Below are 49,292 nucleotides of genomic sequence, written 5' to 3' on the forward strand. Positions count from 1 at the left end.
GTTTTATCTGAATTACTTAAGAATCCGGCAACCTGTGCTCTCAATCCTCCTTTATTCATACGATATCCCACTTCATACTGATTGGTCTTGATTGCCTGTAAAGGCTGGTCTTTTACATTAATGCTTGAAACAACATCCCAATGTGCTCCATTCAGCTTATAGGTACCAATTCCATAATATTTCGCAGGGTCAGCAAGACTTACCCCCTGAGAGAATGTACCCCAAACCTGATGCTGCTCATTGAATTTGTATAATAATCCGGCATTTGCCAAAGTTACGTTATAAGAACTTTCTCCTCCCGGAATAGCCGATGCAGACTGTCCGTATCCCATTGCGATCTGAGTCTGCTGTTCTGATCCGACAAAATCATCCACTTTCACCTTAATATTCTGATAACGAACACCTCCATTGATCTGTAATTTTGGAAGAATATTATATTTTGCCTGCACATATCCTGCGTAGCTTTGTGAATGGTTGGTAGGATATCTGCCTAAGCTGAATTGAGTTTCATTGATCAATCCACCACTTGACATGGTTTTACCAATGTTATAAACGGATTGAGTCCCTTCGAATTTTTCAAAGTCAACATCTACACCATAAGTCACATTTAGTCCTCTCCATGATTTTGACAATAAAGCCTTGATGCCGGAATAATAAGTATCCTGCTGAGATGAAGACATATAAGCCATACTTCCGGTTCCCAGTTTTACATTTCCAGGGAATGGATAGAATCCTAGTTTTTCAGCTCTTGTAGCAAACTGAACATATAGATCCTGACCTCCAAGAATATTATTTCCTGTATAGGCTACGGTACCCATGTAACGCTCGGTTCCTACGTTTTTATCTGAAGAAAAACCATCTCTCATCTCCAGTAAATTTCCATTTTTCGTAGTAAAAGCACTTAGATTTTCACCTAAATATAAACTTCTGTCACCATTGAATTTGGAATTATAATATTGAAGAGAAGCTGTTATTTTATGTTTATCATTAAATTTATACCCTCCGGTTGCCAAGATATCAATTGACTGGTTGTACTGAAGGTCAGTTTGTGTAATATCTGTAAAAAGCTGCTTCTGATCAGCACCATACACCCCTCCATTTTGCTGATAAGCAACTCCTAACCTTCCGAAAAACTTCTCTCCTTTTCCTGAAATAGCTTGTGCAGCACGGAAATCATGGTCATCGCCTCCCATAAATCCTGTACGTACTCCCAATTCGGTTTCTCCGCTGATTCCTTTTTTGGATGGTGTTTTTGTAATGATATTGATAATTCCTCCAGTAGCATTTCCTCCATAGATAGAACTTGCTCCTGAAAGCACTTCAATTCTTTCAATATTAAAAGGATCAATAGCATCCAACTGACGGCTGATTGCACGAATACTATTTAAGGAAACACCATCTATCATTACCAATGTAGAACGTCCTCTCATATTTTGTCCGTAATTGGTTCTTCCCTGAGGTCCGATATCCATACTTGGAATCAAAATAGATAACATTTCTTTAATTGGAACTCCACTTTTTGCCTGTTCCTGAATTTTTTCTTTCTGTACTACCCAAACGGTACCTGGGATTTCAGATATTTTTGTAGGTTTTCTGGATGCAACGATCACGACATCGTCGATACCTTTAGAAACCACGGAATCACTAACTGTCTGGGAAAACATCATTCCCGAAGCCAGCATACCTATGAATGCATAATGCTTTTTCATTCCTTCAAATCAAAGTTTTATAATTCGGCAAAGGTAATTTTTATTTAGAAATATTAAAAATAAGAAAGGATGAAATTTTTCATGATTTTGAATTAAAAAGCGGAAAGATGGAAGTTATTTATGTCGCGATTACATCAAGAAGTTATCACAGCTTCTTTAGGTCAATTTTCTTAAGTTGAATAACAGTCGTTAACTGTTTATAATCTCTTCCTATTCTAACATCGAGCTTCCTTCCTAAAATCGTAAGATCCCAGCCCATCTAAGGACCAGGATCTCACTGTGAAAAACAAGGTTATCTTTACATCGCAGGACCTGCTGCGTCTTTTATTTCTTCTAATAATTTTTTACGTTCACGAAGTCTTCTTCTTGCAATAACGGATTTACCTCCAAGTACTCTTACAAATCTAAAGTATTGGAATCTTTTTGCTCCGAAATGGTGAGTGGCAACATACAGTAAAATCCCCAAACCGGTCAGAACAATGAATCCGAAAATCTTTTTGGTAGCAATAATAATGGCATTCAACTGAATCGCTTTCATATTTGCCATTACATTCTGTGGAGTAACCGTCATTCCATCCATATAAACAGCCAGATCTCCTATTGCAGTAACCTGGAAACGGTATTGCAACCATGAATACAAAGTTGAAAATATACCAACCGCCAAAAAGGTTCTCCAAACTAATACAAGTCCAATTGCTGCAAGCATTTCATCCATTTCAAGTTTATCCAGTGTATAGAACCAAATAGAAATAAACAACGAACACATTCCGTATCCTTTTAAAAACATAGGCAGATACCAGTTATCATAATTAAATTCCAGAACCATGGAAAAATACATAATAATAGCATATCCTATCATTGCTGCAAACCCTGAGAAAATATACATTTTCAACGGTTTCTCTTTTTTAAACCAGATAACGGCAATGACTCCGGCAACAATGATTCCTGGAATCATCAGCATACTCAGTCGGGCATTAGTCAGCTGATCATATCCCAAAACTCCTACAGCAAATGTATTCTGAAGGGAAGCTGTTCCCAGAAACATTCCCAGCCAAAACAACATGAACAAACCGTGCTGTACATTATTCTTTGTAAAAATTTTGAATGAAAGATAGGGTCTTTTTAATGTTAACTGACGAATGGAAAGTAATGCAAAGCTCACAAAAGCTGCGATACTCGCATTAATGATATTCTTTGAGTTCAACCAGTCCTGTTGTCTTCCAAATGCATACACATAAGCAGAAAACATAAAAGTGGAGATAAACAACAGGATACTCAGCCAGTCAATATAATGCAACGGAACTTTCAGCGCAAAATATTTATCATGCATAAAAATCCAGTGTATCAATGCTAATATAAAACATAGAACTGCTGTAAAAATATAAAACTGCTGCCAGTTGTACAGAAGCGCAAATTCTGCGGCATAATAAGCTGCTACCTGATTCATCACCAGAACAAATGTATAGAACATGCCATAAAACATTCCTCTGTTTCCGATCATTACCATTAATGGCAGAAAAAGTTCTATCGTTACCATCATCTTCATAAATCCTATCATTAAAGCGGAAAACACAAAAATCATCGGCTGTAACGTAGTTGAATTGATATAACTCAGTAACCCTAAAAGAACCAAGAGTAATACCATTTTATCTCTTACCTTAAACCTCATTTTAATTCTGAGAACGACAGGCATACAGGCTCCCATTCCAATAGTGGTTGCATAATTCGCCCACATAAAATATTCTGTCATAGCCCCGGTACCACTTACCAAATAACTGATATTCCCGGTATAAACCCCACCAATCGGCATTACCACTGCAAGCAGTAATACGATTAGCAGAAGCTGTACGGGTTTGGGCACCCAATCGCTATATAATCCTTTGTTGTACATATTTAGATATTAGATTACAGATATCAGATAACAGACTTTACCAATCCAGCCTTTAATCATTCTTCATCGTATCAAGTCTGAAATCTGACTTCTGCTATCTTTTAGTCTTTATTAATATTCACATTCATGTTCATACCTGCACTTAATTTGTCCAGATTTTCTTTTTTATTGGAAGTAGTAAATTCTATTCTTACTGGAATTCTTTGCTGTACTTTAATAAAGTTTCCGGTGGAATTATCCGTAGGTACACTTGAATATCTAGACCCTGTAGCCGCTGAAACCGCTGTTACTATACCTTCAAATTTTTGTCCTCCCAATGCATCAGCCGTCATCGTTATCTTCTCTCCTACTTTAATATTAGGCATCTGACTTTCAAGAAAGTTTGCTGTTACCCATTTTTGTCCGTTCAGTACAATTGTTGCAACTTGTTGTCCCGGTTGAATCAATTGCCCTTCAGAAATTGTTCTTCTTCCCATTACTCCGTCATATGGCGCTGTGATTACCGTATAAGAAAGGTTGATTCTAGCCATATCCAAAGCAGATTTTGTTCTTTTAATTTCAGCATCATTAATTCCCAGTCTGCTTTTCACTTCTGTAGTAGAAAGGTTGGCAGATTGTTTTTGGTTTACTAAAGTCTCATAAGCAGCCTTTTGCGCATCATATTCAGTTTTTACCTGATCATATTGCTGTCTTGTTACTGCTTCTGCCACTAAAAGGTTTTTATATCTGTTTAAATTCTGTTCAGCATTCCAAAGTCTTGCTTTTGCTCCTGCAATATTCGATTGCATTACATTAATGTTATTGGAAACCGTATTCACTGAAGAACTTGTAGCTGTTTTCTGAGCCATTGCATTTTGATAAGCCGCTTCAGCCTGTCCTAATTGTGTAAGGATTTCACGCTCATCTAAAATTACCAGCGTATCTCCTTTTTTTACTCTTTGGTGTTCAATGAATTTAATTTCTTTGATATAAGCTGAAACTCTTGTATTGATTGGGTTGATAAATTCTTCTACCTGTGCAGCTTCCGTATATGTTTTGTTTCCGATGTGGAAGTATTCGCGTATTAGCCAAAACAGTCCGAAACCAATTACCAGAAAAACGACAATATTAGAAATAATCGCTCTGATTTTATTTTTTTTGTTCTGCTTTTTCTTGCCATCTCCGCTTGGTCTTGCTGGAGCTTGAGCCGGAGTTGTATTTTGAGTAGTTTGTTCCTTGTTTTCCATTGTGTTGATTTTCAGTTTTAAAAATTAAAGTGTCCCTGTAGACTTCAAAAGATTATAATATTGATACAAAACATTGATCTCCGCATTCGCATAATCCAGCTCTGATTGTAATTTCTGGTTCTGTGCATCAATCATTTCAGCTTGTACAGCCAATTGGTTCAAATACTTAGCTTCCGTAATCTTGTAGTTTTCTTCCGCCAGTCTTTTGGAATCATTCAGAATTTCTGCCTGTTGAATAGCTTCCTGATATTTTGTATAGGCTGCATTCACACCCATATCTACATTCTGCTGTACCAGAGTCATTGCATCATTCGCCTGGTTTTTCTGCAGCTCACCTAATTTTACTTTTTCCTTGGTTTTGTATAGGTTATCAATGTTATAACTAAGAGAAACACCTGTCTGCCACCCTCCTGAATACATATCTAAAACAGGATTTCTCGTTGTAATTGGTCTTTGTAAAGTATATCCTCCGAACCCTGCCAAAGTAGGTGAATTATCGGTTTTAATAATTTCAATATTCTTATCCGCTACAGCAATATTTTTCTGAGCTGACTTCAACATTGGATTGCTGTCATGAGCAAGGTTTACGTAATAATCCATCCCAATTCCAGACTCTTTGTTCTCTAAATTTTCTGTAGGAACAATTTCAGTATCAGAAGATAAACCTAATGCGATATTTAAATTATAATTAAGGATTTTTTTATTATTTGAAAGGGTAAGAATTCCCTGATCCAAATTTTTAAGAGCAAGTTCTCCACGAATTACTTCGTTTCTGGTTACCATTCCCTGCTGATAAAACTTCTGGATATTTTTAAGACGTTCCTGAGCAAGTTTTTTGTTATTCTGAAATACTTCTTCCTGGTTGATTATTTTATAGACATCCAGATAATTTGAGATTACTAAAAATTTAACATCCTGTTTGTTTTTCTCCAGATCTAACTCGGAAAGCTGTTCACGAAGCCCAGCCATTTCAATAGATTTATTTACCAGTCCTCCTTTGAAAATCAATTGTGTTGCCTGTACAGCATATGAACTTCCGTAATGAGGCATAGGAATCTTTGTAGAATTTGAAAAATCTTTATCGATTGCCACAGCATCCCCCAAATAGAATTGGCTTGTAGAAGCTGTGATCGTAGGAAGTTTCTGAAGCTTTGCAACATTGATACTCTGTTTTGCAATATCAATATTATAAGCTGAAACTTTCAACTGCTGATGATTCTGAACTGCCAGTTCAGCTACCTCACCTGCGGTCATCTGTTTAATCTGTTGCGAAAAAAACAGCGCAGGAAAAGCTGCTATCAGAACTGATAGTGCTGTTTTTATTTTCTTTGTCATTTTACCTTGTTTTACAGATGCAAAGTTAGGAGAACAACAAAATCAATCAAATGTTTGATTTTTGGAAAAAGATGTTCAAATGTAAGATTTTAATTTTCGAACTGATGTCTGTACTGCGTAGGGCTTACTTCCAGATGCTTTTTAAAAAAGTGAGAAAATGAGTACTGATCACTAAAGCCAAGGATAGATGAGACCTCTGAAACAGGTTTATTGGAAGAATTCAAGAGTACTTTTGCTTCGTTGATTACTATAAGGGCAATGATGTGGCTTGCGGACTTTCCTGTAATGGATTTTACAACTGATGAAAGATGTCTGGTTGTAATGGATTGTCTTTCGGCATAAAATTCCACAGTCCTTTCTGTAAGATGATATTCAGAAAGATCGGTAAGAAAAACAAAAACGATTTCTTCCTGTCTAGACATCTGATTCATAGAATTGTTATCTTCTTTTGAGATAATCCCAGCCATCTGATAGCAAAAAACAGAGAAAAGATGTTCCACCATTTCTTTTTTGTACAACATTTCCGTTTCAGAGTCAAGAATATATTTCAGGAAATTGACGCTTTTCCATACTACTTCCATTTCATTTTCAGGGAAAGGAACTCCCTTATTCATCTGCTGTCTGAAATATCTATAGGTAATCAGCCTATTGAACTTCAGAGATAGCGCAGAAATAAATTCTCTTTTATAGGAAACCATTCTGGACTGAAAATCATCAGTCACTGAGATCACCTCATAAATAGTTTGAGGATCGGTCACCATAAACATATTAGCAGAAACCTCCAGGTCACTGAAGTGCTGACGAAGTTTTATCCTTCCCGATTTAATAAAGATAAATGCAGGATTATCCGGGCGAAATGGCTTATCTACAGCGATTCTCTCGAAAATATTTTTTTGCGTAAAAATTTCAACTCCGAATTTTTCTAAGGCAGACATAGCACAAATGTAAGCAAACTTCTCACTGATTACAAAATTTTATTATTTTAGCATTTATCCAATTCCCGTCAATATGAGAAAGGTTGATTTATTATTTGCAGAATATAGTAAAAGCCATAGAAATGCGACAAACAAGTTCATTCACTGGATTTGTGTCCCTTTGATTTTCTGCAGTATTCTTGGTTTTATTTCCCTGATCCCTGCACCGCATTTCTGTATGCCTCATGCAGGATGTATCAGTATCATAAGTATTATTACAGTGATTCTGATTAGTCTGTTTTATGTAAGGCTATCCCTATTGATCGGAATTGTAATGTTCTTTATAATGCTGATTGCTGAACATTTTATTTATCTTACCAATATCAGTCTTGGTAAGCAATCCTGGATCGTTTATCTGGGTATTTTCGTCATTACCTGGATCTTTCAGTTTATTGGACATAAAATTGAAGGAAAAAAGCCTTCATTCCTGAAGGACTTACAGTTTCTGCTGATCGGTCCTATCTGGCTTTTAGGCTTTATCCTTAAAAAAACGGGAATAAGATATTGATTTAATCTTCCAATGCATAAACGGCAAAACTAGCTAACCAGTGATCTCCGCCATAATTTCCTTGAAAGAGCAACGGTAAGCCATTAGCCAAAAATACATCAGCTGTTTTCTGGAAGTCTTTTTTCAACGGATGCCCGGCAGGAAGTGCTTTTGCAATACCTTTCATACACCATGCCTTAGAAAATGACAATCCTACAAGATGAACGGTCTGATAATCGCTTAAATCACTTACAACAGGGATCTGTTCTATATTCTCAAGGCTTCTTTTTTCATAGAAGTTATTCAGCCATGTTATGTACTCTTTTTGAGGAAGAACTCTTCTCATCAAATCTGCAATTTCAAGACTTGGCGAGAAGAAATCAGAACCGTCAGGTTCTAAATAGGCAGGAGTTTTCTGATCTTTTAAAAAGAAGTATTTTGCTTTTTCGATAAGCTGATTTTCAAACTCTTTATCTTTATTCGCTTTTGCCCAATCCATTGCAAAAGCCATTGCAAACGCAGTATTTGGGTGAACTCCGGTTCTGTTCGGATAAGTTTGTTTAGGAAGATAAGTTTTCCAGGATTTCAGGATCTGATCCGTTAAAGGTTTCAGATTTTGATGCCATATTTTTGCTTTAGGATGATCCCAGGTGGTCAATTCTTCATCCAGTTTCAATATCCAAGCCCAGCCATAGGTTCTCTCAAAGGTTCCTGTCAACTGATATTTCGTAAAATAATTTGCCTCGGTCTGTAGTTTTTCTTTCTGGAAAGATTCATCAAGGATTTTCTCGATTTCTTTTGCATTAGGCAACGACGGTTTTGTCTTTAAAAGCCTGGCAAGCATCCAGTGTCCGTGAACAGAGCTATGCCAATCAAAACAGCCATAAAAACTTGGATGAAGATCCTTAGGTGTTAAAGGTACTTCTCCAGCGTTATTAATGATATGCGCCGTTTTATTTGGATATTCCTGATTGATACAGTGAAGTGGTTTATCGGCTAATTTTAGTGCCATCTCATCAGTAAGCTTGGGAACTTCCTGAGCATACATCAGAAATGGAGAAAATACGAATGCTAAAAGACTTTTTTTCATGTATTAAAAATAGAAAATAAATCACATTTTCAATAATAAACCACTAAAGAATTTACAAACTGATTAGAAATATCAAATCTTAGCTTAAGGTAAATAATAAATTACTAATTCTATGTCAACATATTATTTTCCAAGTACAAATACAGCTGGAACTTTATGCAATTCCGGCTTTTGTTTTTGCCAGTCTTTTATTGTTTTTGTTTGTATAAATTCGTGTTCAGGATCATTGATATTTGCAGCAATGCAAAGCTTCGTATTTGGGGACAAGAATTTTGTAAGGTCCTCAATAAGCTGATTATTACGATAAGGAGTTTCCATAAAAATCTGTGAATAACCTGTTTTTTGAACCAGGCTTTCCAAATGTTGGATCTGCTTCTTTTTTTCTCCTTTATCAATCGGGAGATAGCCGTGAAATGTAAACTCCTGTCCATTGAATCCACTGGAAATCAATGCAAGAATAATAGACGACGGTCCAGAAATAGGAATCACTCTGATGTTTTTCTCATGGCACCATTTTACCATCAGGTTTCCAGGGTCTGCGATACACGGTAATCCGGCTTCAGAAAGCAATCCGAAGTCCTGTCCTTTCAGCATCAGCTGTTGAGCTTCTTTGATGTCTGCGTTTTCTGTATATTTATCTAATAGAAATAGCTTCAGATCTGCCTGTTTCTTTTCGGGAGCGAAAAATTTAACCACTTTTCTGGCTGTTTTTTCATTTTCTACGAAGAAGTAATCAGTTTGCATAATATATTCCTTTATTACAGGTGCAAAATGAGTAATTGAAGTATTTTCAGATAAGTAAGCAGGGAGTAAAAAAAGCATTGTTTTATTTTTTTAATTCTTTCGTTTAATGAAATTGATGGAAATATTTATTCAGGTTTATCGTCTTTAAAGCTTAGTAAAAATAGTATAAGCTATATTTTAATCAATATTATTTATGTTAGAATTTGGTTTTTAATGGCATCACAACCTTTATCCAAAAGCTGGAAAACCTCTTCAAAATCTTTCATATCGCCCCAATAAGGGTCCGGAACCTCAGCATTTTCATGATCTCCTAATGTTTCCAGAAATAATGATATTTTCTGACGCTCTTTCTCATTTTTAGCTTTTGAAATTACATCTTCAAATACATCAATATCCATACAATAGATTTTATCAAAAGTCTCAAAATCTGTCCTTCTAATAGGTCTTGATTTTTGTTTGGAAATGTCTACATGATGATTAGCTGCGGTTTTAACAGCTCTTTTATCTGGATACTCACCTTCATGCAATGAAATAGTTCCGGCTGAATCTACCACGAAGTTTTCTGGTACTTTAGTTTTCATTATTCCTTCTGCCAAAGGGCTTCTGCATATGTTTCCAAGGCAAACCATCAGGATTTTCATAGTCTGGTATTTAAAATAAATATCTCTTTTCTGTCACAAAACTAAATAAAAAATGAAGAATACTACTATTCTCCATTTCAAATTATTTTTAGCTTAAGATATTTTACTGTTTGATTCTTTCTGTAAGATCCTTAACGTACTTCTTGATTTCTTTATCGATTTTAGAAACATCTTTAATAGTATCACAAGCATACATTACTGTTGAGTGATCTTTTCCTCCCATTTCTTCACCGATCTTAGTGAATGTAGAGTTGGTAAACTCTTTTGAAAAATACATTGCAAGCTGTCTTGGTAATGCAATTTCTCTTTTTCTGGTCTTGGATAAAAGCTGCTCTTTTTTGATTCCGAAATAATCGCATACCACTTCCTGAATGTAAGGAATATTGATAACCTTCTTTTGGTTGGCTGCAATTCTATTGATCGTTTCTTTTAATAATTCAAGACTTAAGTCTCTCTTATAAACTGTAGAGTATGCAATTACTGAGTTGATTACCCCAATAAGTTCTCTTACATTGGTTTTCGCTTCAGCAGCAAGGAAATCAAGCATATCTCCCGGAAGAACAATTCCGTCTCTGCTTAATTTATCTTCAATGATCTGTCTTCTTGTAGATAAATCCGGCGATTTGATTTCCGCAGAAAGTCCCCATTTGAAACGGGAAACAATTCTATCTTGAATATCCATTATATCTGCAGGTGCTTTATCTGAAGTAAGAATAATCTGCTTTCCGTTTTGGTGCAAATGATCAAAAATATGGAAGAAGCTATCCTGAGTTGCAGATTTACCAGATAAGAACTGAATATCATCGATAATCAATACATCTACCATTTGATAGAAGTTAGCAAATTCAGTTTGTTTATGTGCTTTTGCAGCTGAAATAAACTGTTGGATAAATTTTTCTGAAGATAAGTATAAAACTACTTTATCAGGAAATTGGTTTTTTACTTCAAGACCAACCGCCTGTCCAAGGTGAGTTTTCCCTACTCCATATCCTCCGTATAAGAACAATGGGTTGAATGCTGTAGCTCCAGGTCTTTTAGCAATAGATCTTGCTACTGTAGCTGCAAATTTATTACTTTCACCTTCTACATAACTATCAAAAGAATAGTCTGGTTTAAGGTTTGAATCAATATTTACTTTTCTAATTCCAGGAACCACAAAAGGGTTTACAATATTAGCTGAGAATCCTTGTGGCATTGTTTCCTGTGTTTTTGGAGTAGGAACGCTTTGTCCCTTCATATTCATGGTAACTGGTTTTTCTTCACCTTTCGGTCTGTTTTCCATTACAGAATACCATAATTTAACTCCTTTTCCTACATTTTTCTTCAGGGCAGCAGAAAGTAAGGACAAGTAATTGTCCTCGATATATTCCTTGTAGAAATCGCTCGGTACGATAAGTGTAAGGTTATTCGCCACCAATGAAAGCGGCTGCACCTTATCAAATAACATATCGAAAGATTTTTCAAGTTTTTTCAGGTCAGAATTATCTTCAGCTGCGTTCAAGTTATCGCGCATAAACTGAAGGCACTTCTGCCATATCATCATTAAATTGTCATCCATTTTTATGCCCTGATTATTCTTTGTTTGTACTGTTTTTAGAAGGGAGACAAAGGTCCAATATTTTCTTTTTAAAAAAAAATATTGCAGGTATTGATTATTTAAAAATATATTTGTATGTATAATTTAAGACCTAAAATGATACACACAACACACTCAATACGAGTACGTTACGCAGAAACAGACCCTATGAAATATGTATACTACGGTAACTACGCTGAGTACTTTGAAGTTGGCAGGGTTGAACTCTTCCGAAGCATAGGAATTTCATACGATGAAATTGAAAACCAAGGAATTTGGCTACCTGTTTCGGAGTACAAAATTAAGTATATTCGCCCAGCTTTGTATGATCAAAAACTAGAAATTCATACTTATGTCAAAAAAATTCCAGGTGTAAGAATTGAATTTGAATATGAAATTTACAATGAGGAGCATATAAAAATTACAGAAGCATCCACTACTCTATTCTTTTTAGACGCCGAGACCAACAAAGTGATCAAATGTCCTGATTTTTTAATGGAATTGATTGAAGCAAACTGGAATAAAACAATAGATAGCGGTTTATAGATTTAAAAGACGGCAGATAGAATAAATAAATTATTCATCATCAAAATCTTGACCCTATTTGTGAATTAATTTGCACCTTTGCACTGTTATACAACTATACCTTATATATTAATATTATGAAGATTGCATTTTTGGGACCTCACGCGAGCTTTACACAGCTTGCTACTGCACAACTTTTTCCTGATGAAGAAATTTTACCGCAAGCAAGTATATTAGACTGTTTTAGTGCCGTGGAAAACGGAGAAGTAAATAAGGCTGTAGTCCCTTTGGAAAATTCGATAGAAGGAACTGTTTCAATGACACTGGATTATTTATATAAGACCCCTTCAATTAAAATTGAGGCAGAAGCAGTGATGCCCATCGCCCACCACCTGATGATTCACCCTGAAAACTCTGTGGAGAATATAGAGAGAATCTACTCACATCCACAGGCATTGGCTCAAAGTTTCCATTTCTTAGACAGTCATTATAAGAATATTCCTAAACAGGACTTTTCATCCACTGCTGCTGCCGCTAAATATGTTTCAGAGAATAAAGATCTTAAAATTGCCGCCGTAGCCAATCAGTTTGCAGCCAATTTACATGGATTAAATATTATCAATCGAAATATCCAGGATTTCGAACAGAATCATACTCGTTTTATTGTTATTTCAAAACAGCAGAATAAATATGATAACAGCCGCCTTGAAACCTTAGGCGAAAAATCAGGTATGCTGGTTACGCTTCCGGAAGATCATCCTGGAGGATTACATCAGGTTCTATCTGTTTTTGCGTGGAGAAAGATGAACTTAAGCAAAATTGAATCGAGAACTTTAAAAACAGGACTTGGAAACTACTTTTTCTTCATCAATGTAGAAGGACCATGGCAGGATGTATTGCATGAAAATGCCCTAAAAGAACTTGAATCTATTAAAGCAAATGTTGATTTTCTTGGAAATTATAAAGAATTTTTACTAGAAAGTTAAACACCTTAAATAATAACTCAAAAAAACACTGTTGGACATACAGTGTTTTTTTTGTGCATAAAAATAATACACACAAAAGTGATATTCGCCTGATACCAATAGTGTTACCCACCGATTAGTGATTAAAAATTTTAAACCCGTATTTAAATTATTTCACAAAATGGATTAAAATACAAACATATGTTTAAATATATTTCATCATATTAACATTAAATTTAAACAATTCACAATGTTGGGTATATTTTTTATTGTATATTTGCTTAACTAAATTAAAATCTTGATCATGAAAACTAAAATCTACAGCTTAATTGTAGCGTTTGCTACATTGCCTCTATTCTCGCAAGTTGGGATTAACACAAGCACCCCAGCAGCAACCCTTGACGTAAATGGTACTTTAAAAGTAAGAGATACTCCAGCGGCTCCAGCTTTAACAGGGTATCAGATTTTAGGACTAAACCAGAGCACTACTCAGGTATCCACAGTAGACCCACAATTGTTAATCGCAGCCTCAAAGGTGGACCCAACCATCTATGCAGCAAAAAAAATCAACAATGTTTCCCTGCTTACACTAGGAGTTCTTGGAGACTTCAAGCCTGTTAACTTCTCTTCTACAGAGAGGACTATAGGTAGCGCTTCTTTATTTGACAATACTGGATCAGCATACGTCATACCCTCTACCGGCGTATATGCATTAACATATTCGTTCCGTTACGGAACAGGATTGCAAGCTTCCGTACTAGCAGCAGGCTTAGGTATCGGACTCGTAAGAACCAGAGGAGGAGTAGCTACATTAATAGATTCCCGTCCATTCACAGGTGTATCCATTTTAGCAGCAGGTATAACTATATCTGATACCACTATCACTTCATTATACTCTTTTCAGGCAGATGATAGAATTACCTTTGGATTATTAGATCCAGGTGTTACTTTGACACTATTATCTTCAAGTGTTGCATCATTCTACATTTACAAGGTATCCAATTAATAAGAACATATTGTTAGTTATCTATATCGTTAGCCCGTTACCATCTTGTAACGGGCTAATTTTTTAAGAGTATATCGAACACATTTCTTTATATTTGATAAAAACTATAAAATGAGTGAGTATATTGCTGTTATACTAATTGTAGTTATTGCCATCATTTTCAATAACCTGAACACTAAAATCAGAAAACTTGAAAAAGAACTATCGGATCTGAACTCCAAAATCCGAAAAACATCTCCAGAATCTGAAACTAGACATAAAGAAAACTTAACTAGTGAGACCATTGCTCCATCACAAACATTCAATAAGGAGACCGAACCTTATGAAATCAATATACAGCAAGAACAAAATCCAGGATCAACACCTATTACCCACCAAAAAGACTGGCTAAATCCCATATTTGACTTTTTAAAACAAAATGCACTTACCATTATTGGAATCTTCACATTAGTTCTAGGGATAGGTTATTTTGTTAAATATGCCATCGATAAAAACTGGATTGGAGAAACATCAAGAGCAGGAATAGGCTTTTTTACAGGCGCAGGAATTATACTCATCGGTCATTTTCTCAGAAAGAATTATAAAACATTTGCTTCCATCATAACCGGAGGAGGAATTTCGGTTTTATATTTTACCGCTACAATTGCTTTTAGAGAATATCATCTTTTTAGCCAGAACACCGCTTTTGCTATAACCACTTTGGTTACGGTAATTTCCATTATCCTATCCTATTATTATAAAAGTGAAGTTCTTATTATATTTTCATTAATTGGAGGGTTTTCTGCTCCTCTTATGATCAGTACAGGACAAAGCAACTACCCTTTTCTTTTTATTTATCTCACTCTTTTAAATATCGGCATGCTTGCAGTTGCCTTTCTTCAACACTGGAAAAGTGTAGGCTGGACAGCTTATATTTTCACCAGTCTTTACCTTTTTTACTGGAATACCGAACAACCTGAGCTCTTAAGTATTCTGTTTTACAGTATCAGCTATATTATTTTCTACATTTTTGCTCTGCATAATTACATCAGGAAAAGTGAACTTTCTATGTCTGATATTTTAATGCTTGTTTTAATTAATTGCTCTAGCATTCTAGGCATTACTTATGTTTTTAATGAGTTGAAATATGACCCGGTTATTATTTTCCCGATCACATTTGCAATCATTAATGGATTACTGCTTTTCAGAGAATACGGAAAAAGAAATTTCGGGGTACCCTATTCTGTTTTTACAGGAATAACAGTGAGTCTGATTACAATAGCTGTAGCTCTGCAATTTAAGGCTCATCTTATTACAAGCGTGTGGGCAATAGAGACAACCTTACTTCTTTTCATCTGGAAGAAAACGGGACATAAAATTTTTAAAACATGTTTTCAGCTTCTTTTCCCTCTTGTGATTTTTTCACAAACCGTCACTTGGTGTGAATATTTTACAATTAAAAACCTCAGCATTGTATTTAATCCTGTATTTTTAACGAGTCTGGTGACTATTGTTTCAGCCGGGATTAATTTGTATCTACTTAAAAATACAGAAACGAAAACAGAAACGAAAACCGTTAGCTTTTTAGAAAATATCATTACAATAGTAAGCTACGGAATGATTTACACAGCATTACTCTTGGAGATCACCTATCACATGAGTGCTATGCCTTGGACTGTAATTGTAAATGTAGCATTGTTATTTACCGTTTTCTATATTTTCATCTTATTAATTTTGAGAAAACAGCTGAACATTGAAGGTGAATTTCAAAACAGCTTAATTTACTTACTTCTTTTTATAGCAACAATAAATATATCTATTTCCACTTCATTCGTCGTTACTGATATTCTATCAAAAAAACTTCACTCCGGATTTTACCTGCTTCATTTACTTCAATGGATTCCATTTATTTATATGTATCTAAAGATAATCCCATCCTCTCAATTTCATAGATATAAAATATCTTATTGGGCTCTATCCATCGCATTGATTACTATGATAAGCTGTGAACTTCATCATACCTATGTCTTAAATCTTTCTCAAGACTATCTAAGTTCCATCAAAGTAAAAAATCATTTCAACATCCTGTATCTCCCTATAATATGGACCATTCTGGCAAGTATTTTTATTTATATCGGATTAAAAAGGGAAATTAAAGAATACTATAAGATAGGATTTGCCTTACTTGGGCTTATGATCTTAAAACTTTACGGTTATGATGTCTGGCAGATGGACAATATTTCAAAAATAAGTGCATTTATAGTGTTGGGAGTTATCCTGTTATTAAGCTCATTCACTTTTCAACGTCTTAAAAATATTATCAAAAATATGGTTGACAAGAAAGAAAACAGTGATGAAAAAACAGATATAAAATGATAATAAAAACTATTTTATAAATAAAATTTAAAACATATTTAGATTTGATTCACATTTTATAAAAAATAACTATATTTATCACGTTTTTAACAGTTACATATTCTGATTATGAAGAAATTAATCTATACTTTTTTAATCCTTTCGTCTGCAACGTTATTTGCTCAGAAAAAACTTGCGGTTGCCGGTGATATTATTGGAACAACAGAGCTATTCGATTCAGAGAAAAAAGCAATGCATCTTTCGAAAACCTATACCAGCGCAGCAAATCTTCCTGTAAATCTGCAAAAGTTCAGTACTGCATTTCCTCAAGGAATCACGGAATATAAATTCAAAAACGGAGGTCTTGGAAGGGATAAATTAACGTTTCAACAAATCAACAGACAGTACAATATTCCAGAAAACAATACGGTTTTTCTTGACGGACATGAATTCACAGATGCAAAAACTCAAATATTTGCAGAAATCGTAGGAAAAATAGAAGTTAAAGACTACAATGGCAATAAAACACTGTACATTTCTACAAGCAACTAATTGCTGATACAAATAAAAAAGGATACGGTTTTTACCATATCCTTTTATTTTTAATATTTATTAGACCATTTTTTCTTCAGCTCTTCATAAATTTTCTTTTCTGTAGCATTATTTCCCGGCTCGTATAATTTTATATTTCGGATCTCTTCCGGGAGAAAATCCTGCTCTACAAAATTCCCTTCATAGGAATGAGCATATTTATATTCCTTTCCATAATCAAGATCTTTCATCAGCTTTGTAGGTGCATTTCTTAAATGAAGCGGAACAGGAAGATTTCCGGTTTGTTTTACCAGCGCCAATGCTTCATTGATTGCCATATATGCAGAATTACTTTTTGGAGAAACCGCAAGATAGACCGCCGTTTCACTCAATATAATCCTTGCTTCGGGATTTCCGATTACATTCACAGCCTGAAAACAATTATTCGCAATCATCAGTGCATTCGGATTTGCCAATCCTATATCTTCAGCAGCAAGGATCAGCATTCTTCTTGCAATAAACTTAATATCTTCACCTCCGGCAATCATTCTCGCTAACCAATATACAGCTCCATTCGGGTCACTTCCACGCATAGATTTGATAAAAGCAGAAATAATATCATAATGTTGCTCACCATTTTTATCATAAAGTGCCATTGTTTCCTGAAGAACTTCCAAAACATCGGAATTAAGAATTTCTTTCGTATCTGAATTTTTATATTGGTTTAAAACCAGTTCTACAGAATTGATCAGTTTTCTGGCATCCCCACCGGAATATTGAATTAAAGCTTCATTCTCAAGAATTTTAAAATCGGTTCCTTCATCTTTATTGTATCTTTCAGAAGCAATATCAATAAGCTCTTCCAGTTTTTCATAGCTTAAAGCTTTTAAAATATAAACCTGACTTCTCGACAGCAGAGCAGAAACTACTTCAAAGCTGGGGTTTTCTGTAGTGGCACCAATTAAAACAATCCATCCTTTTTCTACAGCATGCAAAAGTGAATCTTGCTGAGATTTATTGAATCTGTGAATTTCATCAATGAATAAAATAGGTGATTTTCCGGAAAACAAATTCTGTTTTTTAGCATCTTCAATCACATCACGGACATCTTTTACTCCAGAAGAAACAGCTGAAAGTTTATAGAATTTCCTTCCCGACTGTTCTGAAATGATTTCCGCCAATGTAGTTTTTCCGGTTCCAGGAGGTCCCCAAAAGATGAGGGAATTCAAGGTATTATTATCAATCATTTTTCTGATTGTTCCTTTTTCTCCGGTAAGATGTTCCTGTCCCAAAACTTCATCGAGAGTTTTAGGTCTTAATTTTTCGGCTAATGGAATATTTTGATTCAAGATACTTTATTTTTAAAGGTCAATATTCAGATTTCTGAGGTCTGAAACTTCTAACAAATTTAAACTAATTTTCATTTTTTTACCCTATTTTTGCATTGTTTTGAAACTTACATTCAATAAAATCATTACATTTCCTTTGGTAATTTTGATAAAATTTTACCAATGGTTCATCTCGCCCTTACTTCCTAAAAACTGCCGCTACGAACCTACCTGCTCACATTATATGATAGAATCATTACGGGTGCATGGTATATTTAAAGGGTTATGGCTGGGCACCAAAAGGATTTTAAGATGTCATCCTTGGGGAGGAAGCGGTTACGACCCTGTTCCACCCAAGCATAAAAATCAGTAATAAACTATTAAATCAATAGAAAAATGAGTAATATTTTTTTCAGAATTTACCTCGTCATGTTTGCGTTGGTCACTCAATTCCTTTTTGCACAGGAATATCCCGGAGGCTTATCTAATGGGACTTTAGATGTCAACGGAAATAATGTTCCTGTAAAAATCTATTCCACAGCAGAGTTTGGAGACCTTAACGCTTTCCCAGACAGACAAATCAAAGATAATGTTCTGGTTATTTTAAATGAATCAAATTTTGAGCCTACCTATTATAATTACACGGCTTCAATTTTAACAAAGTTTCATGATTCCAACTACCAGTTTTTTGATAAAAATTTCAAATTAATCAATACTCCGGTTAACAAAGAGAATATTACTACATTCAAATATGCTGTAAAATCTTCAAAACCTATCATTGATTCTGATAAAGTAGAGCTTAAAACTTCTTTTAAAATCTGGGACCCATCAAAAGGTATTCAATTGGGACCTGTTACGCTGCATTTTTATAGTTTAATGTTTGTCTTTGCTTTTGGTTTCGGATATATTTTAATGTCCAGAATCTTTAAAATTGATAATGTTAACCAAAAGTACCTGGAGCCTCTTTTCACATGGACTTTGATAGGAACAATCCTTGGGGCGAGACTAGGACACGTTATTTTCTATCAGCCTGAATTATTCAAAGAAGACTTCTGGAGTGTATTTTTGCCAATCAGCACAAAAAATGGATTAAAATTCACAGGATTTTCCGGATTAGCGAGCCATGGAGCAACCATTGCATTGATCCTTACCACGCTTTATTACTCTTACAAAATCATTAAGAAAAATCCTTTTTGGGTATATGACAGATTGGGTATTGTAGTTGCCTTAGGTGGAGCATTTGTAAGAATGGGGAACTTTTTCAATTCTGAAATTGTAGGAAAACCAGCAGATCCAAACTCTCCGTTCGCATTACTTTTCCCGCAACAAAGCAGTGAATACGGCCTTACCGTACCACGTTACCCAAGCCAGTTATTTGAGGCAGTAGGCTACGTTGCATTGTTCATTTTATTATGGATACTATATAGAAAAACGAATAAGAAATACCAGCAAGGTTGGTTATTTGGATTGTTCTTTATTATTCTTTGGGCAATCAGATTCTTTGTTGAATTTCTTAAAGAGCCTCAGGGAGACGAGTTTATTCAGATGGGCGGTTTAAATACAGGACAGATCCTTTCTATTCCGTTTATGATTGCAGGAGTTGTGATCATGATTATCTCTAAAAAGTTTATCATTACTGAAGAACAAAATGAGAAACCTGAATAATTAAAATCTTAGATTTATTAAAATAAGAAAAAGGCAAATCTGTATTACTACAAATTTGCCTTTTTCTTATAAGTTTACTTACTTATTGTTTTGCAACGCAACCTCTTGTGCTTTTACATGACTTTCTATCAACGCTTGATAATTAGGCATAACTAATGTTAAAATTTGAGCATATTCGGAAGCTACTCCAAAATCCTTATCCCAAGTTTTAAGAACTTCACTAATTACAGCAGCTGTACTGATAGGAATAACGTTTGCCATTTGCAATCTATTCATCGTAATGTGAGTTGACCAAGTACTCATATCACCCGATGCATCAATAACAGCAAACACTTCATACCCCTCAGCAACAGCTGAAATTGCAGGAAATGCTACACAAATACTTGTTAAAACTCCAGCTATGATTAATTTCTTTTTTCCTGTTGCTCTTACAGCCTCTGCGAAATCAGCATTATCCCAAGCATTAACCTCTCCCTTACGTCCTATATATTTTGTATGAGGGGCTAATTTTTGTATCTCCGGCATTAAAGGTCCATTAGGTCCACTAGGTTCAGATGCTGTTGCTATTACAGGGATATTTTCCAAAGCTGCTAATCTTGCCAAAGCTGAAACATTATTTCTCAATGTTTGTACTTCAATGTCTTTTACAGTTTGAAAAAGTCCACTTTGATGATCTATAAGTAAAATAGCCACATCATCATAATTGATTCTTGTTAATTTTTCCATCTTGTTCTAAAATTGTATATATTAAATATTAAGCAAACACTTTTAATATTTGCAGTTTTCATCATTTATTCTGAAAAGAATGTTTATCAATAACAACCTCTTCTTATTAAAGGAAATAACCAAATTCTTCCTTTAGAAATTCAGAGTAACATTTTGCTATACAAATTTAATAAAAATAAAAAAAACACACGTTTTTCAATACAGAACACAACAAACAATAGCTAAAAATAATAAAATACTCAATTTAAAGGTAAAAAATTAATCATTTTGTTATTTTTAAAAAAAACAAAAATCAGGAAAGCATAAAGTAAATGTGATAAAAAGTAAACAGACACATTTGTTTTTCACTCTTTCCCTCATAAACTTTTGGTAAGTCGCTTATTTAAATCAATAAAAACATTTCCAAATTCATCAATAACCTGCATAGGAAGCATAGATTCTTTTGAATGCTTTTCAGCAGTAAGATCAGCAGCTTTTCCATGTAACCAGACACCTAAAATACAGGCATTTTTCGCTGAATAGCCCTGTGCTAAAAGAGAAGTTAAAATTCCAGTGAGGACATCTCCACTTCCTCCTTTCGCCAACCCGGCATTTCCTGTTATATTATAGAAAACCTCTCCTTCCGGTGTAATAACCTTCGTATGATGATCTTTCAGTACGATATAAATTTTGAGTTCTTTTGCCTTCTCCCTTGCCAATTCCAACCTTTTGAAAGAGTCTTTTGTTTTTCCAAATAATCTCTCAAATTCTTTCGGATGAGGAGTAATAATTGACTTTTCAGGAATTAAATTTTTGTTTTCCTCATCTTTGGAAATAATATTCAAGGCATCGGCATCCAGCACCAATGGATTTGAATAATTTCTAAGAAAACTTAAAAGACCTTTTGCCGTATTTTCATCAGTTCCCAAACCGGGACCAATACCAATAGTCATTTTTTCTTCAATAGTAAATTTTTCAACAATTTTTTCGCCTGCTTCTATAAACATGGCTTCAGGACAAGAGGTTTGTAATATCTCATAACCGCATTTGGGTGCTATTGTAAAAGTAAGTCCCGCTCCGGTTTTTAAAGCGGATTTTGTAGCCAGAACCGCAGCTCCTATTTTTCCGTAACTCCCACCAATAATAACAGCCTTGCCATAAGTTCCTTTATGTGAAAAATCATTTCTGGGCTTGAATAGAGATTCGATAAGGTCATCATCAATAACAAAATATTTTGTTTCTGTAGAGTCTTGATATTTCTTACTTAAATTAATATCCAGTATAATTACTTTTCCCGTATAAATTCCAGCTTCTGGATGAAGAAAACTTCTTTTCCAGCATTGAAAGCTTAAAGTATAATTGGCTTTTAAAATAACAGAATTTTCATCTAGGATTTGATCTATAAACAAACCGGAAGGTACATCAATTGATATTTTAATATTTTTCTTTGTGTTGAGATACTCTATAAGTTCTTTATATTCACCATTCAATGGTCGGGATAACCCTGTTCCAAAAAGGGCATCAATAATTATTGTTTTGTCATCAAAACTATATTGTTCTACCTGATTGAAATTCCGAACTGAAACTCCTGAAATATCGGCAAGTCTTTTAAAGTTAATATATGCATCTTGTGAAAATTTACCTTTAGGATCATTAACAAATACATCTACATCAAAACCTTTAAGATAAAGCATTCTTGCAACAGCGAATCCATCCCCGCCATTGTTGCCTTTACCACAAAATAGAACTATTTTTCTATGATTTTTAGAGTTCTCATTTATCCAGTTTGCTACAGCATTGGAAGCTCTTTCCATCAATAGGACTGAAGCAATAGGTTCATAAGAGATGGTAAATTCATCCCAATTACGAATTTGTTCTGCAGTAAAAATTTTCATAGGTAATATGGGTTTTGAACAGGTTATAAAAGAAATCTAATTATAGCAATACCTCTATAATAAAATACAACTACATCATTAAACAAAATAAAATACAACTATAAAGTTACATTTTTCATTAAAATAAATCATATTGATTCAAGTTAACAATCTGCTTAATTGGAATAAAAAACGACAAAAGTTTATGTTTTTTACATTTTTTAATTATATTTTTGTGTTTATACTAATTAAAAAAAATATAAATTATGGGATTTGTTAAAGAATTTAAAGAATTTGCCTTTAAAGGAAATGTTCTCGATCTAGCTGTCGGTGTAATCATTGGAGCAGCTTTTGGTAAAATTGTTTCGTCTTTGGTTGAAGATGTAATTACTCCTTTGATCTTAAATCCGGCACTAAAAGCGGCTGGAGCAGAAAACATCGCTAAACTTTCATGGAATGGTGTTGCTTATGGAAACTTCCTTTCTGCAGTGATTAGCTTCCTGTGTATTGCTATGGTTCTTTTCTTTATTATTAAAGGAGCTAATAAGGTCAACAAAAAAGAGGCTCCGGCTCCTGCTGGACCTACAGATGATCAGAAGCTATTAGCAGAGATCAGAGACTTATTGAAAAGCAAAAACAATATATAATCTGCAAGTCAAAAGTTTAAAATACAAAAGCACCTTTCAATGAAGGTGCTTTTACTTTTTATATCTATTGTTCCAATTATTGGATCTGTAAAATACTTGAAATCTGATCAGCCAAAGACAATCCTATTCTGTCCTGAGCTTCAAGCGTAGAAGCTCCCGTGTGTGGCGTCAGAGATATTTTTGAGTGATTAAGAATTTCTTTAGATGGAGTTGGTTCATTAATGAAAACATCCAATCCAGCAAATTTCACTTTACCTGAATCTAAAGCTTCAATCAAAGCAGCTTCATCGATTACTCCTCCTCTAGAACAGTTTACGATTGCTACTCCATTCTTCATCATTTCAAACTCATTTTTCCCAATCATGTACCCATCTTTCTGAGCAGGAACGTGAAGGGTAATGAAATCCGAATGTTTTAAAACATCCTGTAATGATTCAGTTTCTATATCTACATTAATAAACTGATTATTGTAGAATTTCACTTTAATACTCGCTCTCCCTACATTGTTATCAGCAGCTACAACTCTCATCCCAAGACCTAGCGCTATTCTTGCCACTTCCTGTCCTATTCTTCCCATACCGATAATCCCGATGGTCTTTCCTCTCAATTCAATCCCAGCAGCATAGGCTTTTTTAAGTCCTGCAAATTCTGTATCTCCTACTAAAGGCATTTTTCTGTTGGAGTCCTGAAGAAATCTCGCTCCCGAAAACAAGTGCGCAAAAACAAGCTCAGCTACAGACTCTGAAGAAGCAGCCGGAGTATTAATCACATGAATTCCTTTTTCTCTTGCATAATCTACATCAATATTATCCATTCCTACACCGCCTCTTCCGATGATCTCGATGGAAGGGCAATTGTCAATAATATCTTTCCTTACCTGTGTAGCACTTCTTACCAATAAAGTACGAATCTTGTGCTCGTTAATATAATCTACCAAAAACTCCTGCGGAACTTTTGTAGTAATAACCTCGAATCCCTTTTCTGTTAATGCATCAATTCCAGATTGATCCAGGCCGTCGTTTGCTAAAACTTTCATAAATGCTACTATATTTAAAAATTGAAAGATTTAAAAATTAAAGGATAAGCTCCATTCAATTTTTAAATCTTTAATTATATTTTTTTATTCTTCGTCCTCTTTGAAAACTTCGATAGTCACTTGCTTTTCTACCAGGTCTGTAAACTTACCTTTATACCTTGTAGCTCTTACCAAGTGGTTGTCTATCCAGTGATAATTTCCACCTCTCGGCTTTCCGCAAAGTACACTGTGGTATTTAAAACCATGTTTATCTAACCAATCTATAGTGATTTGCTTCAGGTTTTCGGTTCTTGAAGTGAAAAAACAAATCTGATGTCCTTCATCATACCATCTGTTGATTGTTTCCAATGCATCTGGGAAAGGTTCACAGGTAACCATTCTTTCGGGTTCTTCATTGGGAACATCATCTGTAATGGTTCCGTCTATATCGATTAGGTAATTTTTAACTCCATCCTTTAGAATAGGACTGATGTGTTCTATGTATTCTAATTCCATCGTTAAAATTTGAGTAACAAAGTTACATTTTTTACAACTAAAAGGGATATTAAACTTCGTTTATGTTAAAAATTTACTATAAAAATCATTATTTGATAAATAATATTAATAATTTATTCACTGTTTCACCAGTTATGATTAAAATTTTTCACTCAGAAGATTTGAAAAACGAAAAGAACTGAACTTTACCTTCATATCATGCGCAATTTCTCTTTTATCCCTCTATAAGATTCTAAAAAGTATGATGTTTATCGAAAAATTTCCAAAATACATTTATTACGCTTACATTTGTAGAAATGGAAGAATTTGTAGTTTTAGTAAATCCTGAGGATGAAGTTTTGGGTTTAATGGAGAAACAGCAGGCTCACGTTAATGGCTTATTACACCGTGCTTTTTCTGTATTTCTATTTAACAGTAAAGGTGAAATGCTTCTTCAAAAAAGAGCTTCGGGGAAATATCATTCTCCTAACCAATGGACTAATGCAGTATGCTCACATCCCAGAAACGGGGAAACTTATTTAGCAGGTGCCAAGCGCAGGCTGAAAGAAGAACTGGGGATAGAAGCAGAACTTTCGGAAAAATTTAATTTTATTTACAAGGCAGATGTTGGCGGAGGACTTTGGGAACATGAGCTAGACTATGTTTTTATCGGAAACCATGAATCTGATTTTAATCTGAATAAAGAAGAAGTGGAAGAAGTACGATTCATTTCTCCTAAAGATCTGGATAAAGAGATCTCTGAAAATCCGGAAAACTTTACGGAATGGTTCAAGATTATCCTTGAAGAATATAAACACCATTTTTAATGATGAAAAAAATACTGCTATTTTCTGCTATTGTATCAGGAAGTCTGTTTTTTGCTCAGAAAGCAACTACTTATGACGCTCCTAACTACTCTATCAATGTACCTGAAGGTTGGAGATCTACCAACGACAGTGATATTATCAATATTTTTCCTACCAATGAAATCGGAGCTATTACTATTTCCGAATATCATGATCTGAACCTTCCCAAAACTGAAACGAAGAAGTTCATTCTTGCTCTTTATCACTCAGATGATGCGGAAAGTAAAGTGAAGGAAAATAAAGGCAAAAAAGGATACACAGAATATTATTATGAATATTTTGATCCAAAAGAAAAACTTTTCTGGATTACAAAAACTTTTCAAAAAGATAAGGATTTGTATCTGGTCACGATTAATTGTGGTCAGAAATTCTGGAACGGAAACTATATGACCCTATTCAATGAGACTTTCAACAGTTTTAAAATAAAGAAATAAGAATTAAATATGAAGAAAACAGCTTTGTACGACAAACATGTTTCCCTGGGAGCTAAGATCGTACCTTTCGCAGGTTTTGAAATGCCTGTACAATATTCAGGAGTAACTGAAGAGCATTTTGCAGTAAGAGAAAAAGCGGGATTGTTTGATGTTTCCCACATGGGACAGTTTTTCATCGAAGGTCCGGGATCTAAAGACCTTTTACAGTTGGTAACAACCAATAACGTAGATACTCTTGAAAACGGAAAAGCTCAATATTCATGTCTGCCTAATGAAAATGGAGGAATTGTGGATGATCTTATCGTTTACAAAATGGAAGACGACAAGTATTTTGTAGTGGTAAACGCTTCTAATATCGACAAAGACTGGAATCATATTTCAAAATATAACACATTCGGTGCTACAATGACCAATGCTTCTGATGATATGTCATTACTAGCTGTTCAGGGTCCTAAGGCAACTGAAATTCTTCAAAAGCTTACTGAGGTAAACCTTTCTGAGATTCCTTACTATCACTTCACTGTAGGAAGCGTTGCAGGTGTAAATGATGTGATCATTTCTAACACGGGATATACTGGAAGCGGTGGTTTTGAAATCTATTTCAAGAACGAAAGCGCAGAAAAACTTTGGGATGAAATAATGAAAGCGGGTGAGTCTGAAGGAATTGTTCCTTGTGGATTAGCAGCAAGAGATACTTTAAGACTAGAAAAAGGATTCTGTCTTTATGGAAATGACATCGATGATACAACTTCTCCAATTGAAGCTGGATTAGGATGGATCACGAAATTTGATAAAGATTTTGTTTCTAAAGATACTTTCGCTAAGCAAAAAGAAGAAGGTGTTACAAGAAAATTGGTAGCTTTTGAATTGACAGATAAAGGAGTTCCAAGACACGACTACCCTGTGGTAGACGCTGAAGGAAACGTAATCGGAAAAGTAACTTCCGGAACTCAGTCTCCAATGAAAAAGATCGGTTTAGGTCTTGCTTATGTAGACAAGCCTTACTTCAAATTAGGTTCAGAGATCTTCATTCAGGTAAGAAACAAGAACATTCCTGCAAAAGTAGTGAAAGCTCCTTTTGTATAATTGTTCTCAATATAATACAGAAAAAGAGACTGTCTTCGGATAGTCTCTTTTCTTTTAATACAATTTCAAAAAAAGAGACTGTAAAATTATTTACAATCTCTGAATTCTTATCTGCAGTAACAGCAAAGTGATCGGTCCGGTGTACACATGTCTCCTATTCCCGGATGATTTGAAACTACACCTCCTGCTTCACCACAAAGTGTAAAACAATTAGGAACAATAACTTTTCCACTACCTTTAATTTCTTTTAACGATGATCTGTTAAGATTCTTTGTTTTTAAAAAGCTTTTTGTCATGATTTTTTATTTTTAGTAATTATAAATTTAAGTATTTAATAATTAACTCATTAAAAATAAATCACAAATTATAGATAAAGCTTAATTCGTTGGAAGATGTTGAAAACAATAATCATTTCCGATACGGGTATAATGTTTACATCTCGTTCCTGCTTTTGTTGTTCCCAAGCATTGATTTCCTTTATCAGTTCCATTTACTTTTTTAGGAACGGAAACAAATCCGTAAGCAGATGATTGTGAAATCGGATTACAGATTTTACAGGGCTGAAGTCCCATTTCCAATGCTTTTCGTAAAGGAAGGCTGGAAGATACATTTTTTACCATTCTGCATGATGATCCATGAAACTTTGCACCTGAGGGTGTCTTATAAACAGTTTGCCCTTTTACGTTTAAGGCAAGACAAAGTAATATGGATATCAAATATTTCATTCATTCACTCCGAAGAATTTTTTTAAAGCTTCTACATTTGTTTTATCATTTCCAACAAAGATCTCTTTATCTGTCATAAAAACAGGGCGCTTTAAGAATGTATAATGATCTAAAATTAATTCTTTGAAATCTTTTTCTCCTAGAGATTTCACATCCAGTCCTCTTAACTTGATCTGAGTAGATTTTCTGCTGAACAAAGCATCATATGACTTTGCCAGTTGATGCATTTCTTCTAATTCTTCTTTGGTGATTGGCTGTTTTTTAATCTCCCGAAGTTCCCAGTCTGTAAGATCAAACTGTGCTAAAATTTTTCTACAGGTATCGCATGTGTTAAGGTAAAATACTTTCTTCATTATTATTTTTAATCGGTTTTTGTTAAAATTCTACTTCATTTTCTTTTCGTGTTTCAAAAGTAGGATTTAATCTAAAACTTTGGAAATTATTGAATAACTTTATTAAAATTTTAAAAAGATGCAGAACAAACCTATTACTTTTCAATTCATTTCAGAGCCATCAGATGTAAACTACGGAGGGAATGTACATGGAGGAAGTGTAATGAAATGGATCGATCAGGCAGGCTATGCTTGTGCAACAACGTGGAGCGGAAATTATTCTGTAACCGTATATGTAGGAGGAATCCGTTTCTATGACCCCATCAAAATTGGCGAAGTGGTAAAAGTAGATGCACAGGTAATCTTTACCGGAACTTCAAGTATGCATATTTCCATTAATGTGTTTTCAAGAAACCTGAAGCAGCCTACCTTTGATAAAAAAACGCACTGCATCATTGTTTTCGTTGCTGTGGATGAAAATGGTAAAAAGCTTCCGGTACCCAAATGGATTCCCGAAACACCAGAAGAAAAACAGCAAGAACAGTATGCCAAACGCCTGATGGAGCTGAGAACTCAGATTGAGGATGAAATGAAACCTTTTTTGTAGAAGTGTAATGTTGGAGTGTTTTATAATTTGAGAGTAAAAGTGTTTGATGAGTAGGTATAAGATATATAACCTGGAACTAATATTAAAAAGGCGGGTTATTTTTACTTCATATTAAAATGTAATTAAATCACAATCAAATCATTATATGAAAAACATATCCGCCATTACAGCAGTCTTATTAGTAACTTTTCTTCAGGCTCAAACCCATAGATTCATTTATGAATTACAATACAAAATGGATTCTACTGAAACAGGGCATCAGAAGCTGAACATGATATTGGATATCACCCCGAAAGAAGTTAAATTTTATGGAAAAGATCTTGCTACCACGGATTCACTGAATAAAAAATTCGGGATGAATTCCAGCTATACGGATATGACCGGACAAGTTGTGAAAAGGAAAATTAATTCTTTTGAGAATGAAAATTTTATCAATATTAAAAACGGATATTATTCATTCAAAACTGCGGATAAAATCAATTGGAATATCTCCAACGAAACTAAAAAGGCTGAAAATTATACTTTACAGAAAGCGATTACTCAATTTGGAGGAAGAAATTGGACAGCATGGTTTTGTAAGGATATTCCATTCAACGAAGGACCTTTTAAGCTAAGAGGGCTTCCAGGGTTGATTTTTGAATTATCCGATGACAAGAGAAACTTTATTTATAATCTTGTCAAAAGCCAGGAACTTCCGGGAATTTTTGCAACAGAAGACTTCCTTGAATCCAATTTCGGAAATAAAGCTATTCCTATTAATGAAAAACAAAAACACAAGCTGATCATGGAATTTTATAACGATCCTTTTGCTTTTGAAAGAAATAATCTGAGCAAAACCAATAATGATCTTAGAATTAATATCAATGGAAAGGAAATTCATAATGTTGATGAACTGAATACACAAACTAAAAGCATGCAGGAAGTGATCAGAAAGTACAATAATCCTCTTGAAATAGATAAAGCAATGCGTTATCCTATATATTAAATCATTAGGTTTTGACTAAAGCCAATGTTTTGGTATCAAGATGTTTTATCTTTTATGTTTTATCTTAAATTCTTATATTTGCAGTATCAAAAAAGGAAATGGTGTTCTTCCTTACCCAACCGCTTTACAAAAGCTGATGACGCCTGATTAATAGATTATTAACCTATAACTAATCAGGATTATTATGTCAAAAAATCAACGAACACTTGGTAAAAAAGCAATTTTTCACACTCAGTTTTTCTTTAGAAAATTCCCGGCAATACCTTATATTTTCAAATGGCTGTCCATCAGTATTATCATTGGAGCATTGGTAGGAACGGCTTCTGCAGGCTTTTTACAGTCATTGGAATGGGCAACCAACTTTAGAGAAAACCATTTATGGCTAATTGCTTTGCTTCCTGTTGCAGGATTTCTGATTGGGCTTTTATATTATTATTTTGGCAAAGATGTGGAAGCTGGAAATAATCTTTTGATTGATAATATTCATGATCCGAAAGAGATTATTCCATTCAAAATGGCTCCTTTTGTTTATCTGGGAACTATTGCGACTCATCTTTTCGGTGGTTCGGCTGGCCGTGAAGGTACGGCACTTCAAATGGCAGGTGCGATAGCAGATCAACTTACTAAGCCTTTCAAGCTTGACAAAAATGAAAGAAAAATACTGATCATTTCAGCTATTGCAGCCGGATTTGGCTCTGTTTTCGGGACTCCTCTTGCCGGAGCTATTTTTGGACTTGAGGTTTTTCTTATCGGAAGAATACGTTATAATGCTATATTTCCTGCTTTTGCCTCTGCTATACTGGCAGATTGGGCTACCAACCTATGGAATGTAAAACACACTCATTATCACATTGATTTTATCCCAAAACTTGAATTGCTGCCGATTCTTTACAGTATTTTGGCAGGGATTGCTTTTGGAATCTGTGCAGCGGGGTTCAGTAAGTTCATTCATTGGGCAGGTGCTCTTTTTAAATCAAAAATCAAATATCCTCCGCTTCGTCCAGTTGTAGGCGGAACTATCATTGCTCTGGCTGTTTTACTGATGGGCACAACAAGGTATATCGGATTAGGAGTTCCTGTGATTGTTGAATCTTTTGAAAAGCAACTTCCCTTCTATGATTTTGCATTAAAAATGATTTTTACCATCATTACTCTTTCAGCAGGTTTCAAAGGTGGTGAGGTAACTCCTTTGTTCTTTATTGGAGCAACTTTGGGAAGTGCATTATCATTATTTATTCCTTTACCTTTTGGATTACTTGCCGGAATGGGATTCGTTGCCGTATTTGCAGGTGCAACCAATACACCTCTAGCGTGTATGCTGATGGGTATTGAGTTATTCGGGGCTGAATGTGGCGTTTATATTGCTATTGCCTGTGTGGTTTCTTATCTGCTTTCGGGGCACAACAGTATTTATACCAAACAAAAGATTGGTGAAGCTAAAAACAGAAGATACGAAAGTCAGCAGGATAAATCTGTTTCAGATTTTCTTTAATCACTTTGTTAAAAATTCAAAAAATCTTGTATAGTATCTTTTAAGCAACTCGTATCACGAAACACGAAACCTCTATCACAACTCTTCTACTCAAAATACAACTATAATCCGTATTTTTGCCTCATGTTCGATTACAGGTTAAAAGTTTTCCATACGGTGGCTACCAGATTAAGTTTTACCAAAGCTTCCGAAGAGCTTCATATCTCACAGCCGGCGGTTACAAAGCACATTAAGGAAATTGAGGTTCAGCTGGAAACAAAATTGTTTGACAGAAAAGGAACTTCTATCCAGCTTACCCAAAGTGGAAAGATCCTGTATGAATATGCTGAAAAGATCCGAAATATATACCGTGATCTGGAATTTGAGATCAGTCAGATCAACCAACAGCATAAAGGAAAATTGATTATCGGAGCCAGTACTACGGTTGCGCAATACATTTTACCTGAAATTTTAGCAAAATTCAATTCCTATTACAAGGATATTAAAATTGAGCTTTTAACAGGAAATACTGAAGCTATTTCTACCTTATTAAAGGAGGAAAAAATAGATCTTGGGATTATTGAGGGTGAATCTCAATCGTCATACTTTGATTACAAAACGTTCAAAGAGGATGAAATTGTTCTGACTGCAAAATCAGATCATCCTCTAGCTCACAAAACTTTAAATATAAAAGATCTTTCCGACCTTAATCTGATATTCCGCGAACAAGGTTCAGGAACTCTTGAGTTTATACAAAATCGATTAAAGGAAAAAGGAGTTAACATTCATGAATTAAATACTGTTATTCAGCTTGGGAGCAGTGAAAGTATCAAAAATTATCTTCTTCATTCTGATTGTATGGCATTTCTATCCATCAGTACGATCCTGAATGAGCTTAAAAACAATGTTCTTACCGTTATAGATATTAAAAACTTCAGTATCGAGAGGGATTTTCATTTTATACTTCCCAAGGGTGAACAATCTGAGCTTATAGAGTTGTTTTTAAGATTTGCAGAGTAGTTTCAACAACTGTTGTATGTTTTAATTTGATTAAAAACGTATTATTTTTTAGGTTTTGGCTAAAGCCAATGGAATGTTTATTTTTATTTGGTCGGGCTAAAGCCCAACCCTATTGATATTACTAAGCAATTATTGAATTTTAGCAACAATATCTTTTATCTTTTTCATTATAACTTTTAGTTATTCAATATAACAAAATACAATTTACTTTGTAATAACATATTGTCGAATTTTGCTTCAGATTTAAAAGTTCGCAATATGAAAGATTTCATTCAAAATGAATCAAACAAAAAAATAATTTTTATAGGACTGGCTATTTTGTGCCTGACGCCTCTGATATCTTCCCCGATCGCATTGGCTTTAGGTTTTATATTGGCTGTCTTTATGGGTAATCCTTTTGAAAAACAACTTCATCAATATATCCATTTGCTTTTGCAGATTTCGATTGTGGGATTAGGTTTTGGATTAAAACTGGATGAGGCGCTGCATGCCGGAAAAACAGGATTAGTACTGACGGTTATCAGTATTGTCACAGTAATGCTTCTTGGTTATGTTCTGGGGAAAATATTCAAACTGGAAAGACCACTTTCTTACCTTTTGTCAGCAGGAACTGCTATTTGTGGAGGGAGTGCCATTGCTGCCGTTGCTCCGATCATTAAACCTAGCACAAAGCAGATTTCGTTGGCTCTAGCAATTGTTTTTACTCTAAATTCTATTGCTTTATTCATTTATCCGGCAATCGGGCACCTTCTGAATCTTTCACAGGAACAGTTTGGGCTTTGGTGTGCGGTTGGAATTCATGATACAAGCTCTGTGGTTGGAGCAGCCAGCAAATATGGAAATGAAGCTTTAAAAATAGCCACAACAGTGAAGCTTGCACGTGCTTTATGGATTATCCCGGTATCATTGATTACAATGTTTATTTTTAAAAGTAAGGATTCAAAAGTAAAAATTCCTTGGTTCATAGGATATTTCATTATTGCGATTCTTCTGAATACTTATTTCCCTTTTATGGATAAATTCAGCACAGCTATAACTTCTGTTGCAAAATCCGGATTAAACCTGACATTATTTTTTATCGGTTCTACCCTTTCAATTCAGACGTTAAAAAGTATAGGTTTTAAACCTTTGCTTAGTGCTGTACTTCTTTGGGTTGTTATTAGTATCGGAAGTTTACTTTATATCATTCATTAAAAAACAGCGGCACCCTCAAGAGATCAAGAGGGTGCCGCCTATTTAAATGTGGAAATGTTTATTTCAAATTGAAATTCTGAATGCCAGACAAATTAGCAGGTCATTACCTGTGGACATGAGATCAGCTCAACACAGTATTTAGGTCCTGTTACAGCTCCAGTACAGCTACATCCGCAAAGTGATGTCTCCGGAGTACCAATTTTTCCAATACCTCCTGTAATACTTTTAAGGTCTTCTTTTCTTAATTTTTTAGCGTTTTTAATAATGTTCATGTGATTGGTTTTTGGATGAAACAATATAGTTTTAGTTACCTTTCAAAGTTAAACAAATATTAATTACACGCAACATATTTTAATATAAATTTAACTAAACAATTGATTTAAACTAAATTAAAATATCTAAAATCAGGACAAATGAATAAATTATTATTAAACAAAATATAAATTACTCTGTAAATTCAAGATCTTTATCATGAGTTTCGGAGATTGTCCATGAAGAATAAAATGCCAGACCAAAGACCACTATTCCTACAATAGCAGCACTTACCACGACAGAAAAACTACCTTTAAGGGAATCGAATACAAGGATCATTACCGGCACTAATCCTCTTACCATATTCGGAACTGTAGTGGTTGCCGTATTTCTGATATTCGTCCCGAACTGCTCTGCCGCAAGGGTTACAAACATTGCCCAATAGCCTGTTCCAAGTCCCAGCCATACGCAAAACATATAATATTTTGTTTCTGTATCTGTGTTTCCAAACAGCATAATTATGACACCAACCAAAGTAAACAGCAGCATATAAAATATCGCCATCTTTCGGGATTTTAAAGCGTGGGAAATAAAACCACTCATCAGATCCCCAACAGAAATCCCTACATACGCCCACATAATTGCTTTTCCGGGGCTTATATCTTTTATACCAAATTCGGGTGCAAATTGATTAGCTAAAACAGCTAAAATTCCTATACAATACCAGGTAGGTAATCCTACGGCAATACATTTCAGGTATCTTATGAGTCTGTCTTTATTTGTGAAAAAGGAGAGAAAATTTCCTTTGGAGACGTTTTTATGTTCAATATTCTTGTAAATTCCGGATTCTGATACGCTTATTCTCAGTATCAACAGCATAATTCCCATTACACCACCTATGATGTAGGAAATATTCCATCCTCCTGCTAATTCTACTGTTAATTGTGCCACAACGGCTCCCATTAATCCAAACCCAGCCACAACAGAGGTTCCAATAGCCCTTAAATTCTTCGGCAGACTTTCAGAAACAAGTGTAATTCCGGCTCCAAGCTCTCCAGCTAAACCTATTCCAGCAATAAACCTTAAACCGGCATATTGATACTCTAAATGCTCTTTTGGAAAATAAGGTAAAAAACCGCAGGCAATATTGGCTAATGAGTAGACCAAAATGGAACCAAAAAGTACGGAAAGTCTTCCTTTTTTATCTCCGAAGACTCCCCAGAATATACCTCCGAGAAGTAATCCTACCATCTGGCAGTTGAGAATAAAGGTTCCATCAGCATCGGGATTAAGCCCTAAAGCCTTCAAACTGGGGATCCTGACGATTCCAAATAAAAGGAGGTCGTAGATATCTACAAAATAACCTAAGGCGGAAATAATAACGGGAATAGAGAAAATGTACTTCAGTTTTGAAGATAGTGTCAGTTCTTGCATTTTTAAGTTTTGATAAAAATAAAAAACCTTTCAATTTCTTGAAAGGTTTTTATAAAATATCTTGATTCGATTATTATCTTGCAATATTAACAGCTCTCGTTTCTCTGATCACTGTTACTTTTACCTGTCCAGGATAAGTAAGTTCGTTCTGGATCTTTTCAGAGATGTCGTAAGATAGTTGGGAAGCTACTTCGTCGTTTACTTTTCCACTTTCTACCATTACTCTTAATTCTCTACCTGCCTGAATTGCGTAAGCGCTGGATACTCCATCAAAGCTTAATGCTGCAGATTCAAGATCTTTTAATCTCTGGATATAAGATTCCAATACTTGTCTTCTTGCTCCCGGTCTTGCTCCTGAGATAGCATCTGCTACCTGAATGATCGGAGATAATAGAGACTTCATTTCAATCTCATCGTGGTGAGCTCCGATTGCATTTACAACCTCTGGATTTTCACCGTATTTCTCAGCCCATTGCATTCCTAGTAAAGCGTGTGGTAATTCTGATTCCTGCTCAGGGACTTTACCGATATCGTGTAATAGACCTGCTCTCTTAGCCAGTTTAACGTTTAATCCTAATTCGGCAGCCATTGTTGCAGCGATGTTTGCTACTTCTCTTGAGTGCTGTAATAAGTTTTGTCCGTAAGATGAACGGTATTTCATTCTACCTACGATCTTGATCAATTCAGGGTGTAATCCGTGGATTCCTAAATCAATAATCGTTCTCTTTCCTACTTCAATGATTTCTTCTTCGATTTGTTTTCTTGTCTTTTCTACTACTTCCTCGATTCTTGCCGGGTGAATTCTACCATCGGTAACCAATCTGTGAAGTGATAATCTTGCGATCTCTCTTCTTACCGGATCGAAACATGAAAGAAGGATTGCTTCAGGGGTATCATCAACAATAATTTCCACTCCTGTTACAGCTTCTAAAGCACGGATATTTCTACCTTCTCTACCGATAATTCTACCTTTTACTTCATCAGATTCAATGTTGAATACTGATACTGAATTTTCGATTGCCTGCTCGGTTCCGATTCTCTGAATGGTTTGGATAACGATCTTTCTCGCTTCGTTTTTAGCATTCATCTGAGCTTCTTCCATGATGCTCTGAACATGTGCCTGTGCTCTTGTTTTAGCTTCAGCTTTCATGGTTTCTACCAGTTCTGCTTTAGCTTCCTCTGCTGTATAATTAGAGATTTTTTCAAGTATTTCTACTTTTTTAGCGGTAGCTGTATCTAATTCCTGTTGTTTTCTTTCTAAGATTTCGTTTTTCTTAGCGTAGTCTGCAATCTGTCTGTCAAGGTCTTTCTCAAGTTTTCCTGTCTTGCTAAGTTCGTCATTCAGCTTGTGTTCTTTATCCTTCGTTCTTTTTTCAGCTTCCTGCATTTTTTTCTCACGTGACTGAATGTCTGCATCGTGCTGAGATTTCAATTCTAGGAATTTTTCCTTAGCCTGAAGATTCTTTTCTTTCTTTGTGGATTCAGCTTGAACGTTAGCTTTTTCTATAAGGTTTTCGGCGTTTTTCTTGGCATCATCTATGATGAATTTTGCTTTAGTATTCAGAGAGCTTCTGGAAAAAACCATTCCTACGGCAGCCCCGATTACCAAACAAACAACACCTACTATAACTTCTATCATAATTTATATTGAGTTTTAATTGTATTCATATCCTTTAAAATAAAAAAAGCCCACAATAATCCAGAGATTGAGAGTAAACTCCTAATCAACACGATTTGAACTGATTTCCACTGTCTGTAATCCGGAAGACCGGCACGCCATTCAGAGGACATTTGTTCGGTAATTGTTTAGCGTTGAGTTTACCTTTAATGTGTTAGAATCATTGTAGGCAGTTTGTTTCAGGAAAAAAAATCTATTTCCCGATTTCATTCAACGATTGATTGATCTGTTGTAATCTTTCGTTGGTTGAATTAATATTTTTCTCGTAGTTAAGAGAAACTACTTCTGCATTGGTTCCCAGTTTCAGGGCACACATAGCCAAAGCATCCTGTTTATCTCTTACATCGAAGTTCTGTTCAAAATCTTTAATCATATTCTCGATCTGCTTCCCTACTTTACGCAAAGTTTCTTCCTCTGCTGCCGGTACGTTCAGCGGATATACTCTTCCTGCAATATTGACGGTTATTCTCCTTACCTCCATTATAATCCACTGTTTTGAAGCTGAGCAATACAGAAATCAATTTCTTTTACCAATCTGTTGATATGGTTCTTCATTAATCTATTGTGTTCAGGATTTCCTGATATTGCTGAATAAAGTTTTATATTTTTTTGTTCTTCTGCTAATACCTGATTTCTTCTTCTTTCCTCATCATACTTCTTCTTCAACTCTTCATGCTCAATATTTAATTCTGCTAAGTTTTCTGTAAGACTTTTATAGTTCTTTTGCAGAGTCGAAATTTTTCTCTCTAATTCTGAAAAATTGTTTTCTAAATCTTGAAGCATTTCAGGTTTGTATATTCTAACTAGAAGCAAAAATAAAAAAATATTAACACTAACAAAAATAAAACGTCCTATATTTTGAGGTGTAAACAAAAAAGGAGATGCAAAAGCACCTCCTATGTATTTTTAATGTGATATTTTCTTATTCAAATTTCAGTACAAACATTACCGCTCTTGTCTGTAGTGTAGAAATTGCAGAAGCCCAATAAGGAGGTGTGGTAGCGTTATCTGCCACTTTCTCATTGTTCATTAAGAATGTACCTCTGATTGCCGGAGTCAGTTTAAATTTGTTGAAATAAAACTGAATCCCCATTTCTGCAGACCATGCAAAGTTATGCGTCGTTGATCTGAAAATTCCCTGCATGTTATCATCCGTAGATGTAGCATTAGACTGTAGGTTTACGATATAGTTTACCCCGGCAGCAATATAGGGTCTTGAATTATACCATCTCATCCCATGAAGTTCTAATAACACCGGAATATCTACCAACGTAGATTTGATTTCTCTTACTTTATCTTTTTCCTGTAGAGGAATCGGCATAAAAGGAGGATTCGTTAAAGATCCGCCGGCGTAGATGTCATTAGATTGTGTATTAAAAGTCAACTGTCTCTGTGCAAACTGTAATCCCGGTTCTAATCTTACATCAAGATAGTCGTTGAGTCTCCATTTTGCAATAAGCCCAGCACCGAAACTGTAACTTTCCTTAGAGGTAACAAGGTTTTCATTTTCATGCATTCCATATCTTGGATGCAGTACAATTCGGTAGTCTAGTTTATTCCCGTTCAAATAAAACCCCCAACTGAATTTTTGTTCGTCGAAATCTTCCAACTTATCCATTCTGTTACGGTTTCTAAATTGCGCGTTTGCAAAAACGGCAACATTTACTGAGGTTAAAACCAGTGCTTTTAATAGAAATTTATTCATAGGTTACTTTGTTGCTTTATAAATTGTGGCTATACCTAAACTTAATTTTTTATATTCAACTTTCTTAAATCCCGTATCTAAAAGAATTTGCTTCATCTTCTCCCCGAAAGGAAAAGCATTTACAGAATCCGGAAGGTATGTATACGCCCTATTATCTTTGGAAACCAACCTACCTATTGCAGGTAATATATTTTTGAAATAAAACATATAAAATGGTCCCATCAAACCCTCAACCTTTGAAAACTCCAGTATATAAACACTCTTGTTATCTTTAACTACTCTTCTTAACTCTGCCAACCCTTTGGGAAGGTTCTCAAAATTCCTTACTCCAAATGCAACGGAAACAGCATCAAATCTATTGTCCTCGAAAGGTAAATTTTCTGCATCTCCTTTTTGCATGGAAATTTTGCCGTCTAATTTAAGTTTTTTTATTTTAATAACGCCAACATTGAGCATTTGTTGTGATAAATCTAAACCAACTACTTTTGAACCGGTTCCTTTTTCAATGGTAATTGCCAGATCTCCCGTTCCTGTAGCCACATCCAGCACTTCCTGCGGATTATCATTTTTCATCCATCTTACCAATTTATTTCTCCATAAAACGTCAATTTTCATGGATAAAACATGGTTCAGAAGGTCATACTTCGGTGCAATGTTGTCAAACATATCCTCTACTTGGCTTTTCTTTGTAGCCTCTGAATTGTAGGGAGTAACTTTAGTGATATCTTTTGTCAAAACTTAAAACTTGTAATATTCTTTATAATAATTTAGGTAATCCTGCTTTCTGAAGACTTTTGATCTTGACTCCACTTTCTGGATATTCTTGATCACTTTGTCATAATCTTCATCTACATTGTAATAAAAATCTTCTGTGTAAAGCTTATTGAAACGCTTTGCTCCTCCGAGGTAATCCTTTCCGTCTATGACAGTCTTATCAAGAGCCATCAATAGCGAATCTTTTTTAAGGTTATACCCGTAGTACTGGTCATTCACATAGTAATCCTGATGTGCAATATTCAGCAAACCACGTAGTTTGTTTACTTCAAATGCCGAATCATACAGCATTTTTTTATTCTGATCGAAAACCTGAATAGAGTTTTTTCCCTTATTCAAATCCACATGCACATACTGCCCCGCTGATATGATTCCTTCAGAACCGTTATTGATTTTAAAGTAATACGTATTCGGGGTAGGATTATCTACAACATAATAATTCTTCTTGGCTAAAAAAAGGAAGTAGATCCCAAAGGCAAGGATAAATACCACAGCTGCAATGAGTAAGCCTTTTAAGGATGGGTTGTTTTTCATAGATTGTAAAGTACAATTTTTGCAAATTTAATAATATTTTTAATTCTCTGTTATTAATATTAATTATTAACTTTGCATCTTTAAAAAAATCATATAAACGAATGCCGAATACGATCATTATTGGCTCTGGATCTTATATTCCGAACAGAGTTATTGGTAGAGATTACTTCATGAATTCCGAGTTCTATACTGAAGACGGAGTAAAGATTGAAAAGCCTGTGGAAGAGACCATTGCGAAGTTTGTAGAAATTACAGAAATCGAAAACAGGAGATTCATTGAGGATGATCTTTCCAATTCACAGATCGGTTATGAAGCCGCAAAAATTGCCCTTGAGGACGCAAAAGTAGATGGCGAAGAACTGGATTATATTATTTACGCGAGTAATTTCGGGGAGGTTACTGAGAACGGATACGCTGACTTCATGCCAACAATGGCAGCTAGAGTTAAGAATAAACTAGGAATCAAAAACAGAAAATGTGTAACGTATGACATGATTTTCGGATGCCCGGGGTGGGTAGAAGGTATGATTTTAGCAGACAACTTGATTAAAGCTAAAGTTGCCAAAACTATCCTTATTATTGGAGCTGAGACTCTAAGCCGTGTAACAGATCCATATGACAGAAACAGAATGATCTTTGCTGACGGTGCCGGTGCAGTAGTTGTAAAAGCTACAGATGAAGAAAACGTAGGAATCATCGCTCACAACACAATCTGTGATAATGGTCCTGAATTAAACTATCTTGAAAACCAACCTTCTATCAATAAAGAAGTAGATCAAAAACGTTTATATGTAAGAATGTTAGGTAGAAAAATCTACGAATACGCTCTTAAAAATGTTCCTGTAGCGATCAAAGATACCATTACGGATGCAGGTCTTTCTATAGAAGACATCGATAAAATCCTTATTCACCAGGCAAATGCTAAGATGGATTATGCTATGATCGAAAGACTTCACAGACTTTATGATGTGAAAGAATATGATCACGCCATTTCTCCAATGACTATTCAAGACCTTGGAAATACGTCTGTTGCAACAATTCCTACGATGTATGATTTAATAATTAAAGGAAAAATGCAAAGTCAAACGTTTAAGGATAAAGGTAACATTGTGATGACTTCGGTAGGTGCCGGAATGAACATCAATGCTATCGTTTACAGATTTCCTTAAAAATATTTAATAAACTAAAAAAATATAAAAGCACAGGGAAGTTATTCTTTGTGCTTTTTTTATCAGAACATGCAAAAGAATCTTTTAATTATCGCTGGAATCTTCCTGTTTTTGGAAGTGTATATTTATCAGGCTATCAGAACGCTTACCTATAATTCCTGGATCAGGATCGGATACTGGGTGATATCGTTAGCTGTGTATGGAATTTTCGCCTACGAAGTCTCCCATTTCCAAAGATCAGACAGAAGTACGGCAAGGGCTCAGATCATGATTTCATTGTTTTTGATTTTTATTCTTCCAAAAATCTTCGTGGTTCTGTTTTTATTAATTGATGATATTATCAGAACTGGAGGCTATTTGATTGGCTTTGCCAAACCCTCGGAAAATTTCTTTCCGGAGAGAAGGAAGTTTCTGAGTCTGGTGGGACTTGGAATGAGTGGAGTCCTTTCAGCTCTTTTCATAGACGGAATTACGTTTGGAAAATATCGTCATAAAGTAAGAAAGGTAAAAGTAAAGTTCCCTAAACTTCCCAAAAGTTTCAAAGGATACAAAATCATACAGATATCTGATGTTCACAGTGGAAGCTTTGCTGATCCAAGTAAATTACAACACGCCGTAGATCTGATCAATGAACAAAAGCCGGATCTTGTTTTATTTACCGGTGATATGGTAAATAATGTCGCTGATGAGTTCAAACCATTCATTCCTTTATTTTCTCAAATCAAAGCTAAAGATGGCAAGTTTGCGGTATTAGGAAACCACGATTACGGAGATTATGTTACATGGGAGTCCCCTGATGCTAAGAAGAAAAATCTTGATACCCTGATTAATTATGAAAAGCAGGCTGGTTTTGACATGTTGAGAAACGAGCACCGAATCATTGAGAAAAACGGAGAAATGCTTTATATCCTTGGGGTTGAAAACTGGGGATTAAAACCTTTCCCACAATTCGGGAAGATTGATGAGGCTTTAAAAGGAGTTCCTGAATCCGCGACAAAGATTTTAATGAGTCATGACCCTACTCACTTTGATTATGTGGTAAAAAAGCACCCAAAAGATATCCATCTGACACTTTCCGGTCACACTCACGGAATGCAGTTTGGTTTAGACCTTAAAAATGTAAAATGGTCACCAGTTCAGTATCGTTATCCAAAATGGGCAGATCTTTATGAAAGTGAAGGAAAATTACTGTATGTAAACAGAGGGTTTGGAGTATTGGGATATCCGGGAAGAGTTGGAGTATTGCCCGAGATTACTCTTTTTGAACTAAGTTAGAGGTTCAGGATTCAGGATGCGAATTATGAGCTGCTGGTTGTTTGGTTGCGAGTTTTTTTTAAGTGTAATATTCAATGTTAACAGTTAAGAAATGAAATATCGATATTTTGAGAAATAACACCCTAATAGTCTCTTATTCCAGCTACCTACTATCTACAACCAATACCTAAAAAATATAATCTTTCATACGGGAAGTAGCCATATCTTTCTCGTTGATAAAGCTAAGGAGGGCATCTAGTTTGTCCTCCATTTTTTTGCCTGAAAATAAGCTTCTGTAAAAAGGAATATCAAGACGATGCTTCTTAAAATCTGTAAACTGCCAGGCATTAAGATAGATCAAAACAAATTCTTCATTCTGTAAAGTTTCCAAAACCATATTCTGGTAATACTTCATCGGTAGAATCTGAAATACAAAATCATTGTAAGGCAACTGACTGTAAGGAGAGATACTTTCCGGAACAATACTCAATCCGTCTTCCTCGGAAATCACAGTATCTCTTTTGAGACGTTTGAACGGAAAAAGGATATTAGCATTGTCAATATTGGAAACATAATTAAACTCCAAAAGCTTCAGATCTTGCTGTGGAATTTTTACATCTTTCTGACGAATTCCCCTGATCTGTTTTTCCAGAAGACCCTGAATATTCTTCTTGGCATTTTCTATTTTTTCCAGATTTGAATCTTTATTATAAAAAGCAATTTCATGCCCTTTGGATGAAATTGCTTTTATAAGATTCTGCAATTTTTCCGTAAGAGAAACCTCCACAAAAAAGCTTGCTTTTGTATCATGAATATCTAAAATTCTAAGAATAGCTTTTGCATTCTCTGCTATGATTTTCAATCTCTCTTCATCAGTAATTTGGGAGCCGTGTTTTGCATCAGCGTCAATATTTGTAATGTTGAAAGTCAATAATATCATTTAAATTTAATTTTAGATAAAAATTATAATTAATTAAAAATCAGACGTTAAAGCAAAGCCTATTTAAACCTTTGCTTTACATAAATTAATCCTTAGCTAATTTTACTTTTAGATTCTTGATCATGTCTTTAGTCATTTCAGAAATTCCGAAATCATAAGTTAATCCCCAGTCTTTTTTAGCTACAGAATCATCAATTGAAGCTGGCCATGAATCTGCAATTGCCTGTCTGAAATCCGGTTTGTAATCAATCGCAAAATCTGGAATTTCTTTCTTGATTTCTTCCGCCAATTCTTTTGGTGTAAATGACATTCCACCTAAGTTATAAGACGAACGAACTGTCAGACTTTCTTTAGGAGCATCCATCAATTTCAGAGTTGCATTGATTGCATCGTCCATATACAACATTGGCATTCCTGTATCTTCGGAAATAAAGCTTGTATACTTTCCATCTTCGATTGCTTTGTAGAAAATTTCAACTGCATAATCAGTAGTTCCACCTCCAGCCGGAGTTTTCCATGAGATCAATCCAGGATATCTGATACTTCTTACATCTACTCCATATTTGTCGAAATAGTATTCACACCACTTCTCCCCTGCCATTTTTGAGATTCCGTAAACTGTAGTTGGGTTTAATACTACATCCTGCCCAACCTCATGTTTTGGAATTCCTTTCCCAAATACAGCGATTGAACTTGGCCAGAAAATCTTTTTAAGAAGTCCTTCTTTCGCCATTTCACAAAAGTGAAGCAGAGGTTCAAGATTTAATTTCCAAGCGAAAATAGGCTGCTTTTCTGACGTCCCAGATAGCAATGACGCTAAGTGATACACTGTAGTGATTTCATAATCGTGGATAATCTGTCTCACCAATTGAGTATTGGTAACATCCATTCTTTCGTAATGACCTGCAGAGGTAATTCCCTCCTGCCATCTGTCCAGTCCTGAAGCAACAACGTTTTCCGCTCCATGGATTTCAACAAGTCTGTTGGTAAGCTCGGTGCCAATTTGTCCCAAAGCACCTGTAATCAGTATTCTTTCCGTATAGGATTCCATTTTTCAGATTTTTTTTAGAATTGTACAAAAGTAAAAAAAACATGTCAACCATAATAATAAAGGTGAATTTAAAAATTGGAAGGGGTTGTGAGGGGAAAAATGCCACAGAATAAAGCAGGCAAACCTGTAGGTGTTCACGGGGCGGTCATCGGTAGATATGAGCGTGAGGAAATAAAACCATGTATTGAGATGGCTACACAATTGGCAGAAGCCCTAGAAGTGTCTCTGGATTATCTCGTAGAGTCTACGGATATTCTACTGGATAAAAATATTGTTGCTAAAATTTTGGATATACAAAAGCTAAAAGAGAATGATAGACGGCATGTCTTCGTACTCCTGGATGCGTTCCTTAAACAAACTATGTTGCAAAGCATTTTATAAAACAACAAAACCAACTCAATTTGAGTTGCCTTTATTATTTATCTCTGGGTTTTGCCTGTACCATCTGTAGCATAACCTTCTAATATATTTATGCTTAAAAAAGAAGCATCTTTATTTACATCGGAAAATTTTTCTGCATTTTCCTTATAAATAATAGGTTTGTACTTTTCTTTATTTGATGTATAATCTTCAAACAAATATTTTTTATCTATCGAGTTATAAGCTTTATAATCATAGTTTGATTCTTGGCGTAATAAAATAAAATTCGGTAATTTATTACTATAATACAAAGTAAGATAACTACGGTTAGATGTTTCTATATAGCCATCTTTTGGTTTAGTCACTCCATAATATTTACCAGGTACCAAATAACAAGTACCTCCATATCTTTTCCACATTGTAATGGATTTCCCGTTGGTGGCTTTGAAAAAAGAACGGCTTTGGTCGTACCAAAGAAATAACATTCCTATAATTGCGACAAATATAATAAAGGCTTTTAATATTCTTTTCATATAATGTTATTTAGGACCACGTAATGGATTTGATGATTGGGATTTATAAGTATTAACACGTCTATCGTTATATTTTTTATATCCGACATTGTGCCCTACTCTCTGAGCTTGCTGAGTTGTCTGTCCTTCAGTAGACAATTTTCCATCCTGTGCACTTTGAAGAGTGTCAAATCCCCCTCTTGCTGTTCCCCAGGTTAAGCCATTATTTCCCGCAATATAACCTGCTCCAAAATTCCTAATATCTCTGGCTGAAGCGATAACGGTAACATTATCCGTTTTATCTCTCGTATCTACTGAAAATAATACACCTCGATAAGTATATTGTGTTACGGTCATTCCCTCAGGTCTCTTGTCTGTCCTCCCACTTCTCCATCAGGACCGTTGGTTTTGAAATCGTATAGCTCATTACCTTTTCCATTCAATATATATTTAATAATATTAGGCTCATTAGATCCCATCAAGTCATTAAGAAAATCATTGCCACTCATATCTCCAGGGCTGATTACAGCCCCCATAACAGCTTCATTGTCGTCTCCCATAAAAGAACGTGGAGTTAATGAGTTTGCAATATGGTCAGATGTTTCTACATCATAATTACCTTTATTATCTGCTCGATAAATTCCGTTATTTCCATCATCTTTTGCACTTACAACAGTATATGTGCCATCCTTGTTTTCTCTCACTCCGGTACTATTAACGCCACGACCATCGGGATCAATAAACCTTATCGGATTATTTACAGCGTAATTGTAAGTAGAATGTCTTCGATATTGTTCCGCCAGTGGGTCAACAACGCCCCATCTTCCTATATCCGGCATATACATTCTTGTCCCATAACATACATCCCCGTCTCTGTTTGCAGCTCCTTCCCGTTGTACTTGTAATTATAAGCACGATTTCCAGCTAAATTATTATACCCCTCATGCTTCAATCCAAAAGGATAATAATTATTTTCTTCTAGAACTTCTACTCCACTTCCATTATGGAAATAACTCAAACGGATATTTCCTAGATAATCTGTGTAATTGTAAATATACTTATTTTTCACAAAATCAAAATAATCTCAATGTATAAGTCTAGTAACTATAATTCGTAAAAACTTTGATTTTCTATTGTTTTAATACATTTATAGTCTATAACTTTTGGTAAGCGTCTTACAGAAGTAAGAAAAGATAAAAAGATATCGCAGGACGAAGTGGGCAAACTCGTAGGTGTTCATGGTACTATCTTCGGAAGATATGAACGTGAGGAAGTAAAACCGTCTATTGAGATAGCGACACAATTGGCGGAAGTTTTGGAGATTTCTCTGGATTATCTCGTAGGTTCTACTGATGTTCTTTTGAAAAAGAATATCGTCTCCAAAATCCTTGACATCCAAAAAATAAAAGAGAACGATAGCCAGCATGTCTTCGCTCTCTTTGATGCTTTTATTTATTGTTAAAAGAAAAATTCAAAGCATTTCATAAAAGAAGAACCCTCTAACAATCAGAGAGTCATTCTTTTATAAATATACTTAAGATACATTGTCCTATTCTAACTAGTTTTTATCTTTTTCATCACCTCGGATAAACTGTTCAAATAATCTGAAAATAATGTTACTGTAGTAATATCCTCATATTCAACATATGCTTGATCCATTAATTTACATTCAGTATCAAAAAAATCAATATCAATAGAATCTTCATAAACACCTATGATTTTACCTATATAAACTACATCTTCTTCACTAAGTGATAACTCACATAGTAAGTCTAAGGATTGTATAATTATAAATAATTCTTCAAAATTACTAATTTTACTATCCTTAAATATTTTTTTTGGCAGTTCTTCAAAATACATTTGAAACTTTTCAGTCATAACCTTATCCTTAAAGTTATTTGTTTCTACCTTTATATTTTCAATCTTTTCAGTATTAATGAATTTTATTCCGTCTAAGACGTAGTCCACAGGATTAAAAATTATACCTGTTATATTTTTTCCTTCTTTAAAACTATTACCGATAATATTTTCTTTTCGATTCTTTAAAAAATATTCCTTCATACTATTTTATTTATATCGTCTTCTATTTCTATCTCCCTTTTCCCCTCCTTGATCTCTATTTTTTCTTGCTTGACCATTTTGATGTTTTTGTTTGGTAGAACCTCTAGCCCCATTTGTATGTTCTGCAGATTGATTATATTCATTATCACCATCATTTCCTTGATTACCATTTTTAGCTTTCTTCTGCTGCATTCTTTCATTTCTAGTAGGCTTACCATTTCCATCTCCTTTTTGTTCCTGCGGTACATCTTGACCATTTACATCTTTATCATCACCAGAATCCGATTCAGAGTTCATTGTATGAGGAGAATATGTCATTGGATCAATTCGAGTTCCATATTGAGTTGGAGTTGTATCTACAAAATCACTGATAACATACCATGAAGCAACCGCTAAAAAAGCAAACAACCCAAAGCGAGCATTTTGTGAAAGAACAATACCTGCTGTCACTGGAGAAGCTCCCTTTACAGCAACTTCGTCTATATTTGTAAAAGTTTTCCCCTCTTCTAAAAGCTGTACAGTTGCTCCGTTAATCCTATAACTCCCAGTGGGGCCAACATACTTCCAGCCTTTAGGAGTATTTCCTGGTCCGGTTACATTAGGATCCCATTTGTAACTACCTTTTCCATTAGTAATCCAATCAGAAACTTGTTCTCCTTGCATTCCCGTTGGATCTGTAAACATAATCGGATTATTCCAAACATAGCTATAAGCTTCATGTGTATATTGGCTTCTTGGGTCTACAACACCCCATCTTCCCAAATCCGGCATATACATTCTCGCTCCATAATCATACATTCCCGTCTCTTGAAGCTCCTTACCGTTGTACTTGTAGTTGTATGCAGTTCCTCCAAAAACACTTAATATTGGTCCTTCATTATGTTTTAATCCAAAAGGATAATAATTGTTTTCATCAATAATTTTCAAGGCTCCCTCGTCATCTTTCATATAACTCAACCTGACATTTCCTAAATGATCCACATAATTGTAAATATACTTATTTTCATCAAAATTATAATACCCTTCTGAAGTAGATACAAATTTCAATGTAGGAATTGTATAGAAGGATACTGATGTACCAAGTGCACGCCTATTATCATATTGGAATCCATCAAGATAATTAATTTCTATTAAACCATTATTATCATATATTTTAGAAATTTTTGTTCCATCTGCCCTATAATTATATCTAGTATTTGAAGTATCAAATATCGTCCCTTTAACTAAAATATATTGAGGAAGATTCAGATAGTTATACAATATTTTTATTTTCTTATCAGGATGACTGGTCATATTACCATTAAGATCATATTCTAATGTTCCTTGTAAGGCATTATAACCTGAAAAATTGTTAGCTACACCAGATGGCAGGGTAACTTTATCCAGTTTATTACTTAAATTTCCATTTTGATAATTATATATTAAATCATCGATTTTCTCAGCAGTAGCTCCTCCAAAGACAGGTTTTGAGAATCTTTTTAAGGTTTTGATATTTCCATTGCCATCATAGGTAAGTTCTTCATTAAAATAATTATTTTGAGGAGTAGAATTGTTAGGCTCAGAATAAGCACCTTTTAACAATCTATTTAAAGGGTCATATTGATAATTATATCTTTTTAGAATTGCATCACTAAACGAAATCCAATCAATTTCAGAAATATTCCCATTAAACATCCCTAATGAAGCATTGGTATAAACAGGATTAGTATATTTTATCCCATACCCAAATAACTTTCCATTAAGACTTGACGGATCATTGATTTGCGTCATCCACCCTCTGATATTATACTGATAATTAATGGTCTGTAATGGTGATCCAAGACTGATTCCACCTACTTTTTTAGTAGTAAGCTGTGAGAGTTCATTATAATCATTCTGAGCAAGAATTTCTTCAGGGTTGGAATCTATCTTGTGTTTATGAACCAAGAGCCTGTTCTGATGATCATAAGTAAAAGTCTCGGTGATCACTTTTTCAGTATCCGTAGTCAGCCTTTTGTGTTTTGTAACAACAATTTGAGGAACTGCTGCAAAATCAAGCTTGGATTCTGTTCGGGTATATCCTCCCAAGTGATTGATAGAATGGGT

53 protein-coding genes and 1 riboswitch (1 of these 54 cut by a window edge) are annotated in these 49,292 nt (G+C 34.8%); of the genes, 21 read left to right on the forward strand and 32 right to left on the reverse strand.

The genetic code is table 11. The annotated features are described in order from the left end of the window. From BW983_RS14425 to BW983_RS14445, 5 genes are all read right to left on the reverse strand, one after another. Positions 1-1,709 carry the 5' portion of a TonB-dependent receptor gene (locus BW983_RS14425; protein WP_076552596.1) on the reverse strand. The gene continues 502 nt to the left of window position 1, outside the view, so only the first 1,709 of its 2,211 coding nucleotides appear in the window; it begins with the start codon at positions 1,707-1,709; its stop codon lies beyond the left edge, outside the window. Positions 1,710-2,007: 298 nt separating this feature from the next. Beyond that, complete coding sequence (locus BW983_RS14430; protein ID WP_076552597.1) at positions 2,008-3,600, reverse strand: MFS transporter; 1,593 nt, start codon at positions 3,598-3,600, stop codon at positions 2,008-2,010. 101 nt (positions 3,601-3,701) lie between these two features. Beyond that, positions 3,702-4,826, reverse strand: coding sequence for an HlyD family secretion protein (locus BW983_RS14435; protein ID WP_076552598.1), 1,125 nt, complete (start codon positions 4,824-4,826; stop codon positions 3,702-3,704). 24 nt (positions 4,827-4,850) lie between these two features. Then, on the reverse strand, positions 4,851-6,161 hold the full coding sequence (locus BW983_RS14440) for a TolC family protein (RefSeq protein WP_076552599.1): 1,311 nt from the start codon (positions 6,159-6,161) through the stop codon (positions 4,851-4,853). An 89-nt stretch (positions 6,162-6,250) separates the two neighbouring features. Then, complete coding sequence (locus BW983_RS14445; RefSeq protein WP_076552600.1) at positions 6,251-7,096, reverse strand: helix-turn-helix domain-containing protein; 846 nt, start codon at positions 7,094-7,096, stop codon at positions 6,251-6,253. Between the two features lie 73 nt (positions 7,097-7,169). Here BW983_RS14445 and BW983_RS14450 point away from each other — a divergent pair, with 73 nt between their 5' ends. Further along, positions 7,170-7,643 (forward strand): Mpo1 family 2-hydroxy fatty acid dioxygenase, encoded by a 474-nt coding sequence (locus tag BW983_RS14450; protein ID WP_076552601.1) that lies wholly within the window; start codon positions 7,170-7,172, stop codon positions 7,641-7,643. Position 7,644: 1 nt separating this feature from the next. On the opposite strand, the gene BW983_RS14455 is transcribed toward BW983_RS14450, so the two are convergent. The 4 genes from BW983_RS14455 to dnaA all read right to left on the reverse strand — a co-directional run bounded on the left by BW983_RS14455 (position 7,645) and on the right by dnaA (position 11,655). Beyond that, positions 7,645-8,712: a DUF2891 domain-containing protein gene (locus BW983_RS14455; protein ID WP_076552602.1), complete on the reverse strand. Its 1,068-nt coding sequence runs from the start codon at positions 8,710-8,712 to the stop codon at positions 7,645-7,647. 123 nt (positions 8,713-8,835) lie between these two features. Continuing rightward, positions 8,836-9,534, reverse strand: a complete 699-nt coding sequence (locus BW983_RS14460; protein ID WP_076552603.1) for an SAM-dependent methyltransferase — start codon at positions 9,532-9,534, stop codon at positions 8,836-8,838. A 113-nt stretch (positions 9,535-9,647) separates the two neighbouring features. Continuing rightward, positions 9,648-10,097: a low molecular weight protein-tyrosine-phosphatase gene (locus tag BW983_RS14465; protein WP_076552604.1), complete on the reverse strand. Its 450-nt coding sequence runs from the start codon at positions 10,095-10,097 to the stop codon at positions 9,648-9,650. A 103-nt stretch (positions 10,098-10,200) separates the two neighbouring features. Next, positions 10,201-11,655, reverse strand: coding sequence for a chromosomal replication initiator protein DnaA (gene dnaA, locus BW983_RS14470; RefSeq protein ID WP_027372814.1), 1,455 nt, complete (start codon positions 11,653-11,655; stop codon positions 10,201-10,203). Between the two features lie 135 nt (positions 11,656-11,790). Here dnaA and BW983_RS14475 point away from each other — a divergent pair, with 135 nt between their 5' ends. The 5 genes from BW983_RS14475 (at position 11,791) to BW983_RS14495 (ending at position 17,055) form a co-directional block, all read left to right on the forward strand. Continuing rightward, positions 11,791-12,219 (forward strand): acyl-CoA thioesterase, encoded by a 429-nt coding sequence (locus BW983_RS14475; protein ID WP_076552605.1) that lies wholly within the window; start codon positions 11,791-11,793, stop codon positions 12,217-12,219. Between the two features lie 116 nt (positions 12,220-12,335). Then, entirely contained in the window at positions 12,336-13,184 is an 849-nt protein-coding gene (pheA, locus tag BW983_RS14480) for a prephenate dehydratase (RefSeq protein ID WP_076552606.1), read from the forward strand. Between the two features lie 325 nt (positions 13,185-13,509). Then, on the forward strand, positions 13,510-14,169 hold the full coding sequence (locus BW983_RS14485) for a hypothetical protein (RefSeq protein WP_228409011.1): 660 nt from the start codon (positions 13,510-13,512) through the stop codon (positions 14,167-14,169). 111 nt (positions 14,170-14,280) lie between these two features. Beyond that, positions 14,281-16,524 (forward strand): DUF2339 domain-containing protein, encoded by a 2,244-nt coding sequence (locus BW983_RS14490; protein WP_076552608.1) that lies wholly within the window; start codon positions 14,281-14,283, stop codon positions 16,522-16,524. A gap of 108 nt (positions 16,525-16,632) precedes the next feature. Then, positions 16,633-17,055 carry a hypothetical protein gene (locus tag BW983_RS14495; RefSeq protein WP_076552609.1) on the forward strand — a complete coding sequence of 141 codons (423 nt, stop codon included), beginning with the start codon at positions 16,633-16,635 and terminating at the stop codon, positions 17,053-17,055. Between the two features lie 50 nt (positions 17,056-17,105). Here the strand turns inward: BW983_RS14495 and BW983_RS14500 are convergent, their stop codons facing one another. Then, complete coding sequence (locus BW983_RS14500; protein ID WP_076552610.1) at positions 17,106-18,383, reverse strand: replication-associated recombination protein A; 1,278 nt, start codon at positions 18,381-18,383, stop codon at positions 17,106-17,108. Positions 18,384-18,483: 100 nt separating this feature from the next. On the opposite strand from BW983_RS14500, the gene yidD reads away from it, so the two are divergent. Together yidD and lgt are read left to right on the forward strand one after the other, a co-directional pair. After that, the gene (yidD, locus tag BW983_RS14505) at positions 18,484-18,735 is read left to right on the forward strand and encodes a membrane protein insertion efficiency factor YidD (RefSeq protein ID WP_076552611.1); all 252 of its coding nucleotides are present in this window, start codon (positions 18,484-18,486) and stop codon (positions 18,733-18,735) included. Between the two features lie 443 nt (positions 18,736-19,178). Then, the gene (gene lgt / locus BW983_RS14510) at positions 19,179-20,027 is read left to right on the forward strand and encodes a prolipoprotein diacylglyceryl transferase (protein WP_065394146.1); all 849 of its coding nucleotides are present in this window, start codon (positions 19,179-19,181) and stop codon (positions 20,025-20,027) included. 78 nt (positions 20,028-20,105) lie between these two features. On the opposite strand, the gene BW983_RS14515 is transcribed toward lgt, so the two are convergent. Both BW983_RS14515 and BW983_RS14520 read right to left on the reverse strand, forming a co-directional pair. After that, positions 20,106-20,753 carry an isochorismatase family protein gene (locus BW983_RS14515; protein WP_076552612.1) on the reverse strand — a complete coding sequence of 216 codons (648 nt, stop codon included), beginning with the start codon at positions 20,751-20,753 and terminating at the stop codon, positions 20,106-20,108. Between the two features lie 356 nt (positions 20,754-21,109). Beyond that, positions 21,110-22,627: a bifunctional ADP-dependent NAD(P)H-hydrate dehydratase/NAD(P)H-hydrate epimerase gene (locus tag BW983_RS14520; RefSeq protein ID WP_076552613.1), complete on the reverse strand. Its 1,518-nt coding sequence runs from the start codon at positions 22,625-22,627 to the stop codon at positions 21,110-21,112. A 245-nt stretch (positions 22,628-22,872) separates the two neighbouring features. Between BW983_RS14520 and mscL the strand changes: the two genes are divergently transcribed. Next, positions 22,873-23,253, forward strand: coding sequence for a large conductance mechanosensitive channel protein MscL (mscL, locus tag BW983_RS14525; protein WP_065393895.1), 381 nt, complete (start codon positions 22,873-22,875; stop codon positions 23,251-23,253). Positions 23,254-23,329: 76 nt separating this feature from the next. On the opposite strand, the gene BW983_RS14530 is transcribed toward mscL, so the two are convergent. Both BW983_RS14530 and BW983_RS14535 read right to left on the reverse strand, forming a co-directional pair. Further along, complete coding sequence (locus tag BW983_RS14530; RefSeq protein ID WP_076552614.1) at positions 23,330-24,289, reverse strand: D-2-hydroxyacid dehydrogenase; 960 nt, start codon at positions 24,287-24,289, stop codon at positions 23,330-23,332. Positions 24,290-24,373: 84 nt separating this feature from the next. Continuing rightward, positions 24,374-24,784, reverse strand: coding sequence for an LNS2 domain-containing protein (locus BW983_RS14535; protein WP_065393893.1), 411 nt, complete (start codon positions 24,782-24,784; stop codon positions 24,374-24,376). Between the two features lie 296 nt (positions 24,785-25,080). Here BW983_RS14535 and idi point away from each other — a divergent pair, with 296 nt between their 5' ends. From idi to gcvT, 3 genes are read left to right on the forward strand one after another with little or no spacing between them, the layout of a single operon-like run. Beyond that, positions 25,081-25,590, forward strand: coding sequence for an isopentenyl-diphosphate Delta-isomerase (idi, locus tag BW983_RS14540; RefSeq protein ID WP_076552615.1), 510 nt, complete (start codon positions 25,081-25,083; stop codon positions 25,588-25,590). Continuing rightward, entirely contained in the window at positions 25,590-26,063 is a 474-nt protein-coding gene (locus tag BW983_RS14545) for a hypothetical protein (protein WP_076552616.1), read from the forward strand. Before idi ends, BW983_RS14545 begins: the two co-directional genes overlap by 1 nt. Positions 26,064-26,072: 9 nt before the next feature. Next, complete coding sequence (gene gcvT, locus BW983_RS14550; RefSeq protein WP_076552617.1) at positions 26,073-27,149, forward strand: glycine cleavage system aminomethyltransferase GcvT; 1,077 nt, start codon at positions 26,073-26,075, stop codon at positions 27,147-27,149. A gap of 107 nt (positions 27,150-27,256) precedes the next feature. On the opposite strand, the gene BW983_RS14555 is transcribed toward gcvT, so the two are convergent. From BW983_RS14555 to BW983_RS14565, 3 genes are all read right to left on the reverse strand, one after another. Next, entirely contained in the window at positions 27,257-27,445 is a 189-nt protein-coding gene (locus tag BW983_RS14555; protein ID WP_076552618.1) for a hypothetical protein, read from the reverse strand. A gap of 81 nt (positions 27,446-27,526) precedes the next feature. Further along, complete coding sequence (locus tag BW983_RS14560; protein ID WP_076552619.1) at positions 27,527-27,874, reverse strand: hypothetical protein; 348 nt, start codon at positions 27,872-27,874, stop codon at positions 27,527-27,529. Next, positions 27,871-28,227, reverse strand: coding sequence for an arsenate reductase family protein (locus BW983_RS14565; RefSeq protein WP_084184500.1), 357 nt, complete (start codon positions 28,225-28,227; stop codon positions 27,871-27,873). The genes BW983_RS14560 and BW983_RS14565 overlap by 4 nt, the downstream gene beginning before the upstream one ends. A gap of 118 nt (positions 28,228-28,345) precedes the next feature. Here BW983_RS14565 and BW983_RS14570 point away from each other — a divergent pair, with 118 nt between their 5' ends. The 5 genes from BW983_RS14570 (at position 28,346) to BW983_RS14590 (ending at position 33,483) form a co-directional block, all read left to right on the forward strand. Next, positions 28,346-28,813: an acyl-CoA thioesterase gene (locus tag BW983_RS14570; protein WP_076552621.1), complete on the forward strand. Its 468-nt coding sequence runs from the start codon at positions 28,346-28,348 to the stop codon at positions 28,811-28,813. Positions 28,814-28,958: 145 nt separating this feature from the next. Continuing rightward, positions 28,959-29,798 carry a GLPGLI family protein gene (locus tag BW983_RS14575; RefSeq protein ID WP_076552622.1) on the forward strand — a complete coding sequence of 280 codons (840 nt, stop codon included), beginning with the start codon at positions 28,959-28,961 and terminating at the stop codon, positions 29,796-29,798. Between the two features lie 85 nt (positions 29,799-29,883). Next, positions 29,884-29,951, forward strand: a riboswitch (Fluoride riboswitch). Positions 29,952-29,982: 31 nt separating this feature from the next. Next, the gene (locus tag BW983_RS14580; RefSeq protein WP_185116867.1) at positions 29,983-31,290 is read left to right on the forward strand and encodes a voltage-gated chloride channel family protein; all 1,308 of its coding nucleotides are present in this window, start codon (positions 29,983-29,985) and stop codon (positions 31,288-31,290) included. Positions 31,291-31,413: 123 nt separating this feature from the next. Beyond that, positions 31,414-32,289, forward strand: coding sequence for a LysR family transcriptional regulator (locus BW983_RS14585; RefSeq protein ID WP_076552623.1), 876 nt, complete (start codon positions 31,414-31,416; stop codon positions 32,287-32,289). Positions 32,290-32,547: 258 nt separating this feature from the next. Then, entirely contained in the window at positions 32,548-33,483 is a 936-nt protein-coding gene (locus tag BW983_RS14590) for a YeiH family protein (protein WP_076552624.1), read from the forward strand. A gap of 92 nt (positions 33,484-33,575) precedes the next feature. On the opposite strand, the gene BW983_RS14595 is transcribed toward BW983_RS14590, so the two are convergent. From BW983_RS14595 to BW983_RS14630, 8 genes are all read right to left on the reverse strand, one after another. Next, complete coding sequence (locus tag BW983_RS14595) at positions 33,576-33,755, reverse strand: hypothetical protein (protein WP_076552625.1); 180 nt, start codon at positions 33,753-33,755, stop codon at positions 33,576-33,578. A gap of 172 nt (positions 33,756-33,927) precedes the next feature. Next, positions 33,928-35,169, reverse strand: a complete 1,242-nt coding sequence (locus BW983_RS14600; protein WP_076552626.1) for an MFS transporter — start codon at positions 35,167-35,169, stop codon at positions 33,928-33,930. 73 nt (positions 35,170-35,242) lie between these two features. Next, entirely contained in the window at positions 35,243-36,808 is a 1,566-nt protein-coding gene (rny, locus tag BW983_RS14605) for a ribonuclease Y (protein WP_076552627.1), read from the reverse strand. Positions 36,809-37,040: 232 nt separating this feature from the next. Next, positions 37,041-37,328, reverse strand: coding sequence for a cell division protein ZapA (locus BW983_RS14610; protein WP_045495179.1), 288 nt, complete (start codon positions 37,326-37,328; stop codon positions 37,041-37,043). Further along, positions 37,328-37,630, reverse strand: coding sequence for a hypothetical protein (locus BW983_RS14615; RefSeq protein ID WP_065393881.1), 303 nt, complete (start codon positions 37,628-37,630; stop codon positions 37,328-37,330). The genes BW983_RS14610 and BW983_RS14615 overlap by 1 nt, the downstream gene beginning before the upstream one ends. A 139-nt stretch (positions 37,631-37,769) precedes the next feature. Beyond that, positions 37,770-38,552, reverse strand: coding sequence for a type IX secretion/gliding motility protein PorT/SprT (porT, locus tag BW983_RS14620; RefSeq protein WP_076552628.1), 783 nt, complete (start codon positions 38,550-38,552; stop codon positions 37,770-37,772). Between the two features lie 3 nt (positions 38,553-38,555). Then, positions 38,556-39,287 carry a bifunctional demethylmenaquinone methyltransferase/2-methoxy-6-polyprenyl-1,4-benzoquinol methylase UbiE gene (gene ubiE, locus BW983_RS14625; protein WP_076552629.1) on the reverse strand — a complete coding sequence of 244 codons (732 nt, stop codon included), beginning with the start codon at positions 39,285-39,287 and terminating at the stop codon, positions 38,556-38,558. 3 nt (positions 39,288-39,290) lie between these two features. Further along, on the reverse strand, positions 39,291-39,860 hold the full coding sequence (locus BW983_RS14630) for a hypothetical protein (protein ID WP_076552630.1): 570 nt from the start codon (positions 39,858-39,860) through the stop codon (positions 39,291-39,293). Between the two features lie 101 nt (positions 39,861-39,961). On the opposite strand from BW983_RS14630, the gene BW983_RS14635 reads away from it, so the two are divergent. Both BW983_RS14635 and BW983_RS14640 read left to right on the forward strand, forming a co-directional pair. Further along, complete coding sequence (locus BW983_RS14635; RefSeq protein ID WP_076552631.1) at positions 39,962-41,029, forward strand: 3-oxoacyl-ACP synthase III family protein; 1,068 nt, start codon at positions 39,962-39,964, stop codon at positions 41,027-41,029. Between the two features lie 69 nt (positions 41,030-41,098). Continuing rightward, a complete protein-coding gene (locus BW983_RS14640) occupies positions 41,099-42,304 on the forward strand; it encodes a metallophosphoesterase (protein WP_076552632.1) in 1,206 nt (401 codons plus the stop codon). 166 nt (positions 42,305-42,470) lie between these two features. Here the strand turns inward: BW983_RS14640 and BW983_RS14645 are convergent, their stop codons facing one another. Continuing rightward, positions 42,471-43,223 (reverse strand): polysaccharide deacetylase family protein, encoded by a 753-nt coding sequence (locus BW983_RS14645; RefSeq protein ID WP_076552633.1) that lies wholly within the window; start codon positions 43,221-43,223, stop codon positions 42,471-42,473. 85 nt (positions 43,224-43,308) lie between these two features. Beyond that, positions 43,309-44,274, reverse strand: coding sequence for an NAD-dependent epimerase/dehydratase family protein (locus BW983_RS14650; RefSeq protein WP_076552634.1), 966 nt, complete (start codon positions 44,272-44,274; stop codon positions 43,309-43,311). A gap of 99 nt (positions 44,275-44,373) precedes the next feature. Between BW983_RS14650 and BW983_RS14655 the strand changes: the two genes are divergently transcribed. Beyond that, on the forward strand, positions 44,374-44,655 hold the full coding sequence (locus BW983_RS14655) for a helix-turn-helix domain-containing protein (RefSeq protein WP_076552635.1): 282 nt from the start codon (positions 44,374-44,376) through the stop codon (positions 44,653-44,655). Between the two features lie 38 nt (positions 44,656-44,693). Here the strand turns inward: BW983_RS14655 and BW983_RS14660 are convergent, their stop codons facing one another. From BW983_RS14660 to BW983_RS24575, 3 genes are read right to left on the reverse strand one after another with little or no spacing between them, the layout of a single operon-like run. Then, the gene (locus BW983_RS14660) at positions 44,694-45,167 is read right to left on the reverse strand and encodes a hypothetical protein (protein WP_139329283.1); all 474 of its coding nucleotides are present in this window, start codon (positions 45,165-45,167) and stop codon (positions 44,694-44,696) included. A 6-nt stretch (positions 45,168-45,173) separates the two neighbouring features. Then, on the reverse strand, positions 45,174-45,503 hold the full coding sequence (locus BW983_RS14665; protein WP_076552637.1) for a hypothetical protein: 330 nt from the start codon (positions 45,501-45,503) through the stop codon (positions 45,174-45,176). Continuing rightward, on the reverse strand, positions 45,500-45,985 hold the full coding sequence (locus tag BW983_RS24575; protein ID WP_394333189.1) for an RHS repeat-associated core domain-containing protein: 486 nt from the start codon (positions 45,983-45,985) through the stop codon (positions 45,500-45,502). The genes BW983_RS14665 and BW983_RS24575 overlap by 4 nt, the downstream gene beginning before the upstream one ends. A 317-nt stretch (positions 45,986-46,302) precedes the next feature. Between BW983_RS24575 and BW983_RS14680 the strand changes: the two genes are divergently transcribed. Further along, complete coding sequence (locus BW983_RS14680; protein ID WP_076552640.1) at positions 46,303-46,608, forward strand: helix-turn-helix domain-containing protein; 306 nt, start codon at positions 46,303-46,305, stop codon at positions 46,606-46,608. A 92-nt stretch (positions 46,609-46,700) separates the two neighbouring features. Here BW983_RS14680 and BW983_RS14685 read toward each other — a convergent pair whose 3' ends face one another. Next, positions 46,701-47,207, reverse strand: coding sequence for a hypothetical protein (locus BW983_RS14685; protein ID WP_076552641.1), 507 nt, complete (start codon positions 47,205-47,207; stop codon positions 46,701-46,703). 6 nt (positions 47,208-47,213) lie between these two features. After that, the coding region (locus BW983_RS14690; RefSeq protein WP_317048123.1) for an RHS repeat-associated core domain-containing protein at positions 47,214-49,292 on the reverse strand (2,079 nt) is incomplete at its 5' end.

Source organism: Chryseobacterium ureilyticum (genome assembly GCF_900156735.1).
Lineage (GTDB): Bacteria > Bacteroidota > Bacteroidia > Flavobacteriales > Weeksellaceae > Chryseobacterium > Chryseobacterium ureilyticum.

Coding starts and splice junctions, on each gene's coding strand:
- BW983_RS14515 (WP_076552612.1), bottom strand. CDS start 20,753: ATGGAAAAATTAACAAGAATCAATTATGATGATGTGGCTATTTTACTT.
- pheA (WP_076552606.1), top strand. CDS start 12,336: ATGAAGATTGCATTTTTGGGACCTCACGCGAGCTTTACACAGCTTGCT.
- BW983_RS14545 (WP_076552616.1), top strand. CDS start 25,590: ATGATGAAAAAAATACTGCTATTTTCTGCTATTGTATCAGGAAGTCTG.
- BW983_RS14610 (WP_045495179.1), bottom strand. CDS start 37,328: ATGGAGGTAAGGAGAATAACCGTCAATATTGCAGGAAGAGTATATCCG.
- BW983_RS14645 (WP_076552633.1), bottom strand. CDS start 43,223: ATGATATTATTGACTTTCAACATTACAAATATTGACGCTGATGCAAAA.
- BW983_RS14580 (WP_185116867.1), top strand. CDS start 29,983: ATGTCAAAAAATCAACGAACACTTGGTAAAAAAGCAATTTTTCACACT.
- BW983_RS14475 (WP_076552605.1), top strand. CDS start 11,791: ATGATACACACAACACACTCAATACGAGTACGTTACGCAGAAACAGAC.
- BW983_RS14535 (WP_065393893.1), bottom strand. CDS start 24,784: ATGGAATTAGAATACATAGAACACATCAGTCCTATTCTAAAGGATGGA.
- BW983_RS14460 (WP_076552603.1), bottom strand. CDS start 9,534: ATGCTTTTTTTACTCCCTGCTTACTTATCTGAAAATACTTCAATTACT.
- BW983_RS14445 (WP_076552600.1), bottom strand. CDS start 7,096: ATGTCTGCCTTAGAAAAATTCGGAGTTGAAATTTTTACGCAAAAAAAT.
- BW983_RS14570 (WP_076552621.1), top strand. CDS start 28,346: ATGCAGAACAAACCTATTACTTTTCAATTCATTTCAGAGCCATCAGAT.
- dnaA (WP_027372814.1), bottom strand. CDS start 11,655: ATGGATGACAATTTAATGATGATATGGCAGAAGTGCCTTCAGTTTATG.
- BW983_RS14440 (WP_076552599.1), bottom strand. CDS start 6,161: ATGACAAAGAAAATAAAAACAGCACTATCAGTTCTGATAGCAGCTTTT.
- BW983_RS14555 (WP_076552618.1), bottom strand. CDS start 27,445: ATGACAAAAAGCTTTTTAAAAACAAAGAATCTTAACAGATCATCGTTA.
- BW983_RS14685 (WP_076552641.1), bottom strand. CDS start 47,207: ATGAAGGAATATTTTTTAAAGAATCGAAAAGAAAATATTATCGGTAAT.
- BW983_RS14490 (WP_076552608.1), top strand. CDS start 14,281: ATGAGTGAGTATATTGCTGTTATACTAATTGTAGTTATTGCCATCATT.
- BW983_RS24575 (WP_394333189.1), bottom strand. CDS start 45,985: ATGCCGGATATAGGAAGATGGGGCGTTGTTGACCCACTGGCGGAACAA.
- BW983_RS14565 (WP_084184500.1), bottom strand. CDS start 28,227: ATGAAGAAAGTATTTTACCTTAACACATGCGATACCTGTAGAAAAATT.
- BW983_RS14650 (WP_076552634.1), bottom strand. CDS start 44,274: ATGGAATCCTATACGGAAAGAATACTGATTACAGGTGCTTTGGGACAA.
- BW983_RS14575 (WP_076552622.1), top strand. CDS start 28,959: ATGAAAAACATATCCGCCATTACAGCAGTCTTATTAGTAACTTTTCTT.
- BW983_RS14455 (WP_076552602.1), bottom strand. CDS start 8,712: ATGAAAAAAAGTCTTTTAGCATTCGTATTTTCTCCATTTCTGATGTAT.
- BW983_RS14595 (WP_076552625.1), bottom strand. CDS start 33,755: ATGAACATTATTAAAAACGCTAAAAAATTAAGAAAAGAAGACCTTAAA.
- BW983_RS14520 (WP_076552613.1), bottom strand. CDS start 22,627: ATGAAAATTTTTACTGCAGAACAAATTCGTAATTGGGATGAATTTACC.
- BW983_RS14635 (WP_076552631.1), top strand. CDS start 39,962: ATGCCGAATACGATCATTATTGGCTCTGGATCTTATATTCCGAACAGA.
- BW983_RS14450 (WP_076552601.1), top strand. CDS start 7,170: ATGAGAAAGGTTGATTTATTATTTGCAGAATATAGTAAAAGCCATAGA.
- BW983_RS14600 (WP_076552626.1), bottom strand. CDS start 35,169: ATGCAAGAACTGACACTATCTTCAAAACTGAAGTACATTTTCTCTATT.
- BW983_RS14615 (WP_065393881.1), bottom strand. CDS start 37,630: ATGCTTCAAGATTTAGAAAACAATTTTTCAGAATTAGAGAGAAAAATT.
- BW983_RS14530 (WP_076552614.1), bottom strand. CDS start 24,289: ATGAAAGTTTTAGCAAACGACGGCCTGGATCAATCTGGAATTGATGCA.
- BW983_RS14465 (WP_076552604.1), bottom strand. CDS start 10,097: ATGAAAATCCTGATGGTTTGCCTTGGAAACATATGCAGAAGCCCTTTG.
- BW983_RS14585 (WP_076552623.1), top strand. CDS start 31,414: ATGTTCGATTACAGGTTAAAAGTTTTCCATACGGTGGCTACCAGATTA.
- gcvT (WP_076552617.1), top strand. CDS start 26,073: ATGAAGAAAACAGCTTTGTACGACAAACATGTTTCCCTGGGAGCTAAG.
- BW983_RS14655 (WP_076552635.1), top strand. CDS start 44,374: ATGCCACAGAATAAAGCAGGCAAACCTGTAGGTGTTCACGGGGCGGTC.
- BW983_RS14630 (WP_076552630.1), bottom strand. CDS start 39,860: ATGAAAAACAACCCATCCTTAAAAGGCTTACTCATTGCAGCTGTGGTA.
- BW983_RS14430 (WP_076552597.1), bottom strand. CDS start 3,600: ATGTACAACAAAGGATTATATAGCGATTGGGTGCCCAAACCCGTACAG.
- idi (WP_076552615.1), top strand. CDS start 25,081: ATGGAAGAATTTGTAGTTTTAGTAAATCCTGAGGATGAAGTTTTGGGT.
- BW983_RS14495 (WP_076552609.1), top strand. CDS start 16,633: ATGAAGAAATTAATCTATACTTTTTTAATCCTTTCGTCTGCAACGTTA.
- BW983_RS14660 (WP_139329283.1), bottom strand. CDS start 45,167: ATGAAAAGAATATTAAAAGCCTTTATTATATTTGTCGCAATTATAGGA.
- mscL (WP_065393895.1), top strand. CDS start 22,873: ATGGGATTTGTTAAAGAATTTAAAGAATTTGCCTTTAAAGGAAATGTT.
- porT (WP_076552628.1), bottom strand. CDS start 38,552: ATGAATAAATTTCTATTAAAAGCACTGGTTTTAACCTCAGTAAATGTT.
- BW983_RS14435 (WP_076552598.1), bottom strand. CDS start 4,826: ATGGAAAACAAGGAACAAACTACTCAAAATACAACTCCGGCTCAAGCT.
- BW983_RS14640 (WP_076552632.1), top strand. CDS start 41,099: ATGCAAAAGAATCTTTTAATTATCGCTGGAATCTTCCTGTTTTTGGAA.
- BW983_RS14560 (WP_076552619.1), bottom strand. CDS start 27,874: ATGAAATATTTGATATCCATATTACTTTGTCTTGCCTTAAACGTAAAA.
- BW983_RS14665 (WP_076552637.1), bottom strand. CDS start 45,503: ATGACCGTAACACAATATACTTATCGAGGTGTATTATTTTCAGTAGAT.
- rny (WP_076552627.1), bottom strand. CDS start 36,808: ATGATAGAAGTTATAGTAGGTGTTGTTTGTTTGGTAATCGGGGCTGCC.
- BW983_RS14590 (WP_076552624.1), top strand. CDS start 32,548: ATGAAAGATTTCATTCAAAATGAATCAAACAAAAAAATAATTTTTATA.